Annotated in this window: 49 protein-coding genes and 1 pseudogene (1 of these 50 cut by a window edge); 22 read left to right on the forward strand and 28 right to left on the reverse strand. The window is 63.0% G+C overall.

Annotated features, from left to right (window positions below):
* The 3 genes and pseudogenes from IEY62_RS20165 to IEY62_RS20175 form a co-directional block, all read right to left on the reverse strand.
* Window positions 1-407 (reverse strand): annotated as a pseudogene (locus IEY62_RS20165) (VOC family protein); it reaches 11 nt to the left of the window's first position.
* A gap of 9 nt (window positions 408-416) precedes the next feature.
* Window positions 417-1,040 carry an FMN-binding negative transcriptional regulator gene (locus IEY62_RS20170; protein ID WP_189021188.1) on the reverse strand — a complete coding sequence of 208 codons (624 nt, stop codon included), beginning with the start codon at window positions 1,038-1,040 and terminating at the stop codon, window positions 417-419.
* A gap of 41 nt (window positions 1,041-1,081) precedes the next feature.
* Complete coding sequence (locus tag IEY62_RS20175) at window positions 1,082-2,014, reverse strand: DMT family transporter (RefSeq protein WP_189021189.1); 933 nt, start codon at window positions 2,012-2,014, stop codon at window positions 1,082-1,084.
* Between IEY62_RS20175 and IEY62_RS20180 the strand changes: the two genes are divergently transcribed.
* Window positions 2,013-3,428: an aminotransferase-like domain-containing protein gene (locus IEY62_RS20180; RefSeq protein WP_189021190.1), complete on the forward strand. Its 1,416-nt coding sequence runs from the start codon at window positions 2,013-2,015 to the stop codon at window positions 3,426-3,428. The genes IEY62_RS20175 and IEY62_RS20180 overlap by 2 nt on opposite strands.
* Before the next feature lie 111 nt (window positions 3,429-3,539).
* On the opposite strand, the gene IEY62_RS20185 is transcribed toward IEY62_RS20180, so the two are convergent.
* The 3 genes from IEY62_RS20185 to IEY62_RS20195 all read right to left on the reverse strand — a co-directional run bounded on the left by IEY62_RS20185 (window position 3,540) and on the right by IEY62_RS20195 (window position 8,929).
* On the reverse strand, window positions 3,540-5,165 hold the full coding sequence (locus IEY62_RS20185) for an MFS transporter (protein WP_189021191.1): 1,626 nt from the start codon (window positions 5,163-5,165) through the stop codon (window positions 3,540-3,542).
* 1,000 nt (window positions 5,166-6,165) lie between these two features.
* Window positions 6,166-7,155, reverse strand: a complete 990-nt coding sequence (locus IEY62_RS20190) for a M48 family metalloprotease (protein WP_189021192.1) — start codon at window positions 7,153-7,155, stop codon at window positions 6,166-6,168.
* A 961-nt stretch (window positions 7,156-8,116) separates the two neighbouring features.
* The gene (locus tag IEY62_RS20195) at window positions 8,117-8,929 is read right to left on the reverse strand and encodes a putative protein N(5)-glutamine methyltransferase (protein ID WP_189021193.1); all 813 of its coding nucleotides are present in this window, start codon (window positions 8,927-8,929) and stop codon (window positions 8,117-8,119) included.
* Between the two features lie 236 nt (window positions 8,930-9,165).
* Here IEY62_RS20195 and IEY62_RS20200 point away from each other — a divergent pair, with 236 nt between their 5' ends.
* The gene (locus IEY62_RS20200; RefSeq protein ID WP_189021194.1) at window positions 9,166-9,366 is read left to right on the forward strand and encodes a hypothetical protein; all 201 of its coding nucleotides are present in this window, start codon (window positions 9,166-9,168) and stop codon (window positions 9,364-9,366) included.
* Window positions 9,367-9,417: 51 nt separating this feature from the next.
* Entirely contained in the window at window positions 9,418-9,678 is a 261-nt protein-coding gene (locus IEY62_RS20205; RefSeq protein ID WP_189021195.1) for a hypothetical protein, read from the forward strand.
* A gap of 93 nt (window positions 9,679-9,771) precedes the next feature.
* Here IEY62_RS20205 and IEY62_RS20210 read toward each other — a convergent pair whose 3' ends face one another.
* Window positions 9,772-12,324, reverse strand: coding sequence for an ATP-dependent DNA ligase (locus tag IEY62_RS20210; RefSeq protein WP_189021196.1), 2,553 nt, complete (start codon window positions 12,322-12,324; stop codon window positions 9,772-9,774).
* Window positions 12,325-12,362: 38 nt separating this feature from the next.
* Here IEY62_RS20210 and ku point away from each other — a divergent pair, with 38 nt between their 5' ends.
* Window positions 12,363-13,229, forward strand: a complete 867-nt coding sequence (gene ku / locus IEY62_RS20215) for a non-homologous end joining protein Ku (protein ID WP_189021197.1) — start codon at window positions 12,363-12,365, stop codon at window positions 13,227-13,229.
* 89 nt (window positions 13,230-13,318) lie between these two features.
* On the opposite strand, the gene IEY62_RS20220 is transcribed toward ku, so the two are convergent.
* The 4 genes from IEY62_RS20220 to IEY62_RS20235 are packed head-to-tail and all read right to left on the reverse strand — an operon-like array spanning window position 13,319 to window position 17,665.
* Window positions 13,319-14,155, reverse strand: coding sequence for a carbohydrate ABC transporter permease (locus tag IEY62_RS20220; RefSeq protein WP_189021198.1), 837 nt, complete (start codon window positions 14,153-14,155; stop codon window positions 13,319-13,321).
* Entirely contained in the window at window positions 14,152-15,123 is a 972-nt protein-coding gene (locus tag IEY62_RS20225; protein ID WP_189021199.1) for a carbohydrate ABC transporter permease, read from the reverse strand. Before IEY62_RS20225 ends, IEY62_RS20220 begins: the two co-directional genes overlap by 4 nt.
* A gap of 6 nt (window positions 15,124-15,129) precedes the next feature.
* On the reverse strand, window positions 15,130-16,425 hold the full coding sequence (locus IEY62_RS20230; protein WP_229785478.1) for an ABC transporter substrate-binding protein: 1,296 nt from the start codon (window positions 16,423-16,425) through the stop codon (window positions 15,130-15,132).
* Window positions 16,426-16,483: 58 nt separating this feature from the next.
* Window positions 16,484-17,665 carry an aminotransferase class V-fold PLP-dependent enzyme gene (locus tag IEY62_RS20235; protein ID WP_229785479.1) on the reverse strand — a complete coding sequence of 394 codons (1,182 nt, stop codon included), beginning with the start codon at window positions 17,663-17,665 and terminating at the stop codon, window positions 16,484-16,486.
* Between the two features lie 279 nt (window positions 17,666-17,944).
* Here IEY62_RS20235 and IEY62_RS20240 point away from each other — a divergent pair, with 279 nt between their 5' ends.
* Window positions 17,945-18,631, forward strand: coding sequence for a FadR/GntR family transcriptional regulator (locus IEY62_RS20240; protein ID WP_189021200.1), 687 nt, complete (start codon window positions 17,945-17,947; stop codon window positions 18,629-18,631).
* A gap of 105 nt (window positions 18,632-18,736) precedes the next feature.
* Here the strand turns inward: IEY62_RS20240 and IEY62_RS20245 are convergent, their stop codons facing one another.
* Window positions 18,737-19,249 carry a DUF6328 family protein gene (locus tag IEY62_RS20245; protein WP_189021201.1) on the reverse strand — a complete coding sequence of 171 codons (513 nt, stop codon included), beginning with the start codon at window positions 19,247-19,249 and terminating at the stop codon, window positions 18,737-18,739.
* 116 nt (window positions 19,250-19,365) lie between these two features.
* On the opposite strand from IEY62_RS20245, the gene IEY62_RS20250 reads away from it, so the two are divergent.
* Complete coding sequence (locus IEY62_RS20250; RefSeq protein WP_189021202.1) at window positions 19,366-19,587, forward strand: hypothetical protein; 222 nt, start codon at window positions 19,366-19,368, stop codon at window positions 19,585-19,587.
* Window positions 19,588-19,671: 84 nt separating this feature from the next.
* On the opposite strand, the gene IEY62_RS20255 is transcribed toward IEY62_RS20250, so the two are convergent.
* Window positions 19,672-19,842, reverse strand: coding sequence for a hypothetical protein (locus IEY62_RS20255; RefSeq protein ID WP_018778938.1), 171 nt, complete (start codon window positions 19,840-19,842; stop codon window positions 19,672-19,674).
* A gap of 308 nt (window positions 19,843-20,150) precedes the next feature.
* Between IEY62_RS20255 and IEY62_RS20260 the strand changes: the two genes are divergently transcribed.
* The 4 genes from IEY62_RS20260 (at window position 20,151) to IEY62_RS20275 (ending at window position 22,888) form a co-directional block, all read left to right on the forward strand.
* Entirely contained in the window at window positions 20,151-20,630 is a 480-nt protein-coding gene (locus IEY62_RS20260; RefSeq protein WP_189021203.1) for a Dps family protein, read from the forward strand.
* A 42-nt stretch (window positions 20,631-20,672) separates the two neighbouring features.
* A complete protein-coding gene (locus tag IEY62_RS20265) occupies window positions 20,673-21,632 on the forward strand; it encodes a DNA topoisomerase IB (RefSeq protein WP_189021204.1) in 960 nt (319 codons plus the stop codon).
* Between the two features lie 106 nt (window positions 21,633-21,738).
* The gene (locus IEY62_RS20270) at window positions 21,739-22,296 is read left to right on the forward strand and encodes a hypothetical protein (protein WP_189021205.1); all 558 of its coding nucleotides are present in this window, start codon (window positions 21,739-21,741) and stop codon (window positions 22,294-22,296) included.
* Between the two features lie 4 nt (window positions 22,297-22,300).
* On the forward strand, window positions 22,301-22,888 hold the full coding sequence (locus IEY62_RS20275) for a TetR/AcrR family transcriptional regulator (protein ID WP_189021206.1): 588 nt from the start codon (window positions 22,301-22,303) through the stop codon (window positions 22,886-22,888).
* 101 nt (window positions 22,889-22,989) lie between these two features.
* On the opposite strand, the gene IEY62_RS20280 is transcribed toward IEY62_RS20275, so the two are convergent.
* The 5 genes from IEY62_RS20280 to IEY62_RS20300 all read right to left on the reverse strand — a co-directional run bounded on the left by IEY62_RS20280 (window position 22,990) and on the right by IEY62_RS20300 (window position 27,831).
* Window positions 22,990-23,268: an HPr family phosphocarrier protein gene (locus IEY62_RS20280; protein WP_189021207.1), complete on the reverse strand. Its 279-nt coding sequence runs from the start codon at window positions 23,266-23,268 to the stop codon at window positions 22,990-22,992.
* A 39-nt stretch (window positions 23,269-23,307) separates the two neighbouring features.
* Window positions 23,308-25,374 carry a PTS fructose transporter subunit IIABC gene (locus IEY62_RS20285; RefSeq protein WP_189021208.1) on the reverse strand — a complete coding sequence of 689 codons (2,067 nt, stop codon included), beginning with the start codon at window positions 25,372-25,374 and terminating at the stop codon, window positions 23,308-23,310.
* Entirely contained in the window at window positions 25,371-26,363 is a 993-nt protein-coding gene (locus IEY62_RS20290) for a 1-phosphofructokinase family hexose kinase (protein WP_189021209.1), read from the reverse strand. The genes IEY62_RS20285 and IEY62_RS20290 overlap by 4 nt, the downstream gene beginning before the upstream one ends.
* Window positions 26,360-27,151 (reverse strand): DeoR/GlpR family DNA-binding transcription regulator, encoded by a 792-nt coding sequence (locus tag IEY62_RS20295; RefSeq protein ID WP_189021210.1) that lies wholly within the window; start codon window positions 27,149-27,151, stop codon window positions 26,360-26,362. Before IEY62_RS20295 ends, IEY62_RS20290 begins: the two co-directional genes overlap by 4 nt.
* A gap of 458 nt (window positions 27,152-27,609) precedes the next feature.
* Window positions 27,610-27,831, reverse strand: a complete 222-nt coding sequence (locus IEY62_RS20300) for a hypothetical protein (protein WP_189021211.1) — start codon at window positions 27,829-27,831, stop codon at window positions 27,610-27,612.
* Between the two features lie 668 nt (window positions 27,832-28,499).
* On the opposite strand from IEY62_RS20300, the gene IEY62_RS20305 reads away from it, so the two are divergent.
* From IEY62_RS20305 to IEY62_RS20315, 3 genes are all read left to right on the forward strand, one after another.
* Window positions 28,500-29,273, forward strand: a complete 774-nt coding sequence (locus IEY62_RS20305; RefSeq protein WP_189021212.1) for a GAF and ANTAR domain-containing protein — start codon at window positions 28,500-28,502, stop codon at window positions 29,271-29,273.
* Window positions 29,274-29,489: 216 nt separating this feature from the next.
* Window positions 29,490-29,939, forward strand: a complete 450-nt coding sequence (locus tag IEY62_RS20310; protein WP_189021213.1) for a hypothetical protein — start codon at window positions 29,490-29,492, stop codon at window positions 29,937-29,939.
* 40 nt (window positions 29,940-29,979) lie between these two features.
* The gene (locus IEY62_RS20315) at window positions 29,980-31,113 is read left to right on the forward strand and encodes a glutamate--cysteine ligase 2 (protein ID WP_189021214.1); all 1,134 of its coding nucleotides are present in this window, start codon (window positions 29,980-29,982) and stop codon (window positions 31,111-31,113) included.
* Window positions 31,114-31,200: 87 nt separating this feature from the next.
* Here the strand turns inward: IEY62_RS20315 and IEY62_RS20320 are convergent, their stop codons facing one another.
* Together IEY62_RS20320 and IEY62_RS20325 are read right to left on the reverse strand one after the other, a co-directional pair.
* Window positions 31,201-31,602, reverse strand: a complete 402-nt coding sequence (locus IEY62_RS20320; RefSeq protein WP_189021215.1) for a VOC family protein — start codon at window positions 31,600-31,602, stop codon at window positions 31,201-31,203.
* A gap of 48 nt (window positions 31,603-31,650) precedes the next feature.
* Window positions 31,651-32,073: a helix-turn-helix transcriptional regulator gene (locus IEY62_RS20325; RefSeq protein WP_189021216.1), complete on the reverse strand. Its 423-nt coding sequence runs from the start codon at window positions 32,071-32,073 to the stop codon at window positions 31,651-31,653.
* Window positions 32,074-32,099: 26 nt separating this feature from the next.
* Here IEY62_RS20325 and IEY62_RS20330 point away from each other — a divergent pair, with 26 nt between their 5' ends.
* From IEY62_RS20330 to IEY62_RS20345, 4 genes are all read left to right on the forward strand, one after another.
* Complete coding sequence (locus tag IEY62_RS20330) at window positions 32,100-32,717, forward strand: alpha/beta hydrolase (RefSeq protein ID WP_189021217.1); 618 nt, start codon at window positions 32,100-32,102, stop codon at window positions 32,715-32,717.
* Window positions 32,718-32,921: 204 nt separating this feature from the next.
* Window positions 32,922-33,923, forward strand: coding sequence for a LacI family DNA-binding transcriptional regulator (locus IEY62_RS20335; protein ID WP_229785481.1), 1,002 nt, complete (start codon window positions 32,922-32,924; stop codon window positions 33,921-33,923).
* A gap of 8 nt (window positions 33,924-33,931) precedes the next feature.
* Entirely contained in the window at window positions 33,932-34,663 is a 732-nt protein-coding gene (locus IEY62_RS20340) for an HAD family hydrolase (protein ID WP_189021219.1), read from the forward strand.
* Between the two features lie 30 nt (window positions 34,664-34,693).
* A complete protein-coding gene (locus tag IEY62_RS20345; protein ID WP_189021220.1) occupies window positions 34,694-37,051 on the forward strand; it encodes a glycoside hydrolase family 65 protein in 2,358 nt (785 codons plus the stop codon).
* Between the two features lie 5 nt (window positions 37,052-37,056).
* Here IEY62_RS20345 and IEY62_RS20350 read toward each other — a convergent pair whose 3' ends face one another.
* Entirely contained in the window at window positions 37,057-37,434 is a 378-nt protein-coding gene (locus IEY62_RS20350) for a hypothetical protein (RefSeq protein ID WP_189021221.1), read from the reverse strand.
* Window positions 37,435-37,555: 121 nt separating this feature from the next.
* On the opposite strand from IEY62_RS20350, the gene IEY62_RS20355 reads away from it, so the two are divergent.
* Window positions 37,556-38,311 (forward strand): class I SAM-dependent DNA methyltransferase, encoded by a 756-nt coding sequence (locus IEY62_RS20355; RefSeq protein WP_189021222.1) that lies wholly within the window; start codon window positions 37,556-37,558, stop codon window positions 38,309-38,311.
* Window positions 38,312-38,321: 10 nt separating this feature from the next.
* Here IEY62_RS20355 and IEY62_RS20360 read toward each other — a convergent pair whose 3' ends face one another.
* Entirely contained in the window at window positions 38,322-39,143 is an 822-nt protein-coding gene (locus IEY62_RS20360) for a TspO/MBR family protein (protein ID WP_189021223.1), read from the reverse strand.
* A gap of 111 nt (window positions 39,144-39,254) precedes the next feature.
* Here IEY62_RS20360 and IEY62_RS20365 point away from each other — a divergent pair, with 111 nt between their 5' ends.
* Window positions 39,255-39,776 (forward strand): MarR family winged helix-turn-helix transcriptional regulator, encoded by a 522-nt coding sequence (locus IEY62_RS20365; RefSeq protein ID WP_189021224.1) that lies wholly within the window; start codon window positions 39,255-39,257, stop codon window positions 39,774-39,776.
* Here IEY62_RS20365 and IEY62_RS20370 read toward each other — a convergent pair.
* Genes IEY62_RS20370 through idi form a run of 6 tightly spaced genes read right to left on the reverse strand, consistent with a single transcriptional unit; the run spans window position 39,771 to window position 45,570 of the window.
* On the reverse strand, window positions 39,771-40,970 hold the full coding sequence (locus IEY62_RS20370) for a prenyltransferase (RefSeq protein ID WP_189021225.1): 1,200 nt from the start codon (window positions 40,968-40,970) through the stop codon (window positions 39,771-39,773). The two genes, IEY62_RS20365 and IEY62_RS20370, sit on opposite strands and share 6 nt — an antisense overlap.
* The gene (locus tag IEY62_RS20375; RefSeq protein WP_189021226.1) at window positions 40,967-41,317 is read right to left on the reverse strand and encodes a lycopene cyclase domain-containing protein; all 351 of its coding nucleotides are present in this window, start codon (window positions 41,315-41,317) and stop codon (window positions 40,967-40,969) included. Before IEY62_RS20375 ends, IEY62_RS20370 begins: the two co-directional genes overlap by 4 nt.
* Window positions 41,317-42,969, reverse strand: coding sequence for a phytoene desaturase family protein (crtI, locus tag IEY62_RS20380; RefSeq protein ID WP_189021227.1), 1,653 nt, complete (start codon window positions 42,967-42,969; stop codon window positions 41,317-41,319). The genes IEY62_RS20375 and crtI overlap by 1 nt, the downstream gene beginning before the upstream one ends.
* Window positions 42,966-43,871: a phytoene/squalene synthase family protein gene (locus IEY62_RS20385; protein WP_189021228.1), complete on the reverse strand. Its 906-nt coding sequence runs from the start codon at window positions 43,869-43,871 to the stop codon at window positions 42,966-42,968. Before IEY62_RS20385 ends, crtI begins: the two co-directional genes overlap by 4 nt.
* Window positions 43,868-45,019: a polyprenyl synthetase family protein gene (locus IEY62_RS20390; RefSeq protein ID WP_189021229.1), complete on the reverse strand. Its 1,152-nt coding sequence runs from the start codon at window positions 45,017-45,019 to the stop codon at window positions 43,868-43,870. The genes IEY62_RS20385 and IEY62_RS20390 overlap by 4 nt, the downstream gene beginning before the upstream one ends.
* A complete protein-coding gene (gene idi, locus IEY62_RS20395; RefSeq protein WP_189021230.1) occupies window positions 45,016-45,570 on the reverse strand; it encodes an isopentenyl-diphosphate Delta-isomerase in 555 nt (184 codons plus the stop codon). Before idi ends, IEY62_RS20390 begins: the two co-directional genes overlap by 4 nt.
* A 120-nt stretch (window positions 45,571-45,690) precedes the next feature.
* Between idi and IEY62_RS20400 the strand changes: the two genes are divergently transcribed.
* The 3 genes from IEY62_RS20400 to IEY62_RS20410 form a co-directional block, all read left to right on the forward strand.
* Complete coding sequence (locus IEY62_RS20400) at window positions 45,691-46,278, forward strand: MarR family winged helix-turn-helix transcriptional regulator (RefSeq protein ID WP_189021231.1); 588 nt, start codon at window positions 45,691-45,693, stop codon at window positions 46,276-46,278.
* 132 nt (window positions 46,279-46,410) lie between these two features.
* Window positions 46,411-47,517, forward strand: coding sequence for an EAL domain-containing protein (locus IEY62_RS20405; RefSeq protein ID WP_189021232.1), 1,107 nt, complete (start codon window positions 46,411-46,413; stop codon window positions 47,515-47,517).
* A 710-nt stretch (window positions 47,518-48,227) separates the two neighbouring features.
* Window positions 48,228-49,572, forward strand: a 1,345-nt coding sequence (locus IEY62_RS20410) for a hypothetical protein (protein WP_189021233.1), incomplete at its 3' end; no start/stop codon positions are given.

The raw sequence follows: 49,572 nt of genomic DNA on the forward strand, positions 1-49,572 counted from the left end.
CCAGTTCAACCTCGTAGCTGTCGGTGTTGAGCAGGTACGCGGCGTAGTGGTCCGGCCCGCCGGCATGCGGGTACTTGGACTCAAACATCTCGTACCACCCAGCGTCCGCGCCGAGTGACCGGATCCTGTCCACGTTCTCCCGCGTGCCTGCATGAAATGCCATGGTTGACCCCGGGATCAGTCCGGCGGTGGGCCGTGCCGGTGATGGCGTCGGTTTGCTCCACCACAACGTACGTCCCACCGAGCTTCCAACTGCAGCCCGTGGGCCATTCCTGGAATGGCTCGTAGCCGAGCTGGCCCAGGAGCCAACCCCATTCTTCCCGGGCGCGCTCGAGGAACGGCACCCAAATCTCAAGATGGTGGATCGCGCCCACTGGCCCGGGTGATGGTGCAGTTTCCTCACGCATTTGCCGAGTCTACGAGGTCCGCGCCCGTTCCACATCCGCTGCGCTCGCCGGGTCGCCGGAGGCACGGAGCCCGGCAATCACGCCGTCAACATCCGCTGGAGCACGGTTTTGGCTGAGTTTCGTCTTCGCCTCCACCCGGGTGATCACAAGTTCGACGCCGACAATCGCCCTCAGTTGTCCGGCGATGAAGCGCTCGGGTGCTTCGTCCACCGACCACGGGCGGGGCCTGCCGGCCTCGTGGTGGTCGGAGAGGCGGCGGACGTGCCGGCCCAGCCATTCGGCGTCGTCATGAACAACAAGCTGACCGTAGACGTGTGCGGTGGAGTAGTTCCAGGTGGGCACCACACGGCCGTGTTCGGCTTTCGATGCGTACCACGAGGGCGAAATGTAGGCGTCGGCGCCCTGGACGATCATCAGGGCTTCACCGGTGACGGGGGAGGACCACTGGGTGTTGTTCCGGGCCATATGTGCGTGCAGGGCTCCGTGTTCACCGACGTCCGGCTCGTAAACGAAGGGCAGGAGCGTGGCGAGCAGCCCGTCGGGAGTCATGGTGACAAGGTTGGCCGCCCCGCCGTTGTTGAGCAGGTTGCTCAGGGCCTGGTCGGAGGCCGCGAAATGCGCTGGGGTGTACATGTCAGCTTTCCTTTTTCAGTGTGTTCGTAGGAGCAGTGCTGTCATGAGTCCGACGGCGGGTTGAGCCTTACGCGGACAGCGGCACCTGCGCAGAGGATCACCGCCAGCCCGCCCACAACAGTGGTCCACGTCATCGACTCGCCCAGCATCAGCCCGGCCCACGCGATGCTCATGACGGGCTGGACCAGTTGGATTTGGCTGACCTGGGCCATGGGTCCGATCGCAAGGCCGTGGTACCAGGCGAAGAATCCCAGGAACATGCTCACGACCCCCAGATAGGCGAAGGACAACCATTGGACCGGTGACGCTGCGGGCAGTCCGGAGCCCAGCGAGACCAGTGTCAGCACGATCATCACGGGTGAGGCCACCACCAATGCCCAGGAGATGGTCTGCCAGGCGCCCAGTTCGCGGGCCAGCAGTCCGCCCTCCGCGTAGCCGATGGCGGCGGCCAGGACAGCGCCAAGCAGCAGGAGGTCAGCCCAGTGCAGGGAACCGAAACCGCCGGATTGGACCAGGGCGAAAACCAGGGCGGCCACCACACCTACTGCCGTCAGGATCCAGAACAACGGACGGGGGCGTTCCCGGCCGCGGATCACCGCTACCGTGGCGGTGGCTGCGGGCAGTAGCGCAATGACCACGGCTCCGTGGCTTGCCGAGGTGCTGGTGAGGGCGAAGGTCGTCAGCAAGGGGAAACCGGCAACGATTCCTCCGGCCACCACGGCCAGTCGGAGCCACTGAACCCCGCGCGGGAATCGTTGCCGAGTCAGGCCCAAGGCGAGTGCTGCGAGGGTTGCCGCCACCACGGCGCGACCTGCTCCGATAAAGAGGGGAGACATGCCCTCTACGGCCACCCGGGTCAGCGGCACTGTGAAGGAGAATGTTAGGACGCCCAGGAGCCCCCACCAGATGCCCGTAGAAGTCTTGGTGGATATCACTGGCCGCGAAAGCGTAGTAGCGCTACTATTGTGACTCATGAATAACGATAGCAGTTCCCGGATCGTCTCGCGAGTAAAAGACTGGATCGCCGGAGCTGCTCCCGGAGCAAAACTGCCATCCACCAGGCAACTCGTGGCCGAATACCAGGCGAGTCCCGTGACCGTGCAAAAGGCGCTGCGGACCCTCACCGCCCAAGGCTTGATCGAGAGCCGGCCGGGGGTGGGCACCTTCGTTCGCGCCTACCGCACGGCAAGGCCCTCCGACTACGGCTGGCAGACGGCTGCCCTGCGATCGGCCCAAACCGCCAGGCCACTGAACTCCGCTGCCATGCGCAGCGCCTCCAACGACGTCATAGCGTTCCACTCCGGATATCCCGATCGCGAACTCCTGCCGGAAAGGCTGGTCCGTGCCGCTCTGACACGCGCAGCCCGCGGCGATGCCGCGTTGTCGCGGCCCCCGGCGCAGGGCCTTCCGGAACTCCAATCCTGGTTCGCGCACGAGCTCAGCACCTCCACGCCGGTGGGTGTCGCGCCGCCCCAGCCGAGCGACGTCGTCGTTCTGCCCGGCAGCCAGAGCGGACTCAGCTCGATTTTCCGAGGCTTGGTGGGGCACGGCCAGCCGCTGCTGGTGGAGTCGCCAAGCTACTGGGGTGCGCTGCTCGCTGCGGGGCAGGCCGGCGTGAACGTCATCCCCGTTCCCAGCGGCCCGGAGGGGCCGGACCCGGACGAGCTGGACCGCGCCTTTGAGGAATCCGGCGCACGGCTGTTCTACGCCCAGCCCAATTTCGCGAATCCTACGGGTGCCCAGTGGTCCGCGGAGCGCGGCGAGGAAGTGCTGCGGATTGTGCAGCGCCACGGGGCTTTCCTTGTGGAGGACGACTGGGCCCACGATTTTGGCATCACAGCGCCGTCGGTGCCGATCGCCGCTAAGGACGATTCCGGCCACATCGTCTACATCCGTTCCCTGACCAAAAGCGTCTCTCCATCCGTCCGGGTGGCGGCGATCATCGCCCGCGGCCCGGCCCGTGAACGGATCATGGGCGCCCAGGCAGCCGAGTCGATGTACGTCAGCGGGCTGCTGCAGGCGGCAGCGCTCGACGTCGTCACGCAGCCCGGGTGGCAAACGCACCTTCGCGGCCTCAGCCATCAACTGCAATCGCGGCGCGACCTTTTGGTCACCAGCCTCCGCGAGCACGTTCCGCAGGCGCACCTCAGCCACCTGCCCAAAGGCGGCTTGAACCTGTGGTTGCGGATGCCTGACGGGTTCGACGTCGAACGGCTCACCAAGGATTGCGAAGCGGCCGGGGTGCTCATTGCTGCCGGAACGGAATGGTTCCCCGCTGAACCCGAAGGCCCCTACGTCCGGCTTAACTACGCCGGCCCCAACCCCGGTCGCTTCCCCGAGGGCGCGAGGGTCATTGGCGGGGCCGTGGCCGCACAATTGGGGCTTTAACAGCCGCAGCCACCAACCTCAAGGAGAGCGCCTTGGGGCTGGTGGCTGCGGTGGGCGGCACGATGCCGCGAACTATCGGAATCGCTGTGCAGAAGTTGCAGGCAAAGGGTCCTATGCGGAAGTCAGGTCCTTGTTGCCTTTACCGAACACTGCGTCATCAATGGGCTGGCCGTCGAACGGCATCTCGTCCAGATTGATGAGCGGGTTGGTGTCCTGCGTTGCCACGAGCTCGCGGGCTTCAGCCTGCGTGTCCACGCTGGGCATGGAGCCCGGCAGCGGACGCTGGGCGGATTCACGCAGGAAGTAGATGGCGATCGCACCAACAATGGAGGTGGCCATCAGGTAGTACGCCGGCATCATGTCATCGCCGGTGCCCTCGATCAGACCCTGCACGATGAACGGCGTGGTTCCGCCGAAGATCGCAACCGAGAAGTTGTAAGCGATGCCCATTCCGCCGTAACGGCTGGACGTCGGGAACAAGGCCGGAAGGGCCGAAGCCAGGTTGGCGATGTAGAACGTCACCGGGAAAGCGATCAGCGCCAGGCCGGCCAGCGTGGACCAGATTTCGCCGATGCCAATCAGCAGGAACGCCGGGATGGCGAAGACAATGGTGCTGCCTGCGCCAACCCACAGCACGGGGCGGCGGCCGATGCGGTCCGAGAGCTTACCGGTCAGCGGGATGCACACCGCCATGATCACCAGGACCGGGATGGTCAGCAGGGTGCCGTGGACGGGGTCGTAACCCTTGGAGTCCGTGAGGTACGTGGGCATGTAAGAGGTCAGTGCGTAGCCAACGGTGTTGGCTGCGGCCGCGAGGATCATGGCCAGCACAATCTGGCGCCAGTAGGCCTTGATGATGCCAATGGGACCCTTGGCGACGGCGGCATCCTGCGAGGCCGCGTCCTTGGCGGAAGCCTCCTGCGCATCCAGGGTTGCCTGGAACTGGGGGGATTCCTCGATCTTGCTACGGAAGTAAACAGCAATGAGCCCCAGCGGACCGGCGATCAGGAACGGGATCCTCCAACCCCATTCCTCCATGGCTGCCTGTCCCAGCGTGAGCTGGAGGACGGACACCAGGGCGGCACCGAGGGCGAAGCCGATGTAGCTGCCCATATCAAGGAAGCTGGCGAAGTATCCGCGGCGCTTGTCCGGGGCGTACTCGCTGACAAACGTGGTGGCACCGGCGTACTCGCCACCGGTGGAGAAGCCCTGGATGAGCTTCAGGATCACCAGCAGCGCGGCGGCCCAGATGCCGATCTGCGCGTAGCCGGGCAGGAGGCCGACGGCGAACGTACTTGCCGCCATCAGCATCAGTGTTGCTGCGAGTACCTTCTGGCGGCCAACCTTGTCGCCGAGCCAACCGAACACGACGCCACCAAGGGGGCGGGCGATGAAGGTTGCGGCGAAGGTGCCCAGAAGGAAGAGTGTCTGGACGGACTTGTCTGCTTCCGGAAGGAAGACAGGGCCCATGGTGGTGATGAGGTAGCCGAAGACACCGACGTCGTACCATTCCATGGTGTTGCCGACGATCGTGCCGCCGAGTGCTTTGCGCAGCATCGGCTTATCCACCACGTTAACGTCGGACTCTTTGAGCCGGCGCTTCGGGCGAAGCTTGGGTTTCTTCGTTGCGTTCTTTACTGCGTTTGTGGCGGCCGGGGTGTGGCCTGCCAATACCTGGTTCCCGGTGGCGTTCCTTGCGCCATCCGGAGAGACGGTGTTGCTTTGGTCTGTGGGCATTTGGGCTTCTCCTAGGGAGGTCATTTGCTTGCGACTTCTGCTGCCCCGCTCTGGGCAGGGTTTCAATTTTACGCGGTTCAGCCCCAAAACCCGAGTTGAGATCCGATTTTTGGCACCTGAGAGGGTGCAAATTGCCTAGGTGTGTTGCATCTCATTACCGGCTTTTGCCCTGTAAGGACGCGGAAGTCGGGTGGTTTTTGCCCCGCGAGGCTCGTTGTTACCAAATTGTTTAGCTATGCCCACTTAACACGGCCGAATCGGGCCTAAAAGCTGACTGTTTGGGAGTCTCGCTCCGATCATCGTGCCCAAATACGGGCCGGGCAGTCGCCCGAGTAGAACCAGCCGATGTCACATTGACGGTGGCCACCAGCATTGCGCCGATGGCCACCGCTCCCGGTTAGGGGATGTTGTGCCAGAACAAGCGGACGACATCAACGACTAGTCGGATGATGTTGACCTCCAGGTTCCAGGCGCCCCATGGTTCTTCACGTTTCCGTTTGGATTCCATGCCGGCACCTCCTCCCGGAGGAACAGGGCACGGCCTGCACGTGTCTGTGGGCACAACAACGTTGCGCCCTCCGTGCGTAGGGCCATAGACTCAAAGTGTTCGGATTTGAGGATATGACCCTCTGACCGCACCAATGAGCGCACCGCGCTGAACAAAGACCCGATTGCACTCGGGTCTTTTGTTCGTTAACGGCACAGCAGGCTCTTGCCTGATGATTCCAGCGTATCGGCCAGAAGGCGGCTCAACGGACACGAGAAGCTCTCCCGCGAGCAGCGGTATGAGTACCTGCGGAAATTCGGCACTGGCGAGAGACGGGCATACCGTTGCCTGGCTACCGCGTCGGAGGCAAGACAGGAACGGCCGAAGCGGTTGCCGAAAACGGGCCGGCTTTCACGGCATCATTTCCAACGAGCACGCCTGCCGTGAGCCTGGCGCAGAAATACTGGACCAGGCCTTCAGAACCAACCGGGAATGGTGTGGCGGCGCCAAAGGTCAGGCCCGCAGAGGAAGCTGCTTTTCGATTCGGCGGATCCGGGCGTGCAACGGAGGATGCGATGCCAGGTACAAGGCGCGGAGCCCCCGGCGGCCGCCCTGGTCGTCGAACCCGAAAGATTGCCACTCCCGGAAAACCTCTACCAGGGCTGGTCCATAGCCGAGAGAGACTGCCATTCTGTCGGCCCGGAACTCAGCCTGCCTGTTCATCACCGGACCCAGAATGACGGCCAGGGCGAGGACCACCATGGCGACCCAGGACTGTTCCCATGCCCAGAGGATCAACCGGATGACTCCGAATGCGACCATCAAGTAGGTTCCCCCGATGAAGATATAGGCGAACAAGGCCACCAAAACGTTGAGGTAGGAGATGAACCGCACGATACCCAACCCGACACGCAGCACGACCCGGACCGCGTAACGCACGACCGCCAGAGGCCGGCTGTACCACCAGGCCAAAAGACCCGGATAAGTGTGCCCGTTAAGGTGATGGCCTAACTCGTGGGCAAGCACCGCGCCCAGATGATCACCGTGATACCGCAAAGCACCGCGGGTAACAGCGACAATGTTTCCCCCGGCAGCGCTGGCATTCAGCGCATCCGTATCCTCAACCCATAGCCGATACCTGCCCCGGCCGCTCAAGCCGGCCCGCCGCAGAACCTCATGCCATGACCGATCCAAGTGCAACTGTTCGGCATTCACCGGCTCGCGGAACTGAAAGAACCACCTGGCCAGAAACCCCTGAACGAACGGTGCGAACCAGAGGAAACCGAGCAGAAACCACACCGTGGCCAACCCAAACGGCACCCAGCCGGCCCACGCGGGCACCTGCGGTATAGCCCCCACAATCATGGAACCCGCAAGGATGAGGATCATCAGGCCGACCAACAGTGACGGGACCAGACCGACAAGCTTCACCAGCACTGTCCAGTCCACGCCGCGCCGTCTGCGCGACACCGCCGTAGTGGATGCGTAGCCATTCAAATTCACTGCTGCCCCCAAATCTCGAATCAACAAAGACGCCCCAAACCTCCGACCGCGGGCGAATGTCCGATGCGCCCTACCTATATGTGTGGCGTGGCGGATATTCCTGACGAGCTGGGCAGGGCCGACACGCCAACCACGCAACAGCGGGAGCATGCAATACGCTATGCGGCCATTTCGCGCCAGATCTCCACAACGTTTGGCCTAGTACGCGACACGACTCTATTGTGTTGCCCGCGGTAACGGTCGAGCGATCACTGCTGTGAGACAACCCGGTCGAAGAATTGATGGGGTTCGCAAAAGTATCGTTCGCCGCAGCGACGACCGGGTCCGGGATCGTAGGTACTTTGGGCTCAATCACGAGGCCACTGAGGTGTTCTGGTTTGAATGCCGTGATCCATGGCTGGGCGCCAACCATCCCTTCCGAAGCGCCGTGCATGATGCTCAGGCCCGACCCCCGTTCGTCTCCGGCAGCCCGTTTCAGGCACCACGCGATGGCTGCAGCAAGATCCAGCTCGTGGTCCTCGTAGAGGTGGTCGTGAGGACGCGCCACGACAACCCTGGGGACGGCCCTCCGGTCATCTTCAAACATCATGAGCGAAACGCTCTCACGGGGCACAGACACTTTCACGCCAACCATTGCCTGCCCGACCGGGCCGCTTTTGCAAGAGACCGGCCGCAATGATCACCGCACTCACCACTACCGAAGGCGAACGCCTCAGTGATGCCGACGCGGTCTACATCGACGTCGGCTACGGCGGTTTAGTGAAGAGGTTCGCCGTTTCAGGCTGGAAGGCCCGTGGTCTGCGGAAGGACGGCTCCCTCCAAAGAACGACCAGAAGTACAGTGGCCACACCGCCGACACCCGCTACTACCTCAACCAGCTCACCGCATGGTCCTCCGGGAAGCCATGACCATGGATCTGGCCGACGAGATCTCCGCTGCCCGGGCCTTGGGGATTCGGGTCCTAAGAGTGATGAATTGTCCCTCGCTGCGATCCGATCACCAGAGTGGCTTCGAGATCCTCATCCGTCACGACGTCGGCCATCAACCCCGAGGCCCTCAGGAGTGCGGCCGTTTCACCCGTTTGCTGCCGCGACGTCTCGATCAGGATCCGCCCACCCGGCGCCAACCACCCAGGCGCCCCAAGCGCAACCCGACGCTGCACGTCCAAACCGTCAGCGCCGCCGTCGAGCGCCACAGCGGGCTCGTGCAGCCGCGCTTCCGGAGGCATCAGACTGATCGATTCCGAGGGGACATAGGGAGCGTTGACCAGGAGCACATCAACGCGGCCCAGCAGCCGGCGGGGGAGCGGATCGAAGAGATCGCCCAGGTAAGCAGTGCCTCCCCGGGGCTCGACGTTGCGCCGGGCGCAGGCCACCGCGGCAGGATCAATATCGGCTGCGTGCAGTTCGCAACCGCCCAGGACGTCGTTGAGTGCCGCACCTATCGCTCCGGAGCCGCAGCACAGATCCACGACGACGGGGCGGCGTCCATCGGCTGGCCGCCGGGCTGCCGGCACCGCCTGCCGTACCAGGAATTCCGTGCGCCTCCGCGGCACGAAAACCCCACGATCAACGGCCATCCGGGTCCCGCAGAAATCCACCCATCCCAGGATGTGCTCCAGCGGCAGCCCGGCAACGCGCAGGTCCACCATCCGGTCGAGCTCGTCCGGATGTTGGGCAGCATCCATGAGGAGCCGCGCTTCGTCCTCGGCAAAAACGCAACCGGCATCGCGGAGGGCGGTGACGATCGTCGTACTCCGGATCACGAGAGTCATGCTAGTCCAGGGGTTCACAAATATGGAGGATCGCGGTTAGGGTATGACGCATGGGAACACTGATTTTTGAGTAGACCGGCCCGTGCTCTGCATGAGCCCGCCGCTGCGCAACAGAAGACAAAAATCCGCGCCTGTTGAGGCTTGCCTCCAAGCCGTTCCCGTTGTCGACGCCTTTTCTCGAACCGAACGCCACGGGACACGTGTCTCTTCAGGACTCACACACTTTAGGAGTCCTTATGACTGCCAACCCTTCCGACAACAACAAGACCCCGGCCAACGGCGGCATCAAGTCCAAACTCACCGAAGCCCAACGGGCCATGCTCGCCAGCAAGTCCGGCGGTGGTGCCCCGGCCGGCTGGCAAAGCACAGGCAAGGGGCACAAGCCCACGGCCGCCAGCGGCAAGCAAGCCAAGACCGAGAAGAAGGTCCGCTGGTAATTCCGGCGGACAGGCACACCGGAAATAAAGGCGCACTGGAAAGGAAGAACCATGACTGCGAATCACAACGCTGAGAGCATCGATCCTGAGGTGGCAAGCCACTTGGTGGAGTCCATGGACATGGCCCCCATGCCTGAGCCAACAACCGTTGCGGTTGCTTTGGGTGCGGACTCAAGCAAGCAGTGGCCCGACGGAAACGGCAAACGCCGCCACCCGAAGGAACGCGACCAGGCCCACGGCCGCATGGGCCAGGCCGCTGCTGTGACTGCGATCCACCGGACCAGCCGTCCGCAGATGCCACACTCCTCCTAGCCGCAGCAACTAACGCAGCCAGCCCAACTGAGTAGCAGCACACGTCGTTCTGAGCGCTCAAAACGACGTCATCTGCGACCTAGTTGGGCTGGCTCACGTCTGAGGGGATTTGTCCGGACGCCACCCCCGCCACACCGGATGACGAAGCCTGCCAGGACCTGTCCAGTTGCCGAAAGTCACCTCTGCCACCAGCACAGGCTTAACCCAGCGGGCCCCGGCGGCGTCCTCCCTGGGAATGTCCTTGAACGGGGAATCGTCCACCACCAGGGGCTCCAGCTGCTCCATGATGTCCCGCAGCTGCCAGTCCTTGAATCCCGTCCCCACCCTTCCCACATAGTGCAAGGTGTCGCCGTCGGGAATGCCCAGCAGCAACGCCCCGAAAGTGCCACTCCGGGCTCCGGCGCCGGGCCGCCAACCACCGACCACCACTTCCTGGCTCTGCTCCAGCTTGAGTTTGATCCACGACGCACTGCGGCGGCCCACCACATAACGGCTGTCGGCCTTCTTGGCCATGACACCTTCCAGGCCCAGATCCGCGGCGCTGGTCATGAGGTCGTCAACGTCGTGGTCCAGCACGGCGGAAACATGGACCGGGCAGCCTCCGGGCATGCGTTCGGCGAACGCGTCCAGCCTTTCGCGACGCTCGACGAAAGGCAGGCCGCTCACGTCCGTGCCGGCGTCGTACAACAAATCAAAAAGCATGAGCTGCACAGGGACCGAGACGCGCGCCCGCTCGATGTCGGCCGTCTTCACCAGGTTCATCCGAAGCTGCAGCCTGCCAAAATCCGGCCTGGACCCCTTGCCAAGGGCCACGATTTCGCCGTCCGCCACAAAATCCCCGTCCGGCCAGCAAGCGCGGTCCGTCAGTTCAGGATAGGCGGCCGTGAGGTCGTTCCCGTTGCGGCTCATGAGGCGGATCCGGCCCTCGGTGCCGGTGATAATGGCCCGGATGCCGTCCCATTTGAGTTCGTAAAGCCAGTTGTCGCCGTGAAGATCAGCTGTGGTCCCGGGCGTGGCCAGCATCGGCGCGTAGTCGCGCAGCGGCCGCGGCTCAACCTCCTGCTTGGACCCGGGATCCTGCTCCGGTTCCGGTGTGGCCTGGCGCGGTGCTGCGGCCGCAGTTTTGGTGGTCCGCTTGGCGCCCGGCTGCTCCTTCATCAGGTGGATCAGCCAGCGGTCGCCCGTATTGATCAGGGCCAGACGCTTGGTGCCGCCAAGGCCACCACCCGGCTCGCCCGTGAGCGTCGCGATGACTTCCTTGCCGTCGCGCCACTTCTCGCACGTGAACTCGCCGCGGTCCCAAATGGTCATGGTTCCCGCCCCGTACTCGCCCTTCGGAATGACCCCGGCGAACGTTGCGTACTCCATGGGGTGGTCCTCGGTGTGGACGGCCAGGTTGTTCCGCTCGGATGTTTCCGGGACGCCGCGGGGCAACGCCCACGAAGCCAGGACGCCGTTGTGCTCCAACCGCAGGTCCAGATGGTAGCGGCGTGCGTGGTGTTCCTGGATCACGAAGATGCCGCCGGGCGGCGCAGGATCACCCGGCTTGGGCTGCGCGGAGGTGGGAGCGGGGACCTGCGGCACCGCAGAAACAGCCGACGACGACGGAAACGGCTCCGGGGTTTTGCCGGGATCGCGCATCCCGACATATTTGGCGAGACGGTTCTCCACCGTCACCACACGCTCCCGGCCACCGGACGACGTACCGGAAGTGCCGCCGTCGTCATTCTCGTCCTCGCCGTGGGGCGGCAGGTGCCGGTCGGAAATAGGCGCGAAGTGGTCCGTGCCCGAGCTGACCCGTTCCATCACTTCCGCATAGTCCAAATGGTCAAGGGAAGGAGAATCCAGCTCCTGCCACGTCCGGGGAGCCGCAACCGTGGGGTGGGCTTTGCCGCGCAGGGAGTACGGAACGATGGTTGTCTTGTTCCCGCTGTTCTGGCTCCAATCCACAAGGACCTTGCCCCGGCGCAGGGATTTCTTCATGTCGCTGACCACAAGGCTGGGGTGGTCGGCTTCCAGGGCGCGCGCGAGCTCGTGGGCGAACGCGGATACTTGCTCGGATTTCAGTGTGCCGTCGAGCCCTGTATAGAGGTGGATGCCTTTGCTTCCGCTGGTGACAGGGACGGGTTCCATGCCCATGTCCTGCAGGATGGAGCGGGCCAGCATGGCCACTTCAACGCACTCCGGCAGCCCGGCGCCGGGCCCCGGGTCCAGGTCCAGAACGAACCGGTCCGGCCGGAGGGGCTTCCCGGAAGCATTCACCTGCCATTGCGGAACGTGGATTTCCAGGGAGGCGATCTGGGCCATCCAGGTGAGCGTGGCCAGGTTGTTCACCATGGGGTACACGTTGCTGTGGTCCGAATGCTGGATGGCGGCCCGCGGGATCCATCGTGGTGCGGAGTCTTCCAGATTCTTCTGGAAGAACACTTCTCCCGGATGTTCGGCCGTGCCCACGCCGTTCACCCAGCGTTTGCGCGTGACGGGGCGGTTGGCCGCGGCGGGGATGAGGAAGGGAGCCACGGTGGCGTAGTACTCAAGGACCTCAGCCTTGGTGGTCCCGGTTTCCGGGTAGATGATTTTGCCCAGGTTGGTGAGGGTGAGTTCGTGGCCTTCCACGTTCACCCGCTCCTGCTGCTTGCCTGCCACCTCTTCTCCTCCGCTGTGTTGTGCTGTTGACTGGGTGCATGAGGGCTATATGGAAGGGATCTATCGCGTTCGGTCTGGTCAACGTACCAGTGAAGCTCTACAGTGCCACGGAGGATCACGACATTGGCCTGCACCAAGTCCACAATAAGGACGGCGGGCGCATTCGATACCAGCGGAAATGCGAAATTTGCAGCGAAGTCGTAGCTTACGAGGATATTGACAAGGCCTACGAGGAAGAAGGCCGCACCGTGGTCCTCACGGCAGCCGAGTTGAAGTCCTTGCCGGAGGAGAACAGCCGCGAAATAGAGGTGGTGGAGTTCATTCCTGCCGAGCAGCTGGACCCGATCATGTACGAGCGCAGCTATTTCCTGGAGCCCGATTCCAAGTCGCCCAAGGCCTACATGCTGCTGCGGCAAACGCTGGAAGACACGGACAGGATCGCGATTGTCCAGTATGCGCTGCGGCAGAAGACCCGGCTGGGTGCCCTGCGGGTGCGCGGCGACGTGCTGCTGCTGCAGGCTCTCCTCTGGGGCGACGAGGTCCGCGAGGCCAAGTTCCCGTCCCTGGAGACGGACATCAAAATCTCGGACAAGGAATTGGAAATGTCCTCCGCCCTGGTGGAATCCATGGCCCATGACTTCGACCCGGATGAATACACCGACGACTACCAGGCCCAGTTGAAGACACTCATCGAAGCGAAGCTCGAAAAGGGCGAGGCTCTGGACACGGAAGCCACCTTCGGCAACGCTGAAGGCGAAGGAGAGGGCGGCGACGTCATCGACCTCATGGAGGCCCTGAAACGCAGCCTGGACAAGAAGCGCGGCAAGGAAAAAGCGTCCGACGACGACGCTGCCGCCAGCAAGACTGCCAGTAAGCCCAAGGCGCGGGCGAAGAAAAAGGCGTGAGTCCGGCGTCGGGCATTTTGAGCGCTTGATACGCAAGAGGAAAGCAGCGCCGGAAGGTACCGGCGCTGCTTTTCTGTTGAGTGCCTCGCTCAGCCTTTGACTGAGCCCGCGGTAAGTCCCTGGACAATGAACTTGCTGGCGAAAGCGAAAATCACCAACGTGGGTACCACCGTCAAAACCGCGGCAGCGGACATGGAACCCCAGTCAATGTTGAAGCTGGAGATAAAGCCGGCCAACGCCGTCGGGATGGTCTTGTTGCTGTCGCTGTTCATGAGAGTCACGGACAGGAACAACTCGTTCCAGCAATTGACGAAGTTGAACACGAAACTCGCCGCAATTCCCGGCAGCATCACCGGAACGATCACCCTGAAAAGCGCACTCAGCCTTGAACAGCCATCAATCATGGCCGCCTCTTCCAACGCGTCGGGAACGTTCTCGAAGAAACCACGGAGCATGATGGTGCAGAACGGAATGCAGATGGCGATGTAGATGAGGATCAGGCCGGTCTTGGAATCAACCAAGCCGAAATCGGTCATCATCAGGTACAACGGGCCCAAGGCAATGAACCCGGGAATCATCTGCGTGATGAGGAACGCACCAAGAACAGCCCCGCGTCCGGAGAACTGGAACCTCGCCAGGACATACGCGGAGAGCAGCGAGATGAGGGTGGCCACCGAGGACGCCACCAGCGCCACCACCAGGCTGTTGAGCATGTACTGGCCGAAATCCGACTTGGTGAACAGCCCGATGTAATTGTCCAAGGACAACTGCTTTGGCCAGTAATCCAAGGGCAGCGAATAGATGGCCCCCGGTTCCTTCAGGGAAGTCACCACGATCCAGTACAGCGGAAAAACGGTGACGATCAGGCAGAGGCCCAAAAAGACGACCTTGGAAACCCGGCCAATAAGGGTGGGACTGTTGATCATCGGTCCGCCTTTCGAAAGCGCACAGCCATGAGGTAGAAGGCTGCGAAGAGCATGAGGGTGACCATCACGATCAACCCCAGTGCGGACGCCTTGCCGTAGTCGCCTTCCTGGGTAATTTTGATCATGTACGTGGTGATGATGTGGGTCTGGTCCGCCGGTCCGCCGCCGGTCATGGCGAAGATGATGTCCGGGAAATTGAAGATCCAGATCACCCGCAACAGGATAGTCAGCGCCAGCGTCGTGGAGATGCTCGGGAGCGTGATGCTGAAGAACGTCCGTACCTTGCCCGCACCATCCAAGGCGGCGGCCTCATACATTTCATCGGACACCGATTGCAGCGCAGCGAGGATCATGATGGCGAAGAAGGTCACGCCGTACCAGATATTGGCAATGATGATCGCTGTCATCGCGAAGCCGGGATCGGACAGCCACGGAATAGGTGAGCCGATGAGCCCCGCCTTCATCAGGAGGTCATTGACCACCCCGAATTCGGCATTGAACATCCACCGGAAGAGCATGCCGATGAGGAACCCGGACACAGCCCACGGGAAGAAGATCATGGCTTGGTACGCTCCACGCATCCGGAACCGGCGCTTCAGGAACAGTGCCACCGCGAAGCCGATGACAACCTGCGGGACCAGCGAGCCAACGACCCACACCACCGTATTGCGGACGATCGTGCCGAATTCGGGAGCATCGAACAGGCTCTGGAAGTTCCCAAAGCCAACCCAGGAAGTATCGGAAAGGTCGTTCAGGTTCCAGTTCCGGAACGCCATTTGGCTGCCGGCAATCATGGGGTAGTACGTGAAGATCCCCACGAAAACCGCAGCCGGCGCCAGGAAAGCCAGCAAGGTCAACGCGGTCCGGCCGCTGAACCGCCGCTTGGACGAGCTGCCCCTGCCGGGTTCCGACAGCGCGGCTTTCCGCCCCGAAGGGGGCGGTGCGGCCTGCTTGACGTCGAGAGTCACCGGAAGCTATCCCTTCATCTTTTCGGTCCAGTAGCTGTCCCAACTGGACAACAGGTCAGCCGTGGACATCTGCCCGGTGAGGACGCGCTGAAGTTCGCCGTCGGCCTTCTTGATCCACTCCGTCCACCAGGAGACACTGCGCGGCTGGATCGCCGAAACGTACGTGTCAGGGTTCTCCGTCATCTTCACGTAGGCAGCCCAAGGTCCGGTGCTGTAGAAGGTGTCTTGGGCGGCGGACTTCAGCGTGGGAACCAGACTGTTGTCCTTGCTGAACGTGGTGGCAGCATCTCCCTGTGCCAGGTACTTGATGAGCTTGACTGCTTCGGGCTTGGACTTGGATGACTCCGCGATGCCCCAACCGGCCGAAGCCACAGGCTGGATTGCCTTGCCGCCCGGTCCCACCAGCAGTGGTGCGACGTTCCATTGGTCCTGCTTGATGGCCTGCGATTCCTTGACCGTGGCAATGACCTCTGGGTCCTGGAGCAGGAAAGCGGTGGAGCCATTGCTGAAGCCCTGCACCATCTCGGGGTAGCCCCAAGCTACTGACGACGGCGGGGAACCCTTCTTGAAGAGGTCAATGTACAGATCCATGGCTTGCTGGGCCTTGGGAGAGGAGAAGATTGTCTTGCCGTTCGTCAGCTTGAACGCGTTCTCCCGATCGATCTCGTCCGCCACATATGCCTCGATGATGGCAACGGCGTTGGAGTTGGCGTTGCTGCCGCCACGGAAGGCGTAACCGAACTTATTCTCAGAGGGTTTGTTGAGTGCCTCGGCCTGTTTCGCCATCTCCTCCCAGCTGCCCGGAGGGCCGTCAAACCCGGCATACTTGACCAGGTCCGAACGGTAGAAGAGGGAAAGGCCGTAGAAACCGTACGGGATGTAGTAGGTCTTGCCGTTCTGCTTCGAGTACGTCACCGCGTTGTCTGTCAGGTTGCTCCAGCCGTCCCAACCATCGAGGTCCTTGGTCATGTCGTAGAGCCAGTTGTTGGCACCGAAGGACCCCACTGTGATGTCGCGGGCCTCCACCACATCGATGCCCTTGCCGGACTGGAGCATCTGCTGGATCTTCTGGTCCGCCTGATCGGTGGGAGGCGAAATAAGTTCCACCTTGATGTCGGGGTTTGCCTGCTCGAAGCCGGAAATGAGCTTCTTCAGGGTTTCCGTCCGGGTGGGGTTCGTGAGGCTTTCCACCATCTTCAGGGTGACTTTGCCATCGGCCGCCGTCTGGCCGCCTCCACACCCGGCAAGTGCAAGAACAGCCGCCAGGCCTGCAGCCGCAGACGCCATAATTCTGGATTTCACGTGGGTCCTCCGTTGATTGGTTAAGTGATTGCACCGGCTTAGCGGGTGCGGGTGGGGTCTACAGAGAATGGGCGAGCCGGACCAGTTCCGGAACCGCCCTTTCCGCGAATATCTCGTAATCCTTGGGGGAGTTGTACAGATGGGCCGAAAGCCGCAGATAGCCCTGTCCGTTGAAGGTTGTGATGGCAGTTTCAATATCCAGTTGGTCCGAGATATAGCCGCGGACAGCGTGGGAATCCTCGTGGGTAGTGGCGAGGCCCTCGGGGAGGCGGATCAGGCGCAGCGGCCCTATCGGCATGCCGACGTCGACCGCCGGGTTCTGGCCCGTGGCATTGGCAAATGCCTCGCCGATCAGTGCTTGTCCGTAGTCACAAAGCTCTCTGGCGTAGTTGCGGAACGTCGCCCAGCCGTATCGCTCTTCTATGGTGTCGAAGGCGGTTCGGGCTGCCATCCATGAGGTCACGTCCTGGGTTCCCACGTGATCGAAGTTCTCCGGGAAGCTGTACGGGAAGCCCCATGAATCGATCAAGGGTTCCAGTGCCTGTGCTTGGGGTCCGCGCGCCACCAGCGCTGCTGTACCTCGGGGCGCGCAGGCAAATTTGTGCAGATTGCCTACCCAAAAGCCCTCAAAATCGGGAACCGGGGACTCCAGCACTCCCGGAGCGTGGGCCGCGTCCACCAGCACGGGTACACCCAGAAGGGAAGCCGCCCTGGCAATCTCCTCAACAGGGAAGGCCCGGGCAGTTGCGGAGGTGATCTGGTCAACCACAATGAGGGCCGTTCTGGGATTCACTTCGGCCATGACCAGCGCACAAACCTCCTCCGCACCCGCCGCCAGCGGGATCTCTGCGATCCGGACCTTGCCGCCGGCCTTACGGGCCACCCGCTCTGCGCCCTGCAAAACGGCGCCGTACGCGTGGTTGGTGGTCACGATCTCGGCACCGGGTGCGAAGACCAGCGAGTTGTACACGGCGCTGACACCCGCGCTGGCGTTGGGGACCAGAGCGAGGTGTCGCGGGTCGACAATGAGGAACTCCGCGATCTCTGTTCTCGCCGTGGCCACGAGCTCGAATTGGCCCATGAACCAAGGACAGGGGTTCTGGTCCATGAGCTCTTTGAGTTTCAGCTGATGTGCCTGGGCCGCGCGGGGAACGGACCCATATGAACCGTGGTTGAGGTGGACCTTGGACGGGGTAAGGCTCCAGTCGGCCATTGCGGGCTGGCCCTCGGGGGTCAACATCGGGCGGGGGACTGTGAGGGGTGCTGGGAACACGGCGTCCTTTGTCGGTGGAGTGGGTCAACGTTCTGTAAGTTACATCACAGCTTCGGCCAAGACAACGGACAATCTCAAATAGTCATAAGATGACTTTTGCCCTATATGGCAGTTTTGTGGTCATCGAGAGCGATGGAAGCTCAAGAGGTACGATGTCTTTATCAGGAGGCATGACAATACCTTCACTTAGCTGTCCGGGCGGTCCAGTGCGGTAGCGTGATACCGGAATCTGGAGGAGGCGACGTATTGGGTGCTGTCGAAACGGCTATGCAGGGCCTGAGGAACAAGATTGCCTCAGGTGAACTCGCCGCTGGCCAGAAGTGTCCTCCCGAAGCGGAGTTGGCCGCGCAGCTGGGTGTGTCGCGGAGTTCCCTCAGGGAGGCAGTAAGGGCCATGTCGGCATTGGGCGTCATGGAGTCCAGGCATGGCTCGGGAACGTACGTCTCGTCCCTGGAGCCGACGGTGATCCTGCAGAATTTCGCCCTGCTGGTGGACCTGTTGCCGTTGGATGGTTTGTTGGAACTCTTCGAGATCCGCCGGCTCATGGAATCCCACGCCGCTGCGGCGGCGGCCGCCAACACCAGCCCCGAAGTACTGGCGAAATTGACCACGCTCGTCGAAAGCATGGAGGCCACAGTCGACCCGGGCGAGTACTCCGAGCTTGATTCACAGTTCCACGAGGAAATCTGCCGCGCCGGCGGCAACTCGACGCTGAACGCGCTGGTGAGGCTTTTCCGCTCCCGAGGCGGCCATTTCCACATTTTCGACGGCGAGGACGGCGCGGCGGTGCGCAGGGACAGTACCGCCGGTCACAGCGCGATCGTGGCTGCGATCGCCCGGCGTGATCCCACCATGGCGGCGACGGCGACGGCCGCGCATATCGCCCAGACGGAAACCTGGCTCAGGAAGCTCAGGCCGGAGCCCCGGCTTTGACGTTGCCGGGGTCGGTGCGGCTTGACGCTGTCAGTCGTTCCGGGGTCAGTGGTTCCGCAGCATCGAAATAGGTTCGGACTTCGTTGCGACAGGTCCCGGGATCGATCACTCCTCCTTGGTATGTCCGTTGCTGCTCATTCCCTGGCGGTAGAGCCGCAATGGCATCCCGACCACCAGCAACAGCAACGTCAGGACGATGAAGCCACCGGCCACAATGCCGGCGGTCCTCCCGGCGGTGAAATCGAAGACCAGCGTGGCTGAGCCTACGATCAGCAGGGCGACCCCTCCCAGTGCCCATTTGGTGACGGCGTCGGCGCTGGAGACCAGGGTGGCCTTGAGCCCGCGGCGGAAGAGTCGCCTGTGCACGCTGACGGGAATGACGATGAGCACGGTAGTAAGGGCAGCCACCATCACATTGAACAGGTAGAGGCCGCGCTGCCAGTCGTCCAGTTCCCCAAAGCGTGATTGGAACGGCAACGTCAACAGGAAGCCGCCCAGGATCTGGACTCCCGTCTGGAGCACGCGCAGTTCCTGGATGAGTTCCATCCAGTTGCGGTCCATGCGTTCTTCCGTGGACTCGTTCCTGCCGATTCTGGGAACCTGTTCCTGCTCTGCCATTCGCGTGCCTCCGCAGCTGTGTGGTGGACGCCGGGGATGTGCCGGACTACGGTCGGACTTGTCAGCATTCCTCGAACTCTTGTCGGGGCCTCAACGGATTTCCAAGGAGGAAGTAAATGAGCCAGGACGAGCACCGCGTGGACCCGGACAGCGAGCCCGGCGGCTACGGTACGCCCACTCCCGAACAGGAAATGCCCGGCAGTGGCGACGGGCGCGAAACGCCGGAGCGGCCGGCTGAAGGAGCTCCTGAAATGCCGGGTGACGAGTTCCCCACGCCCAAGGATCCCGATGCCGCGCCGCCGCCAACGGCAACTGGGCAGGAGCCCGGGGAAGAGTAAGAGCGCCGGAGGGCCGCCCCCGCGTGCAGATGATGGCGCGGGGTACAGCCCTCGTTGACCTGTCGGAAGTCGTCAGTGGCGTTTTTATACCGTATGGCCCCGGCGTCCCGACATGAAGCTCAGCAGCCACCCGATGGCCGCGATGACCAGAAGGACAACGCCTACCCACAGCAGCCAGTTCAGGGCCTGCGAGAAGCCGCCCACGAGAAGGAGAACAATTGCCACTACACCAGCAATGATCAGAAGCGTATTCATGGTCAGCACATTCCTTTCAGGGGAATCGTTGATGAATCGCCGATTCCCAACTATGCATTCCGGTTTTACTTCGATTCAGTTATGGCGGTACTTGGAGGCGTTCCGCCACCTCGAAGTGCCTTTACCCCTGTCAGCCGGCGTCCAATCGGGGCATGAAGTTCGCCAGCTGTGAACAGTAACACTCCTCATTGTACTACTAAGCACCCTTATGAAAGGCTTATTGCAGTCGTCACCTGATGATTGGGCAGTCGCCGTGGAAATCTTGCGGCGGCGTTTTTGGCTCACATGAAAGTCCATGAGAGGAACACATGAAAGCGTCACAGCAGCTTGCAGACAACCTTCAAATCGTCCTGACAGACCTCATCGAGCTGCAGCTCCAGGGAAAGCAGGCACACTGGAACATCGTGGGACCGAACTTCCGCGATCTTCACCTCCAGTTGGACGAACTCGTCCTGGCCACCCGCCAATTCGCTGATGACACCGCCGAGCGCATGAGGGCCCTCCACGCCCTGCCGGACGGCCGGAGTTCGACCATCGCCAAGGGCACCCGACTTGAGGAATTCCCTGCGGGCCTGGTCAACACCAAGAACGCCGTCAAGCTTGTCACCGACCGCGTGGAACGCGCTGTCCAGACCATGCGCGACGTCCACGACGAGGTGGACGAGGAAGATCCCACGACGGCGGACCTGCTGCACGCGTTTATCGCCCGCCTTGAGCAGCTGGTCTGGATGATCAATGCAGAAATCATGAACGCCGGCGCTGCCGTCACCGATCCGGACGAGGCCTGAGCATCCACCGGACCGGCTGAAGACAGAGAAGGCCCGCCGATCATGCCGCGGCTGAAGAGAAGTGACCTTTCCAAGCCCGGCATCGTCCGCCGGAAGGTCGGGACGGGTTTCAGCTACCGCCACCCTGACGGGAGCCTGGTCAGCAAGGAGGATCGCCAGCGCATCAATGCGCTGGCGATCCCGCCTGCATGGACCGATGTGTGGATCAGCCCATACGAGCATGGCCACATCCTGGCCACCGGGGTGGATGCCGCTGGGCGGAGCCAGTACATCTATCACCCTGGTTGGCGGGAGCGTAAGGACACCGAGAAGTTCATCCGTGCGGCGAAGCTTGGCATGGTGTTGCCTACGGTCCGACGCAACGTGACGGTCCACCTCCAGGACGCCACCGACCCCCGGCAGCAGACGCTCGCAGCGGCAGTGCGGTTCATGGACCTTGGCGCGCTGCGCGTGGGTTCCGAGGTCTACATGAAGCAGAACGGCTCCTACGGACTCACCACCCTGCGTTGTCGCCACGCGCGGGTGGAGGGGCCCGACGTCTTCCTGAAGTTTCCCGGCAAGAGCGGCCAGCTCTGGGATACCTCCATCCACGACCCCGCTTTGGCAGCCTTTCTGGAACCGCTCGCGGATCGTCCCGGCAAGGAGCGGCTCCTGGCCTACCAGGCGAACGGGGCCTGGGTATCGGTGGACGCGGCCATGATCAATGAATATCTCCGGGGTATCTCGGGGGAGGCCTACACCTCCAAGGATTTCCGTACCTGGAAAGGCACTGCGGCCGCCGCCCTCTGCCTCATCAAGTCCGGGCACAAGGGAACTCCCAGGCAAGCCATTGTGCGGGCCATCAAAGAGGCCTCGGAACTCTTGGGCAACACGCCCTCCGTTGCGCGCTCATCCTACGTGGATCCACGGATTATCGAGGGCTATCTCTCGGAGGAGCTTAAGGACGTCAAGCCAACGGAAGCATCGGTTGCCGCCTACTTGAACGGCGAAACGTCGAATTAGGCAAGGTATCCCGAGTCAGGCCCATCCGGTCAGAGCGGTCCCCAAAGTTTTATGAGTACACTCGTACTAATAAAGAGTGTTGGGGCATGGCATTTGGGGGCCGTAAATGATTCTGTTGGCAATCGTGGTGTGTGAGGTTGCGTTCTGGGTGGCGATCCTTGCCGGGCTCGCAGCACGGTATCTGCTGCGCCGTCCCCGCCTGGGCGGAGCCCTCCTGATCCTTGCTCCGGTTATCGATGCCATCCTGCTTGCCTTGGTCGCCGTCGATTTGCTGGGCGGTGGTACAGCCTCCTGGCACCACGGACTCGCTGCGATCTACATCGGTGTCTCCGTCGCCTACGGCAAGCGCATGGTGGCTTGGGCCGACGCGCACTTCCAGCACCGGTTCGCGGGCGGACCTGCGCCGGAACGACTCGCTGGAACCCGCTACACCATCAAATGCTGGCGGGATGTGCTCCTTACCGGGGCGGCGGTTGCCATCGCAGCGGCGACACTTGGAGCAATTATCTTCCTCGTCAACGACGCCGAAAGAACCGCAGCGCTCTCGGACTTCTTCCGCATCCTGGGCATCATCTTCGCCATCGACTTCCTCTGGGCTTTGAGCTACACGATCTGGCCGAAGAAGGCTGCCCGTGCCTTGCCCGCTGCTACGCCGTCCCGCTGAATCCATGCCCCGGAGAATCGATGCAGAGGCACGCAGTGCTGCAATTGCGGAAGCTTCCTTGCGTGTACTCGAACGTGATGGTTTGGCGGGCCTTTCCGTGCGCGGGGTGGCAGCGGAAGCGGGCATCGCCGCTGCTTCACTGAGGCGCGCTTTTGCCACGCAACATGCCCTGCGGGAGTTCTGCCTGCAACTCATTGAGGACCGGGTTACCGCCCGGATCGCTGCCCTTGAGCTCACTGGCAGGCCCCTTGTTGATGGGTTGCTCCTGCAGTTGCTTCCTCTCGACAAGGAACGGCGCCTGGAACTCGTTGCGCAGGTCCAGCTGGGCGTCCTTTCGCTGACCGACAGTGCGCTTCGTCCTGCCGCGATCAGGCTCAGCGAGGGAGTAGGCCGCGTATGTCACGTTGCCCTCCGGATCCTGGCCGAAGCGGGTCAGTTCAACCAGGGGCGTGACCCCGATTATGAAGGCCAGCGCTTGCGTGCGCTCCTTGATGGAATCGCGATGCACGGATTGTGGAGCGGCGAACTGCCGGAGGCGGGTCCGATGCTCCAGGTGCTCTCGCGCCACCTGGACGAGCTCGCGGGTCCCTAGCACCTCAGGCAAGCAGAGTACCTCAGACATGCAAAGAGCCTGGTGACACCCATATCCGGGTGTCACCAGGCTCTTTGCGTGTCTGAGGGGTTTGTGTTGCCCTACTCGGCGTCGTGGTCCGTTTCGAGGATCTTCACCAGGGTGTCCAGTGCTTCGTCCGCACCTGCACCTTCAGCCCGCAGCACCACCACGTCGCCGTGGGCAGCACCCAGGCTCATGAGGGAAAGGATGCTGGCGGCGTCCATGGCGTCGTCGGCGGGCTCTCCCGGGCGGGCGATGGTGACATCGATGTCCAGGTCTCCTGCGGCCTCGGCGAAGATGGCTGCCGGACGGGCGTGGAGGCCGACGCGGCTTGCGATGGTGGCTGTACGTTCAGGCATTGGTGCTCCTTTGTGGTGGTGGGTGGCTTTGTGGGAAGTCTAAACGCTGACGGTTGCGGGCGTGGCTTCTGCTTCGACCGGCTTCTTGACAGCCCAACGCTTGAGGGCGATGACCAGCAGTGCGGTGATGACCACGCCGACAGCGATCGATAGGAGGAACAGCCAGAAGTTGTCGATTGCGAAGAACACAAACGCTCCACCATGCGGTGCCTTGGAGGTGACAGCGAAGGCCATGGATAGTGCGCCGGTTACGGCGCCACCCACCATGCTGGCCGGGATCACACGGAGTGGATCAGCAGCTGCGAACGGAATGGCGCCTTCGGAGATGAAGGATGCCCCGAGGAGCCAGGCTGCCTTGCCGTTTTCACGCTCTGCCAGGGAGAACAGCTTCTTGTCGAGCACGGTTGCCAGGGCCATGGCGAGCGGCGGAACCATGCCCGCTGCCATGACGGCGGCCATGATCTGCCACGGTGCCTGGTTTGCCACAGTTGCGGCGCCGAGGCCGGCGACGGCGAAGGAGTAAGCAACCTTGTTGACGGGACCACCGAGGTCGAAGCACATCATGAGGCCCAGGATGATGCCGAGGACGATTGCGCCAGCACCGGTCAGGCCCGAAAGGCCGGTGTTGAGGGCCTTGGTAAGCGCCACGATGGGAGCGCCGAGGATCAAGAACATGAGGCCAGAGGCTATAAGCGAGGCGAGCAGCGGAATGATGACCACGGGCATCAGGCCGCGGAGCCAGCGGGCAACGTTGAGCTTGCCGATCTGATACGCGATGTAGCCGGCCAACAAACCACCCACGATTGCTCCGAGGAAGCCCGCGCCCATGAACCCGGATACTGCACCGGCCACGAACCCGGGAGCAATGCCCGGACGGTCGGCGATGGCGTAGGCAATGTAACCGGCCAGCGCGGGAACAAGGAACCCGAGGGACAGGGCCCCGATCTTGAACAGGACCGCGCCGAGGTAGGCGCCGAGAGGACCCCACGCTCGATCCGGGAACTCGGTCGGCAGGTTGAAGATGCTGTTGTCCACGAGAATCTTGTCGGCGAAGGCCGTGATGTCGTAGCCGCCCAAGAGGAAGCCGAGGGCGATCAGCAGGCCGCCACCTGCAACGAACGGAATCATGTAGCTGACACCGGTGAGGAGTGCGCGCTTCAGCTTCTGGCCGATGTGCTCGCCCTTTTCCTCCTCGGCGCGCTCAGCCTGCTCTTCGGCACCGAAATGCGGAACACGGCGTGCGTGCGGGTCCGTGGCGGCTGCCAGGGCCTCCTCCACCATCTTGGTAGGCTCGTCGATGCCACGCTTGACCGGCGCGTTGATGACCGGCTTGCCGGCGAAGCGCTCCTTGCCGCGTACGTCGACGTCGACGGCGAAGATCACCGCGTCAGCCGCGGCAATCACTGCCGGGTCCAGCGGCTTGGCGCCTGAGGATCCCTGGGTTTCGACCTGAAGGTCGACGCCCATTTCCTTGGCGGCGGCCACCAGCGAATCAGCTGCCATGTACGTGTGTGCGATGCCGGTTGGGCATGCGGTGACGGCCACGATGCGCTTGGGGGCGGCGGGGGCGTTGCCGCCAATGGGGGCAGGTGCCTGTCCGGGCGCTGCGAAGCCAGTGGCCGCAGCGTCGGCGGCCGGAGCAGCTGCAGCCGGCTTGTCCGCCAGGGCGCCATCGACGAGGTCCACGATGTCCTGCTCGGTGGCTGCCGCACGCAGTGCTGCCGTGAAGTCCTTTTTGATGAGCGAGCGGGCCAGCTTGGAGAGCAGCTTCAGGTGTTCCTGGTCTGCGCCGTCCGGGGCTGCGATGAAGAAGATGAGGTCAGCCGGGCCGTCCTTGGCGCCGAAATCCACCTTGTGGGACAGTCGGGCCATGGCAAGGGCAGGCTCCGTGACTGCGGTCGAGCGGCAGTGCGGGATGGCGATGCCGCCGGGGACGCCGGTGGCGGTCTTCTGCTCGCGGGCGAAGGCGTCGGCGAAGAGCCCTTCAACCTCGGAAGCACGGCCGGAGGCGGCTACTTTGCCGGCCAGGACGCGGATGACGTCGGCGGGGGAGTCGCCCAGGTTTTGGTCGAGGGTGACCAATTGGGGGGTGATCAGCTGGGTCACTGTGAATCCTTCTGGAGGGCCGTGATGGTTACGGCGTCGGGGGTTGTCTGGTGGACTGCCGGGACAGTGGAGCCCGGCAGCGAAGCAGCTGCGGCACCATGTGCCACGGCTTGACGGAGGCAGTCCTGTGCGGAACCGCCCTGGGTTGCGGCCAGTAAGTAGCCGGCAAGGGAGGAATCCCCTGCGCCCACTGTGCTGACTGCCTTGATCGGCGGATGCGTGGCGAACCACGCTCCGTCCACGGTCACCAGGACTGCGCCCTTGGACCCGAGTGTTGCGAGAACGGCGCCTACACCGCTGTGGACGACGGCGGCAGCGGCTTGGGCGGCTTTGGCCGGATCCGCTTCCAGTTGGTCAGCTGTGTAGACGTTGGCGAAACCGGCGGCGGCGGCGAGCTCTGCAAGCTCTTCCGCGTTCGGCTTGAGGAGGTCGGGCTTTCCTGCGGCATCGCCTGCCAGGGCTGCCGCAAGCGGAGCCCCGGAAGAGTCGATGGCGATGCCGGGGGCGGCCGTTCCATCAGCGTTCGACCGGAGCCGACGCGCGATTGTGGCGTAGAAATCCGCGGGCACTCCGGGTGGGAGGGAACCTGCGAGAACCACCCAGCTGGCGCCACGGGAGCGCTCAAGCAGCAGCCCGATCAGGGCTTCCTGCTGTTCACCGCTCAGCTCCGGGCCGGGTTCGTTGATCTTGGTGGTGACCCCATCCGGTTCGGTGAGCGTGACGTTGCTGCGCAGCGCCTGACCGATGGGCAGCGCGGCAAAGGGCACGCCGCCGTCGTGCAGTCCGGAAAGAACGGGATCTGAATCCGCGCCGGGAAGGACCGCCAACGTTTCGAGGCCGGAGGCCACGAGTGCGCGCGAAACGTTGACACCCTTTCCGCCGGATTCCTGGTGGACGGCGACGGCCCGCTGAACTTCGCCGCGAGCCAGGGCTCCCGGGAGCTCAACCGTGCGGTCCAGGCTGGGGTTGGCGGTGAGCGTGACGATCATGCGATCACCACGTCGACGCCCGCGTCGGCCAAAGCCGCCGCAAGTTCAGCCGAGGGCTGCTGGTCAGTAATCAAGGTGTCAACATCCTTTAAGGTGGCGAACTGGACCAGGGTTTCGGCATCCAGCTTGGACGAGTCGGCCAGGGCTACAACGCGGCGGGCGGACTTGACGAAAGCGGCTTTCACCGCGGCTTCCTCGGGATCCGGCGTGCTGAGCCCGAAGACGGCGTGGATCCCGTTGGCGCCCACAAAGGCGATGTCCGGCCGAAGCCTGTAGGCGGCCTCCACAGTGGACTGTCCGACGGCGGCCTGGGTGAGTCCGCGGACACGGCCACCGAGGATCTGGAGAGCGACACCCTGTGTGGAGGAGAGCTTTCCGGCGATGGGAATGGCGTGGGTGATGACCACCAGTTCGTCGTTTCCGTTGGCCGAAGGAGTCCGCTGGGCCAGCAGGTCAGCCAGGGTCTCGGTAGTGGAACCGGCGTCCAGCAGGATGCTGCCGGTGGTGAGTTCCGGGATCAGGGCAAGCGCGGCGTTTGCTATGCGGAGTTTTTCGGCCTGGCGCTGCACTGCTCGCTCCAGGATGCTTTCCTCGCGGGTGCTCAGGCGGTCAGAGGGGACCGCGCCGCCGTGTACCCGGCGGAGATTTCCGGAAACTTCGAGGGCCGCGAGGTCGCGGCGGATTGTTTCAGTGGTGATGCTGAAACGGTCTGCGAGGTCCGTGACGCTCACCCGTCCGCGCTCTGCGACGAGTGCGGAGATCAGTTGCTGGCGTTCTTCTGCGAACACTTACCCTCCATTGCGGTAAAGCCAAGTTCGATGCGGCCACGTCCGTGACTGCTGTCACAACGATGTGGAATTGCTTGACTCTATCTTTGTTTATGTTGGTAAGTCAATAGAAACCAACATAAACAAAGATCAGCGCTCTGGCCGGGTGTGGTTCGGACGCGCGGGTTCCGGGAAATGCCCGGAAACGGCGAAAGGGCATGTCGCGCTCCCTGTAGCGCGACATGCCCTTCTATCGGATCCTGACTGGGGGATCTGCCGGGATCCGGTCCTGTAGGTAAGGAACAGCCCCTAAAGTGGTGGCGGGTTCCCTGGGCCCGGAGGCGGTGGGACCGCTGGGCCGGGAGTGGGTTCCGGGACTGGCGGCGGGCCAGGTTCCGGCAATGGTACGGGTTCAGGCGTAGGTCCTGGCTCCCTGGTTGGATCGGGGTGCGACGGATCCGAGGGAAAACCGCTCATCGTCAAGCGCTCTTTTCCCGGGACGATTGCGTCGGGCGGAGACTTTGTGGCGTGCTGGAAGGGTATCGGCTGGAGTCCCACCCGGTTCGCATGTAGTCGATGGGCAGGTTGTCCGGGTCCGGCGGATCCGGCAGCTTGTGCTTGCCGGGCTGGCCAAGCTGGCCACGTTGGCCAAGGCCCCGGGCTGTGGTGGAGGACTCCCTTTTTTGTGATTCTGCGTGCATGCTATCCCTTCCGGTAGCTTCAGATTCAGTGCCGCTCCTCATGGCTGCGCTGCCAGGTTCAGTCCGGTATTTCCATCCGGAAGCCGCAGTGGCAGCCAAGAATCCGCGTGTTGATCAGAACTTCGTACATCCGCAGCTGGGCTCCGGGTTTCAGGACCAGGGGAGTCTGAATCCTCCGGAGCTCGCAGCTGCTGGTCTTCATTGGTTCGCCGCAGTGAAGATACTGACCGCCGAACTGAAGTACCCCTTGCGAAATGCCGGGCCGGTTGAGTACCGCGGCAACCTTTTGGACAGATGCGATCTGTTGGTAGGAATACCTGCAGACGTGGCACTCGTACGCCACGTCCACCAGATTGGGCACGGGGGGATAGCGGGACTGGATCGAATTCACCACGAGGTGCTTGTCCGTGTTGCACCGGGTACACCAAAGACGCTCGTCGGGCGGTTGGTGGGCTTCGTCCGGGACTCTGGACGCTGGCTGGGCCGGCATGGGTCTGTACCTCGGCATCAAAAATGCGGGTCGCCCGTCTGCATGAGCTGTAAAGCCTGGTCCTGTAAATGCGGGACTGTAGCTAGATTGTGCACATAGGTGCACGGCATATGCAAGGATTCTGTTGTCATTCCTTAAAGGGGTGACAGGGACAGACCCGGCGATCGTAAACTAAGGCATGGACGAAATGAACGTTGAATTGGCGCTGCCTGATGCCGCCTCGGCGCCCGACGAAGTTTCGGTGCCTGAGCAGCTTCAGGACCTCGTTATCGACAGCGAAGACGTCGGTGGATTCCTCGGAGAACTGGCTGTTTTTTCGGCTGCGGCGGTGTCCAACGCGGTCGGTGTGAACGTGCATTGCGGTATCACACTGAGCCGGCGGAGGCGGACGGCCACGGTCGCCGGAAGCACCCCTGAAGCCAGGTTGATCGACGAAGTCCAGCAGGCGTACGGAGATGGTCCCTGCCTGGAAGCAATGCGCAGCCATGCCACCGTGCACGTGCCCGACACTTCCACGGAAGGGCGCTGGCCCGACTACTGCAAGGTCATCGCGGATCGCGGCCATCTCTCGGCGCTTTGCGTCCCCTTGGAGCTGGATGAAGGTGCTACCGCGGCCCTCAACTTCTTCGCTCCCCGGATCGACGCTTTTGACCCGGCCACCATCCGGGACTGTGAGCTCTACGCCAGCCAGGCTGAACGCTCACTGCGCCTGGCAGTCCGGATCGGCGTCAAGCAGCAGCACGCCGACGACCTCCAGGATGCCATGCAGTCCCGGACCGTGATCGACCTCGCCTGCGGAATCATCATGGGGCAGAACCGGTGCAGCCAGGACGACGCCTTCCAAATCCTCAAGAAGGCATCAAGCGCCCGGAACCAGAAGCTGCGCGACGTCGCCGAGACCTTGGTCAAGAGCGTGGCGAAGGAGTCTCCCGTGGCCCATTTCGAAGCCTGAGGCAAAGAGCCCCGGGGAGCCGCGGCAAGCCGATGACTTGTGACGCAAGCCACTGGTGAACTACATTTTAGGTGGGTTAAGCAGATAGCCCTTGGAGTCTCATGACGTGGAGCCATCCCGGATGGTCCAAGAACTGCACTTTCAGCCGTGGCCATTATCGGCCGGCTCGCAGCGTCTATGCATGCGGCTCCTTGGAGTTGTAAAAGGAGAATGGCAATGACGCTTGGTTCCCTTCCTGTCCCGAAACCCTCGCAGGGGTCCGAACCTGCCAAGGCCGAAGTACGGCCATGGTGCACGGTCTGCGGCACTGATTCCTACATTTTTGTTGAGACCGTGGTGGAAGCCGAACCACACCAGACGGAAGTTGTCGACGTCAGCTACACCTGCAGCGAATGCGATACCTTCTACGCCCACCCCGTCCGCCTGGCCACGCTGGTGCCGGAGATCCAACAGGAATTTCTTTCCACTGCCGCAGCAGGACTCTGGTTCAGTTGCACCCATTGCGGCGATCCCATGACGTTGGGACGTCCTGCCGAACACGTGATTGAGGCCCCCCGGAGCACTGAAGATCCTGAAAGCCCCAATCTCCTTGAGGTCTACTTGCAGACCCAGGTGCTGCATTGCCGTTGTGGTTTCCAAATGGAGGTTCCGCGCCACGTTGGGTAACCGCCGACTCTGAATAATCCATAGAGGGAGGGGTGGGTCTGTGCGAACGTTTGGTGTGGAGGAGGAACTTCTGATTGCCGATCCTTCGGACGGCATGCCATTGGCCCTCGCCGCGGACATTCTTGACGTGGCGATCCACGGCGGGGATGCTGACGGCGATGCCGCTTCCCTGAAATCGGAATTCAAGCAGGAGCAGATCGAAGTCAACTCCCGCCCCTGCCGGACGGCTGCTGAGCTCAGGGCTGAAATCCGTACGGGCCGGGCCCTATCGGACAAGGCGGCCAGGACCTTGGGTGCGCGGGTGGCGGCTTTGGCTACCCCGCCGGTTTTTCACGCGACGCCCACCTTGGGGAATCAGCGATACGCCGCCATGGGCACGGAATTCGGCCTGATTTCGCGTGAGCAACTCACGTGTGGCTTTCACGTCCACGTGTCCATCGAGTCGCCCGATGAGGGCGTCGGAGTCCTGGACCGTATGCGCCACTGGCTTCCCGTACTCCTCGCTCTCAGCGCCAACTCTCCCTTCTGGATGGGGGCCGACACTGGCTTTGCGAGCTATCGGACGCAGATCTGGAACCGCTGGCCCACGGCCGGCCCCATGGACATTTTCGGTTCGGCCGATGGGTACCGTGCAGTCCTGGGGACGCTGCTGGGTACCGGAGTTCCGATGGACGAGGGCATGATCTACTTCGATGCCCGCCTCTCGAGGGGCCATCCAACCGTTGAGCTCCGGATCGCGGATGTTTGCCTCTACGCTGAAGACGCGCTCACCCTGGCAGTGATCGCACGAGCCCTGGTGGAAACTTCGGCGGCCGAATGGCGGCGGGGCGATCCGCCGTCGAGTGCCTTGACGCATGTCATCCGCATGGCCAACTGGAAGGCGAGCCGTTTCGGCATCAACAGCGAACTGCTGCACCCGCAGGACCAGAGCCCTGTTGCTGCCCCGGAAGTTGCCGGCGCCCTGCTGCGCCACATCAAGCCTGCCCTGGCCAAGGCCGGAGACCTGTCGCTGGCGCGGACCGGGGTGGCCAACATCCTCCGCCGCGGCTCAGGCGAGCGGCTGCAGCGCCAGGCCTATGCGCGCCGGCGCCGGCTGTCCGACGTCGTGACCGCAGCCATCGCCTCCACGCACGAGTACGGGGAACTTTCAGACGCCGGCCTGCTAAGCCACTAGCAGCCAAAGGCGCGACGACGGCGGGCCGGTGACCCGCCGTCGTCGCGCCTTGCGATAGCTGTGCCTTGTGGTGGAATGCCGGGACGGTCAGCCTTGGTTGATGCGGATCATGTTGCCGGAGGGGTCGCGGAAGGCGCAGTCGCGCGGACCCCACGGCTGGTCGATCGGTTCCTGGAGGACCTCTGCGCCGGAGGCCCGGAGTTTCTCAAAGGTGGCATCGAGATCGTCCGTGGCGAAGACGAGCATTGGCATGACGCCCTTGGTGAGGAGCTCCTGGATGGCGTCGCCGTCAGCTTGGGAGCGGCCGGCGTGCGGCGGGGAGAGGACCAGTTCGAGATCGGGCTGGGCATCGCTGCCCAAAGTCACCCAGCGCTGGCCATCGGATCCGACGTCGTTGCGGACCTGGAAGCCGAGGGCGTCGCGATAGAAGGCGAGCGACTCATCGACGTCGTTGACAGTGACGTGTGCGTACTTCAAGGAAATGTTCATGAACCACACGCTATTGCAGCCCGGGAGCCCGCGCTTCTTCAATCCTGCTCAAGTTGCTGTTGCCCGTGCGGCGGGGTTCCTGTCCGGCCGCGTTTGCTGTTTTGCAATGCAGTTCGGCATCGCTTTCACCGCGTGGTGCTCCCGGGAACGGTACTCGCTGGGCGTGATCCCAACGATTTCAGTGAAGCGGCTGCTGAAGGAGCCAAGGGATGTACAGCCGACCTCCATGCAGGCATCCGTCACGCTGGATCCAGCGCGCAGGAGCGCCATGGCCCGTTCTATCCGCCGGGTCATCAGGTAGTTGTACGGCGATTCTCCGTAGGCGGCCTTGAACTGGCGGGAAAAGTGGGCCGGCGACATGAGCGCTCCGGCGGCCATGGTGGGCACGTCCAGGGGACGCGCGTACTCGCGGTCTATGAAGTCACGGGCACGCCGCAGATGGGCCAGGTTGGCCAATTCCTGCGGAGTCATGGCGTCAGTCTACTAGGCTCATGCCCATGGAATCAGTGGTCTGGTCAAAGCCCGAAAACCAGCGCAAGGACACCCCTTTGCTGGTGATGCTCCATGGTTACGGCACCAGCGAGCAGCGCATGGTCAATCTTTTTGACCAGCTGCCCACAGAGTTCACCTGTGCTGCATTGCGGGGGCCCAAAGTCATTGGCGACGACTACGGTTGGTTCCTGCTGGATTACTTCCTGACGAACGACTTCGCGGATGTGATCGCATCCACGAATGCGGTGTTCAACTGGATCAACTCCGTAAAGGACAACCACAGCAGCGTCAGTTTGCTTGGCTATTCGCAGGGCATGGCCATGGCCAGCACGCTCCTGCGGTTGCGGCCCACATCGTTCAAAGCCACCGTCGGGTTGTCCGGGTTTGTCCTGGACAATGACCTGCTTGCCCTGAGCGAATCGTTCGACACCCCACCGCCGTTCTTCTGGGGGAGGGACAAAGCGGACCCCGTGATCAACGAGGACGCGATCGCCCATACGGAGGAGTGGCTGAACGCCAACACGGCACTGACGGCGCGGACCTACCCGGGCATGGGCCACAGGATCGAGCCCGCCGAGCTGGTGGATGTCAGTGCTTTCCTGAAGTACTACGTGTTGGGTTAGCGCTGGATTAGAAGGCATCCGCACCCTCGAATCAAAACCGATGGTGAGATTCGCGTCACAATTTCGCATTCGACTGCACTCTATTGAATGACAAAATTGTAAGCGCTTACACTTTTGGCTGATGACCCGGTTCGGGACACACGCCAAGGCGTCAGTCGAGCATGGAAAGGGTTGAGGCCGTGTTGCATGGTTAGGACTCACAGGGTGACAATCCAGGACGTAGCCGTTCTTTCCGGATTGTCGATTTGCACGGTATCGCGGGCACTCAGGAAGCTCCCCAACGTTTCCGACAAAGCCCAGGCGCGGGTGGCCGAGGCCGCCAGCAAACTCGGCTACAAAGCCTCGGCCGCCGCATCCCGGCTGGCTGGCGGAAGTACAGGGTCGGTGGCCATTGTTGCCCCCACCGCCACCTCGTGGTTCTTCTCCCAGGCTGTGGAAGCCGCCGAGGAAGTTCTGGGGGACAGTGGCTACGACACGGTCCTGATCAGCCTCCGCAACAAGGCCAGTGTCCGGAAGCAGTTCTTCGCGGACCTGGAAAACCTCGCACAGCGGGTGGACGGGCTGTTGTTGCTCAATGTTGACCTCGACCCCGGAGAGATGGAAGCGTTGGAAGCCTGCGGACTGGCAACGGCCAGCGTGGGCATGGGAAATGTTCCGTGGGACAATGTAGGTATCGATGACGAACACGCTGCCTGGCAGGCAACCCAACACCTGCTGGGGCTGGGCCATTGGGACTTGGCCGTTCTCTCGAGCAATGAACACTCCGTTGTGACTGAGACTCCTCGGTTCCGTGGCTTCCGGCGCGCCCTGGATGAACACCACCTCACCGTCCACCCGGACCTTGTGGTGGCGGCAGGTCCGGGGATCGACGACGGGCGGCGGGCCATGATTGAGCTCATCACCCGTGGCGTGAAGCCCACGGCAGTGTTCGCCCATTGCGACGAGGCCGCCTTTGGTGCGTTGACAGCGCTCCGGGAATACGGCTTGTCCGTGCCGAAAAACGTGTCCGTGATCGGTATAGACGACCACCCTATGAGCTGGTTCCTGGGCCTCAGCACCGTGGCGCAGCCGGTAGCTGACCAAGGTGCCTTCGCCGCGAACCTCCTGTGCGAACGACTCCTGAATAACGAATCCCCCCATCAACCCTCCAACCACCTGCTCGATACCAAGCTCATCGAACGCAAAACCACGCGCCACAAGCGCTGAACGGAACTATGCACATGACTGATCTTCGTAATGCCTGGACAGGCGCTTCGGCGCTGTTGTTCGATCTCGACGGCGTGCTGACGCCCACTGCCGTGGTGCACGAGCAGGCGTGGCAGGAACTGTTTGACGGTTACCTTGCCGGGATCGGGCACCAGCAGGGTTACCAGGAGAGCGACTACTTCGACCACATCGATGGCAAGCCGCGCTTTGACGGCGTCCGGGACTTCCTGACCTCCCGGGGCATTACCCTCCCTGAAGGCCCAACGGACGATTCACCCACGAACCAGACTGTGCAGGGGCTGGGCAACCGCAAGAACGCCATCTTCAACGAGATCGTGGACACCCGCGGTGTGGAGCCCTATGAAGGTTCCGTCAAATTCATCAATGCGGCCCTGGAACGGGGACTCAAGGTCGCGGTCGTCTCCTCCTCAAGGAACGCCCCAGCCGTGCTGAAGGCAGCGGGAATCGACCACCACTTCGAGGTAGTAGTCGACGGCCAGGTGGCCGCCGGCGTCGGCCTTCCCGGTAAACCTGACCCGGCCACTTATGTCTACGGTGCAAGCCTGTTGGGCGTGCCGGTGGAGGAATGCATCGTGGTGGAAGATGCCGTGTCCGGTGTGCAGGCCGGTGCAGGTGCTCCCTTCTACGCCGTGATCGGCGTGGACCGCGGAGCGGGCCGGCAAACCCTGCTCGACGCAGGCGCCACACTTGTGGTCGACGACCTCAACGAACTTCTCTGACCCTACTTTTTCGAAGGACTTCATCAGCCCATGGCACTCATCAGCTCCGATCGGCTGCGTTTCCCCTGCGAGCCCTGGAAGCTTGTGGAAAACATTCACGTGCCCGGTGACGAGGGAACGTTGGAAACGCTGTTCGCGCTTGGCAACGGCCACCTTGGCATCCGCGGATCCCATTCCACTGCGGGAGACAGCGAGCTTCCCGGCACGTTCATCAACGGTTTCCATGAGATCTGGGACATCAAGCATGCCGAAAATGCCTACGGTTTTGCGCGGACAGGCCAGCGGATTGTGTACGTCCCGGATGCCAACAACTTCACGGTCTCCATTGATGGCGAAGCCCTGAGCCTTGCCGAGTCCACCGTGCTGGACTATCACCGCAGCGTGGACTTCTCCACAGGCGTTTACGAGGAACGCATCGTGTGGTCCTGCCGGTCGGGGGCCACCGTAACCACGGTGGAGCGCCGGGCGGTCGGGTTCGATTCCCGCGGATGTCTTGGCCTTGAACTGTCGTTGTCCGCGGACCGTGACGTGTCCGCGGACATCACGTCCGGCGTCGTGAACCGCCAGGACCAGCCCGTGGAGGACCATTCGGTCCATGACCCGCGGCGTTCAGGCCGCCACGCAGGGCGGGTACTGCTGCCACTTCACCTCCAGGGCGCCGATGGTTCGCTCCGCCTCGCATGGGAAACCTCGGAGTCGCGCCAGCGCGTGGCGATGGCTGTGGACCATTGGATTTCGGCCGAAGGCCAGCCGTTCGAAACGCTGGTGGCAGAGGACGAGTCCTCCGTCCGCTACGTCCTGGCAATCCACGACGGCGACACTTTCCGTTTGGAGAAAACGGTCAGTTACGTCGTGGCCGGATCTGCCGGGGACGCCGAAGACCGTGGCGAAAGCCTCGCTGTGGAAGCGGAAGCGAACCTGGTTTCCTTTGCCGACATCCTGGCGCAGAGCAAGGCGCACTACGACGAGTACTGGACCACGGCCGATGTCTCCATCGGCGGCCAGGCAGAGATGCAGCAAGCCGTGCGCTGGGGCCTGTTCCAGCTCGCGCAAGCCACTGCGCGCGCCGGAGTGGCCGGGATCCCCGCCAAGGGTGTCAGCGGCTCCGGCTACGAAGGCCACTACTTCTGGGACCAGGAGATCTACCTCCTGCCCTACCTCACCTACACCAATCCCGCCGGCGCCAGGAAAGTGCTCGAATCACGCCACGCCATGCTGCCGGATGCGAGGGTGCGCGCCAAGGAACTCAGTGTGGACGGGGCGCTGTTCCCGTGGCGAACCATCAACGGCCTCGAGGCCAGCGCCTACTACGCGGCAGGAACAGCCCAGTTCCATATCGCCGCCGCTATAGCCTTCGCTGCCAACCGCTATCAGTGGGCCAGCGGCGATGACACGTTCAGCGCAGAGCTGGGCGCCGATCTGCTGCTTGAGACCGCGCGCATGTGGGCCTCGCTGGGCTTCTTCGGCAAGGATGGAATGTTCCACATTCACGGTGTCACCGGCCCGGACGAGTACACGGCCGTGGTCAACGACAACCTGTACACCAACGTCATGGCGCGCTTCAACCTCCGTGCAGCGGCCGCGCTGGAACACGAGGGCATCGCCGAAACCGAGCGCATGGTGTGGAGGCAGGCTGCTGAGCGCATGTCGCTTCCCTACGATCCACACCTGCAGGTCTTCAGCCAGGACAACGACTTCATGACCCTGGAACCCTGGGACTGGAACACGCCCAAATCCAAGTACCCGCTGCTGCTGAACTTCCACCCGCTGGTGATCTACCGGCACCAGGTGCTCAAGCAGGCAGACACGGTACTGGCCATGTTCCTTCAGTGGCAGGACTTCACCGCTGAAGAAAAGCAGCGCGCCTTCGACTTCTACGACCCCATCACTACCGGCGATTCCACCCTGTCCGCGTGCGTGCAGGGCATCATGGCGGCCGAAGTGGGGTACGGCGACGTCGCGCTGCAGCACTTCACCGAGGCCTTGTTCATCGACCTCGACAACTCGCACGGCAACACCATCGACGGTGTCCATATTGCCTCCACCGGTGGCATCTGGAGCTCCCTGGTCTGCGGCTTCGCGGGCATGAGGGACCAGGGCGACGTTCTGCGCTTCGATCCCCGGCTGCCCGTCGAATGGGAGGGCTTGTCCTTCCGGCTCAAGGTGCAGGGGCGCCTGCTGGCAGTGGAGCTGGAACAGGGGTCCATCGCGCTGACCCTCGTGTCCGGCCCCGGCTACAGCGCGGAGCCGTTGCAGGTGAAGGTGCGGGACTACGACGTCACCGTCGGCGCCGACACCGTAACGGTGCCGCTGGACACCGTACCCGTACCGCCGCCGTCGATCTTCCCCAGCGTCTTCCCGACGGCGGGACTTCCGATCATCCGGTAGGCCGTTCACGAAGCCTGCGACGTGTGGTCTTCAATCACGCCACCGCCGCGATTTTCCGCAGCGTTTCGACGCCGGTCCAACTCGCTGTTGATAAGTTCCAGCAGCGCTTGGGCCGGCTCGGACAGGTGGTGGGTGTCCGGGGAGCCCAGTTGATCGCAATGGATGAGGACGTGGCGGATCCGTTCCAGTTCCCGGGAGGGCACCAGCGGCCAGCGGTGAAACAGTTGCCTGACAGCTATGGCACCCAGCAGGGCATCGGGTTTGTCGGTTGGTGCGCGGTGCGTTCCTTGGGTAACTGCTGCTCTTCGTCGAGCAACGGAGGCCGCGGAAGCTGCGACGCCATGGGTAAGAAGAATGTTGGCTTTGAAGGAATTGGGGGCCATGAGGACCTCCCTGATGAGAGCGAAGGAAGCCGACTGCGTGACTTAGAATCCAGCTTACAGAATGTGAGTTATGTCATGTCAATCGTTACGCGAGGTTGCCGGCACCTGCAATAGTGGCAGGATGACCGACCAGCAGGAACTGTGGGACGAGGAAACCGCAAGCCGGTACGACACCCCCGGCGAGGGCATGTTCTCCCCGGAAGTACTCGGCCCCACCGTGGAGACCCTGTCCGAACTCGCGGGCAAAGGTCCGGCCCTTGAGTTCGCCATTGGTACAGGCCGGGTGGCAGTGCCCCTCTCCGAAGCCGGCGTGCCCGTGAGCGGCATCGAACTTTCCCACGCGATGATCCGGCGGCTGCGGTCGAAGGCAGACGCGGCCACCATCCCTGTGGTGCAGGGAGACATGTCCGAGGTCCGGGTGGGCGGGGACTTCACACTGGTATTCCTGGTGTTCAACACCATCGCCAACCTCTTGACCCAAGACGAGCAGGTCCGGTGTTTCCAGAACGCTGCACGACACCTTGCCCCAGGCGGCCGCTTCGTCATTGAGCTGTGGGTACCGCAACTGCGTTCCCTCCCGCCGGGCCATGGCGGAACGGTGGAAGTGAGCCAACCCGGATACCTGCTGGTGGACACGTACGACGTGCTGCGCCAGCACGTCATCTCCCACCACGTCCGATTCGGACCGGACTTGTCCGATGGCCGGGAGGCACGGATCGGCAGGACCCCACACCGATACATCTGGCCCAGCGAACTGGACCTCATGGCGCGGATAGCCGGGTTCGAGCTGGAATCCAGGTGGGCGGACTGGGACCGCAGCGACTTCACCGCAGAGTCCCGGAGCCACGTGTCGGTGTACCGGCTCAGCGAACGCTAGGGCCACCCGGTCACTGCAGCGGGGAGGATGCACTCCGGGCGCCCGGCCCAAGCAACGCCACCCGTGTCCGCACCGCGATCGCAGCACCCAGGACGAGCGCGGCCGCGACGGCGGCCGCGACCGCCGTCGGGAATGACTCAGGTGCGTCCGAGCTGCGGCCAACCGTGATCCACACCAGGCCCCACGCGATGGCCGCAGCAAGGGCGAGACGGCCATGGCCCTTGATGGCCAACGCGACGCCAATGATCGCCACCACCACCAGCACGGCAACGGACCACACCTCGGGCTGCAGGCCGAACCCCGAGAACCCGGCAGCTTTCAAAGCGGCGGCGATATTGGCGCACACGGCAACGCTGGTCCACCCCAAGTAGAGGCCCAAGGTTCCGTCCACCACGACGGCCTCAACCCACGAGGAAGCGCGGGTCCGGCTGTAGCGAAGGAACGCCATCACAAGGGTCACCAGCAGCGCCAGGATCACCAGGACACTGACCAAAAGCCATCCCGCCTGCACGGACAGGATCCAAGCCGCGTTGAGGATCATGGACACGGCAACCACCCAACCCAAGGCCCGCTGCCGTGCACTGGAACGCTGGGACGGCAGCCACTGCCACACGGTGTAGGCAACAAGACCGGCGTACACCACGGACCAGATGGAGAAGGCGGGCGTGGCCGGCGCCAGGAGGGTGGAATCCGCGGCCAAGGCACCGCCCGCAGCCTGCGCGATGGGCGTGCCGCCAAAGACTCCGACGCCGATCATCGAGCCAACAATGCAGACGAGCAGACTGGCCGTTACAGCGATCTGCCGCTTGAGATCCTGGCTTCCGGTTGCCATAAACTTCGCCTCTTTCCTGATGGGATGTGCGGTTTCATGCATTCACGGGGTCCGTGACTTAGTATCAAATTGCTAGTGAAGCGAGCTTTACGCTTATCGAAGGAACATCGGATGGATTCGGAAGGCCACGCAAAGGGCTATTGGTACGGGAAAGACCCGGGGCAGAAGGCCATCGCCATCGATGTCCTGAACGCGTTGCGGGACTATCGGGCCTCCGAACAAGCGATGCGCCGCAGGACCCGCTCGTCCATGGGGATGGGCGAGAAGGACCTGCTGGCACTGCGGTATCTGTTCGAAGCGGAAGCGGCCGGCAAGGTGATGAAGCCGAAGGACCTGGGGGACAAGCTCGGGATAACGTCGGCGTCAATGACCACCTTGATTGACCGTCTGGTGGAGTCCGGCCATATTCGCCGCGAACCCCATCCGAGCGATCGTCGCGCGTTGATCCTGAAGGCGACCCCGGGATCGGACCAGGAAGTCCGGCACACCTTGGGCGGAATGCACCGACGGATGTTGGACGCAGCTTCTGCCCTGAGCCCGGACGAGTCGAGGATCGTGGTGGATTTCCTGCAGCACATGCGCGAAGCGTTGGACACAATCGACGAAGAGCCCGGGGAACCGTCCGCGTCATGACGTCAGGCCCCACTGCAGGATGAAGATCAGGGTCACCAGGAATCCTGAACCGTAGTTGAGCCAGATAAACCGCCGCCATGCCACATTGGTGCGTGCCGCCGTCGTATCCGTGACGGTCCAGTACGGGGCGCAATTGACGATGTACGGTACCGCGATGATCGCCGCCAGCGGCCCGGGCCACGGCGTGGCCAGCATCGCCAGGCCCGCTACCAGCCAGAGAACGACGGCGAGCCGCACCGTCCGCCGGGCGCCAATCACTGTAGCGATGGAGCCGATGCCGGCCTGCCGGTCGGGTTCGATGTCCTGGACGGCGCCGAAGGCATGGGCCGCCATGCCCCAGAGGAAGAACGCGGCCAACAGGATAAGGAGACCGGGCGTTACGTCGGCGCCCGCCAACGCCAAACCGACGACGGCGGGACTTACGAAGTGCGTACTGGACGTCAACGAGTCCAAGACCGGGCGTTCCTTGAAGCGGAGTCCCGCCACGGAGTAGGCAGCCACGGCGAAGGCACTCACGGTCAGGCTGATCCATGCCGCAGGCCCGCCCGCCAAAGCCAGCACCAGGAGGAACGGCACGTTGGTGATCGCCGCGAGCCACAGCATGGGACGGTGCAGGTGCGGCTTGAGGAGCGCCCCTTCGATGCCGCCCTTGCGCGGATTCTTGAGGTCCGATTCGTAATCGAAGACGTCGTTGATGCCGTACATGGCCAGGTTGTAGGGGATCAGGAAGTAGAACGTTCCCACGATCAGCACCCAGTCGATTTCGCGGGTGGTGAGGAGCATGGCCGCGGCGAACGGGTACGCGGTGTTGATCCAACTGACCGGACGGGACGCGAGTATTGCCTGCGGAACCAGGCCCTTAAGGTTGGATTGCGCCCCGGCATTCCGGCGCCGGGTCAGCCACATCCACAGTCCGGGCAGCGCCACGACACCCGCCAACGGGTAGGCGAAATCTTCGATGGGGGCGAGCCCTGCCTTCAGCCCAAGGATGTGCGAGGAATCGTAGTGGAAAAGCTCCATGCCGATCATCACGGAGTCGAACACCGCTGTCAGCACAGCCAACGCAGCGAAGGCCAGCCCCACGGCTTTCCAATGCTTGGAGGCCTCGCCCTGCCGGGCACCCCGACCGGCGAAGACCACCCCCGCGACGGCGGCCGCGGCGATGAAGGCAAGCGCGAGCCATAGGTACGTCATGCGTTCTCCCGCTCCCGCTCCGCTTGCCTCGCCGGCAGCCGTTCGAGCAGCCGCCGTGCGCCCGTGTACAGGACCATGGTGCACAGGGTCAGGAAGAGCAGGAACACGGGCTCCTCAATGGGCAGCTCCGGAGCGATCAACAGGCCCGTGGCGATGGTTCCTTCGCCGCGGAGGAAAATCCCCAGCCCGATGCCGGCCGCGTCCCAGCCGAGGAAGAACAACACCCCGACGGCGGTCACCATCGCCGCTGCCTTCGCGTCATGCCAGAAAAACAAACGGAATCTGTGATCAAGCAGCAGCATGCAGCTGATGCCGAACAGCAATGAGGCCAAGTAGAGAACTCCCATCAGCCAATCCTGCTGGCTACGGGCCTCACACTGACAGGGCCGGTGCTGTGATCGCCGCGGATCCTTTTCAGGACAAGCTCCGCGCTGATCAGACACATGGGCACACCCACGCCAGGGGCGGTGGTGGCGCCGGCGTAGTAGAGGCCCTGCACGCGCTTGGAGGCATTCTGTGGCCGGAACATGGCGCTTTGTCCCAGTGTGTGGGCCGGTCCCAGCATGCCGCCGCGCCAGGAGTTGTAGTCACGGGCGAAGTCCGCAGGTCCTATGGTCTGCCGGACAACGATCCGATCGCGAAGGTCCGGAATGTCGGCCCATCGGGCGATCTGGTCGATTGCGGCGTCGGCAGTTCGCTCTATGAGTCCGTCGCCCGTTCCGTCCGGGCCGCCGGCTCCCAACGAGGGATCGGCAGGGATGGGGACCAGGACGAAGAGATTCTCATGGTCTTTGGGGGCTACAGCGGGATCGGTCGCGCTGGGTTTGCAGACATAGATTGACGCGGGATCAGGAATCGCCGGCTTCTCACCGAAGATCGAGGCGAAGTTTGCCTCCCAATCGCGGGTGAAGAACAAAGAATGGTGCGGCAGCTCAGGAAGCTTGCCCTTGACTCCCAGCATCACCAAAACTGCTCCGGGGCCGCTGGTGCGCCGCTGCCACCAGGAACCGGGGTAGCTGCGGTCCCGCACGCCCAGCAGTTGGGTTTCGGTGTGGTGGAGATCGGCACCGGAGACCACGAGGTCGGCCACGCTGTAGTGCTCGTTCCCGGAGGTGTCACGCCAGGTCACCCCGGTGACTTCACGGCTGTCCTTGCCGGTCAGTGCGGCCGGAAGCTTCACGCCGTCGAAACGGCCCACCTTCCTGGTCCTGGTGGTTGCGCGGGTAGTGATCTTGAGGGCTTCGGCACCGGTGTGTATCCGGACCCCTGCCTGGACGGCCAAGTCTTCAAGGCGGCCCACAAGCTCCCAGAAACCTCCCATCGGGTACTGCACCCCGTCACCGAGATCCAGAGCACTCATCAAGTGGTACATGGCGGGAGCATCGGAAGGACTGGTGCCCAGGAAGACGGCCGGATAACCCAGGACCTGCCGCAGTACCGGATGCTGGAATCGCCGGGCCACGTACTTGTCCAGGGGAGTCAGCAGAAGCTGCGCAAGCTTGGGCAGGCTGCGCAGCACCTCGGGCTGAAGCAGTCCCTGCAGTTTGGTGAAGGGGTTGTAGAGGAAAAAGCGCTCCGCCATATCCGTTGTGTGCCGTGCCGATGCCAGGTAGGCTGCCAGCTCCTTGGCGCTGCCGGGTTCCACGTCCTCGAACGTCTCCAGGACCTGCTCGCTGCCCAAGGGGACGGTCAGCGGGTCCGGCCGGACGCCGTCGAGGTTTGGTTCGCTGAACACGCGGTACGCAGGACTGAGCGTGCGGAGGTCCAACTGCTCCGCGGTGCTGGTGCCCAGAAGCTCGAAGAAGTGGTCGAAAACGCCGGGCATGAGGTACCAGGACGGGCCCGTATCGAAGCGGAAGCCATCGCGCGCCAAGCTCCCGGCCCTGCCGCCGACCTGGCTGCGCTGCTCCAGGAGCTGCACCTCGTGTCCTTCGTGGGCGAGGAGCGCAGCGGTGGCAAGCCCAGCGATGCCACCGCCGATCACTACTGTCCGGGTCATCGGTGCAACTCCATCCAGGTTGAGGCGACTGCCCGGGCGGCAAGGCCGGCTTTCACGGCGTCCGGGACGCGAACCCGTGAACGGTAGAGCTCATCCACGGTAGTCTGCTCGATCCTGTCCGTCAGGGCCGCGAAGAGCGAAAGGGCGCTGCGGACAGCGGCCCGGGCATCGCGCGGCAGCAGGGGGATAACAGCATTGGCATCGGCCAACTGGGCCCGGATGGTGCCCACCCAGGCCATGCGGTCACCGTCCGCCAGATGCTCGGACGTGCCCAGGTAATTGCGTCCCAGGCGGGTGGTGTCGTCGGCCAGGTCGCGCAGGAAATTGATGTTCTGGAAAGCAGCCCCCAGCCGGCCGGCGCCATGCTGCAGAGCCGCGGCGTCGCCGTCGTCGATGTTTTCATCCCGCATGAAAACGCGCAGGCACATCAGCCCCACCACCTCGGCAGAGCCGTGGACGTAACCTTGGTGGGCGTCGGCGTCGAAGCGAAGGGGAGTGCCCGGGGCATTCGTGCGCTCGCCGAGGTCCGTGCGCATGGAATCGAAGAACGGATCAATGAGGGAGTGGTCAATCCGGGCTGCCCGGGCAGTCTGGGCGAAGGCGTGGATGATGAGGTCGCTGCTGTAGCCAAGCTTGACGGCCCGATGGGTTTCCTCAATGAAATGGGCCAGGGCGTCGCACTGTTCCTGGTAGCTGAGTCCGGCCTCCGCGGTGACGCCATCCACGAGTTCGTCCGCGACGCGTACCAGGGCATAGATGTTCCGTACATGCTGGCGGTGCCGCCGCCCGAGCAGCTTGCACGCCAGGCCGAACGATGTGGAATATGCGGCGATCACCTGGTTGGCAGCCCGCTCGGCCGTCCGGGTGAAATGGGTGAAAGAGGTATCCGCGGCGAGGCTCATGACTGCCGCCCTTCCAGCTGCCCGGCGAGGTCCAGCAACACACTGCAGACGCCGTCCGGGATGGTGCTTGTCAGCAGGTCGTTGAAGGCCTGCATCTGTTCCTCGATGAGTCCGTTGACAAAATCTTCCGCACCGCAGTCTGCCAGGTGCCGGCGGACGTACTCGCATTCAGCGCCGTTCAGCTCCGGCCTGCCGAAGAAGGGCTCCATGTCCGGCCACGCCGCCGTGGTCCGGGCGTGGGCGATGATGGCCGTTTCCTTGCCCTCCCGCAGGTCCGAAAATGGGTCCTTGCCGTGCCGGCGGGGATCCCCGAAGGTGGACAGGAGATCGTCCTGGAGTTGGAAGGCGAGCCCCAGATGCCGGCCGGCGCTGGCCAGCGCATTTTCGACGGCGAAGTCGGCACCTGCCAGCGCTGCTGCGGCCCGAAGGGGAAGTTCGAAGGTGTAAGTGGCGGTTTTATAGCCGCACATCATCAGGATGGTCTCGAGGTGGGGGTCGATGATGCCGTCCCCGAGGCCCACGTCCAGCTGCTCGCCGGCCACTGTTTCGTTGATGGTGTGTTCCAGGAGATCCAGCAGCCGCAGCCGCAGTGCGTGGGGGAGGTCTGCCCTGGCGAAGGCCTGGTGGGTTGCCGCGAGGAGCATGTCCCCCATGAGGATTCCGCCGGTTTGGGCCCAGTGGAGGTCGCTGCCTTCACGGGCTCCTTCGGCGTTGGTGGTCCGGGGAAGGGACTGGGCTTCCGCAAGGAGTGAGCCGATCAGGTTGGGGTGCCCTCGCCGGACGAGGTCGCCGTCGATCACGTCGTCGTGGAGCAGGAAAGAGTAGTGGAGGAGTTCGATCGCGGCAGCAATGCTGATGGCGGTTTCGCGGTTGTCGGTGTTGGGCGGGCTGGTTCGGGGCTGGTCCGTCGCGGCTGGATTCTTTTGCTGCGGACGGGTCCTGAGGGCATCGTAGGTCTCCATCAGCAGGAGGGGGCGCACGAACTTTCCGCCCAGGACGTTGTGGCCGGCCAGTTCCCAGAGCCTGGTGAAATGGGCCCCGTACGCTGTTGCGGAGGCTGCCCGCTTGCCGATGAGCCCGCTCAGCTCGTTCTCGATCGCCGCGCAAAGGTCGGTGCGGCTGCGCAAAGAGCCGGAGGTGACGGTCATGCTTTCGCTCCGGTCCCGGGCTGGAGTACCCGGGCCTCAAGCAGCTGGGGGAACTGGAGCCCCAACCATGGGCTGAACGCGGTTGGGGTGCGCTCCAGGGAGTCGGCCAGAAGCGCCGGGGACATCCACGCCCAGTCTGCTACCTCGGAAGGGTTGGGTTTCAACTCGCCGGCGATCCTGGCGATGTAGACGGGGCAGATCTCGTTTTCCACAATGCCCGTGGGATCAACGGCCCTGTACCGGAAGTGGGGGAGTGCCAGTCCAACCTGGTTGGCATCCACTCCCAGTTCGAATTGCGCCCGCCGGGCTACTGCGTCCAGGTGATCCTCGCCCGGGGCCGGATGCCCGCAGAAGCTGTTGGTCCACACCCCTGGCCAGGTCTTCTTCTCCGGCGAGCGGCGGGTCAGGAGGATCTCGCCGTCATCGTTGAGGAGGTAGCACGAGAACGCGAGGTGGAGGGGTGTTTCCCGCGTATGCACCCCCGCTTTCGGGGCTTCCCCTATGGGTGTGCCGGCGTCGTCAAGGAGGACAACCATCTCTGTAGCGTTCATTTTGCGCCTTCCTCCTGCACCCTGAGTCTTTAAACAGCCGAGTCTTACAACCGCCCTAATATTGCTAGACAAGCTAGAAGAAAGGCTACCATGTAGGAAGTTAGGTGTAACATACTCAGCATGTCCAGTCTTGAAGAAATGCCTGAAGAAGCCGGCTTCCCGGCCTCAGCCGGCATTTATCATCTGGATGCCAATGATCCGCATCAGCAGTTGATTGACCGCTCACGGTTCTCCGACGCCGACATCCAACAGATCAACGAACTCATGGCAGCGTTCGGGAGACTCCGCGACGCCGAACAGCGCCTCGCCGACGCCTCGCTCCGGTACATGAAACTCAACCAATCGGACATGCGGGCACTGCATTACCTGATTGTCTGCGCGAACCATGGCGTCATCGCCACGCCCGGAGCGATAGCCTCCCACCTGAACATCTCGACGGCGTCAACCACCAAGCTGCTGGACCGGCTGGAACGTGCCGGCCACGTAACCCGGCAGGCGCACCCCTCAGACCGTCGGGCCCTCGCCATCGCCATTACGCCCGAAACGCACGAAGCTGCGATGCGCACTGTGGGCAAGCAGCAGGCCAAACGGTTCCTGGCTGCCGCCCGCCTTACTCCCGGGGAACGCGGGACTGTGATGCGCTTCCTCGACGACATGGCACGTGAGATCGAAGTGTCAGACGAGGCGTGGGCTGCGGTTCCCCACTGAAAGCTTCCTGTGATTCGAGTGATAAGTGTGAGCCAAGTGACACTTTTCTCTGTAAGATGCGAGGCAAGGCCCTCATGCGGGGGGCGGCAGTTGTCTGGCCTGGCCAGCGGGGGATACACAAAGGAATAATTGATGGCTCAAGAAGCGGGCTCTCTATCACCGGGTAACGACGCGGACAGCAGCAACCAGGAAGGCGCAGGGGGCACGCCGTTTACGGACGAAGTGACCATGCGGGCCCAGGTCCTGGACATCATCGAGTCCATTCTTGAGGACTCTGAACCGCGCAGCCAAGGAGCCAGGAACAAGCTCCGTGAGCTCCTTGACGAGCACCCTGACGACCCCGAGGGCGCACTGCTGAAGCATTTGCTCCTCACCCGCAAAACATCCCAGACGGCGTACAACGTGCCAGTTCACCTGGAACACGCCAGCCTGCATCTGGAGTCATCCGACGCCTCACGAACCGTACTGGTCCCCGTCAGCCACGACGTCCGTGCCGGCATCCAGTCGGTCCTGGCCGACAAACTCCTCCTCACTGCGTTCCAACCAATCCATTCCCTTCCCAACGGCGACCCTATCGGCGTCGAAGCCCTGACAAGGTTCATCGGTGAGGACGGCGCGGGCGCCGATGTGTGGTTCAGCGAAGCAGCTGCTGCCGGTCTGGGCACTGAGCTGGAGATAGCAGCGCTGCATTGCGCACTGATGGCCGCGCACGACGTCCCGGAAAACATGTTCGTCACACTGAACCTCACCCCGGCGACCTCGCACGACCCCCGGGTGCGGAACCTTCTGGCCGCTGCTGCCTTGGCCCCGGAGAGGATCATCATCGAGCTGACAGGGAGCCTGGAATCCATGACGGCCCAGCCGGGCGGCGAAGGCCTCGAACAGCTGCGGGCTTTGGGATTGCGAGTGGCGGTCAGTGCCTCGGGAGCCGCGCTGGTCTCCCTGGACAGCATCGAGCAATTGCACCCGGACATCATCAAACTGGATCGCCACCTGATTGAAGGAATCGCCGGAAACGACGGCCAGAAGCTCCGTGCCAAGGCCATCGTCGAACTGGCCCGCGAGATCGGGGCGGATGTCCACGCGCAGGGCATCGAAACAGCCGAAGAACTGCAGGAAGTCACAGCCCTGAAAGTCACCGCGGCGCAGGGATACCTCCTGGGTCGTCCCTCGGTGCACCCGCTCGATTGGTCGGCCTGGAGCGTCCGGGCGCAAACGGAACCGCAGCCTGCCGGCTGACTGTCGCTGCATCGACGACGGCGGTTCCCACCTCAGGTTCGTGCCGCCGTCGAACGTTTTAGCTTGCCGTGAGCCCCAAGGATCGTAGACGACGTACGTCCCTGGGAGCATCGAGGCACCAAAGCAGTGGCCGCTTGTGGCCGTTTCGCGTTCCGGCCGTTGCCGACGTTCCCGGGGAGAGGCGCCGCCCACCGGGACAGGGGGCCTTCGAGTCGGTCGACGTCCCGTAACATCCTCGCGCGCAACTGCACTGGGCCCACTACCGGCGATCCAGAAGGCATCGCAGGCATTCATCTCCACGTTGCTGGTGGCAGTCAGGCTGAGGTCGACCGCTGCCGTGTCCGCGGAAGACTTTTTTCAGATCTGCGTCACGAATCTCACAAACGCGCCTCTTGTATACGGGGCCATGTTAGGTGGCTCCTTGGCCTTTGCAATTTGAGGTGCCCCCGAGGACGCGAGAGAAACGGAAAATTACTGTGAAATTAGTTAGAAAACACGGCCCGCGAAGGTTGGTGGGAAGGCGGGCCAGCACTGCGCTGGCCTTGGGGACGCTCGCGCTGTCCTTTGTAGCGATAGCCGCCCCCGCCCAGGCAGCGGGGCCTTCGACGCCTGCGACGACATTTAGCGTTGCATGTCCCGGCTCGACCCACAGCAACCCACGTCAGGCCGTTGGTGAAGTTCGTGACCTCACACAGGTCTTTGGCCAGCGCTTGACCGATTACAACAACGGTGCGGTAGTGCCGCTCTATGACATGTGGGGCGAGAACGACCCCGATACTTTTGTAACCCCGCCCCTCTGCGGCGTGAGGTACGACGAAATCACGGGGACAGCAGTTGCCGAATGGCTCTTCTGCACCGACATTGAATCAAAGTCCTGTGGCGAAACGAACAAGAACGGCGTGCTCGGGCAGGACGGCACCCCCGTCGGTACGCTTGAGCCCCAATCCGGAAATGCCAGGCTCAACGCTTCGCAGGAAAAGGTCATTGCATACCTCATCCAGAACGGGTACAGGCTCAATCCCACCAACTACAGTGACCTGGGTGGTGTAACGAAGGCCAAGGCGGACGGCACAAGCGATCAGCGCTGGGCGCTCCAGAATCTCATTTGGTGTGTCAGTGACCCCGCCGGTGCGGATTCAGCCCTGCGGCAGTCATTCTGTGCGGGCAATATGACTGATAAGGATCAGGCAAAGATCCTTGCCTCGATCCCCACAGCACCATCTATCAAGTTGGCGTTCTCGAACCCGGCGACTCCGGTTTCGGTGGGTACCGCCCAGGAAATTACCCTGACGACGAACATCCACGATCAGGAAATTCCGATCTCGGCAGACGGCGGCGTGCTGGAGCTGTGCGGCTCCAACCCTGGCGTCACTTTCGAAGACGGAAAACTTCGAATTGCAGGGGATGACCCTAACGTTTCAACGACGGTCACACTTTGCCTCACTGCCGCATCTGCAGGTGTAGTCAACGTCTCTGCGTCTGGGACGAACGCTTCCACGGAGCATATCCAGTGGAACCAGAGCCCTGGCACCGACAAGATTCACTGCCAGACTTACGCATCGTTTTACTCCACCAAGGGTTCTGTGGTCGATGACTCCGTAAGCGTCTCCTTCGAGGAATCTGCCTCGGCTGCTGATTCCGCGACCGCTGCTGATGCTGCTTCGGCGACGGCTGCTGATGCTGCTTCGGCGACGGCTGCTGATGCTGCTTCGGCGGCTGATTCCGCTTCGGCGACGGGTGCTGATGCTGCTACGGCGGCTGATTCCGCTTCGGCGACGGCTGCTGATGCTGCTTCGGCGACGGCTGCTGACTCCGCGACTGCTGCTGATTCGGCTTCGGCGACGGCTGCTGACTCCGCGACTGCTGCTGATTCGGCTTCGGCGACGGCTGCTGACTCCGCGACTGCGGCTGATTCGGCTTCGGCGACGGCTGCTGACTCCGCGACTGCGGCTGATTCGGCTTCGGCGACTGCTGCTGACTCCGCGACTGCGGCTGATTCGGCTTCGGCGACTGCTGCTGACTCCGCGACTGCGGCTGATTCGGCTTCGGCGACTG

It is taken from the genome of Paenarthrobacter histidinolovorans (assembly GCF_014647595.1).
In the GTDB taxonomy this organism is placed as follows: domain Bacteria; phylum Actinomycetota; class Actinomycetes; order Actinomycetales; family Micrococcaceae; genus Arthrobacter; species Arthrobacter histidinolovorans.

Bases quoted from the DNA above. Each gene is read 5' to 3' on its own strand.
- IEY62_RS20220 (WP_189021198.1), bottom strand. From the start codon at position 14,155: ATGATCAACAGTCCCACCCTTATTGGCCGGGTTTCCAAGGTCGTCTTT.
- IEY62_RS20200 (WP_189021194.1), top strand. From the start codon at position 9,166: ATGACTGCCAACCCTTCCGACAACAACAAGACCCCGGCCAACGGCGGC.
- IEY62_RS20345 (WP_189021220.1), top strand. From the start codon at position 34,694: ATGGCACTCATCAGCTCCGATCGGCTGCGTTTCCCCTGCGAGCCCTGG.
- IEY62_RS20365 (WP_189021224.1), top strand. From the start codon at position 39,255: ATGGATTCGGAAGGCCACGCAAAGGGCTATTGGTACGGGAAAGACCCG.
- IEY62_RS20290 (WP_189021209.1), bottom strand. From the start codon at position 26,363: ATGATCGTCACGCTCACCGCCAACCCCAGCCTGGACCGCACGGTTGAG.
- IEY62_RS20405 (WP_189021232.1), top strand. From the start codon at position 46,411: ATGGCTCAAGAAGCGGGCTCTCTATCACCGGGTAACGACGCGGACAGC.
- IEY62_RS20385 (WP_189021228.1), bottom strand. From the start codon at position 43,871: ATGAGCCTCGCCGCGGATACCTCTTTCACCCATTTCACCCGGACGGCC.
- IEY62_RS20195 (WP_189021193.1), bottom strand. From the start codon at position 8,929: ATGACTCTCGTGATCCGGAGTACGACGATCGTCACCGCCCTCCGCGAT.
- IEY62_RS20375 (WP_189021226.1), bottom strand. From the start codon at position 41,317: ATGGGAGTTCTCTACTTGGCCTCATTGCTGTTCGGCATCAGCTGCATG.
- IEY62_RS20340 (WP_189021219.1), top strand. From the start codon at position 33,932: ATGCACATGACTGATCTTCGTAATGCCTGGACAGGCGCTTCGGCGCTG.
- IEY62_RS20350 (WP_189021221.1), bottom strand. From the start codon at position 37,434: ATGGCCCCCAATTCCTTCAAAGCCAACATTCTTCTTACCCATGGCGTC.
- IEY62_RS20265 (WP_189021204.1), top strand. From the start codon at position 20,673: ATGCCGCGGCTGAAGAGAAGTGACCTTTCCAAGCCCGGCATCGTCCGC.
- IEY62_RS20325 (WP_189021216.1), bottom strand. From the start codon at position 32,073: ATGACTCCGCAGGAATTGGCCAACCTGGCCCATCTGCGGCGTGCCCGT.
- idi (WP_189021230.1), bottom strand. From the start codon at position 45,570: ATGAACGCTACAGAGATGGTTGTCCTCCTTGACGACGCCGGCACACCC.
- IEY62_RS20300 (WP_189021211.1), bottom strand. From the start codon at position 27,831: ATGCACGCAGAATCACAAAAAAGGGAGTCCTCCACCACAGCCCGGGGC.
- IEY62_RS20330 (WP_189021217.1), top strand. From the start codon at position 32,100: ATGGAATCAGTGGTCTGGTCAAAGCCCGAAAACCAGCGCAAGGACACC.
- IEY62_RS20400 (WP_189021231.1), top strand. From the start codon at position 45,691: ATGTCCAGTCTTGAAGAAATGCCTGAAGAAGCCGGCTTCCCGGCCTCA.
- IEY62_RS20250 (WP_189021202.1), top strand. From the start codon at position 19,366: ATGAGCCAGGACGAGCACCGCGTGGACCCGGACAGCGAGCCCGGCGGC.
- IEY62_RS20205 (WP_189021195.1), top strand. From the start codon at position 9,418: ATGACTGCGAATCACAACGCTGAGAGCATCGATCCTGAGGTGGCAAGC.
- IEY62_RS20185 (WP_189021191.1), bottom strand. From the start codon at position 5,165: ATGCCCACAGACCAAAGCAACACCGTCTCTCCGGATGGCGCAAGGAAC.
- crtI (WP_189021227.1), bottom strand. From the start codon at position 42,969: ATGACCCGGACAGTAGTGATCGGCGGTGGCATCGCTGGGCTTGCCACC.
- ku (WP_189021197.1), top strand. From the start codon at position 12,363: ATGAGGGCTATATGGAAGGGATCTATCGCGTTCGGTCTGGTCAACGTA.
- IEY62_RS20270 (WP_189021205.1), top strand. From the start codon at position 21,739: ATGATTCTGTTGGCAATCGTGGTGTGTGAGGTTGCGTTCTGGGTGGCG.
- IEY62_RS20175 (WP_189021189.1), bottom strand. From the start codon at position 2,014: ATGAGTCACAATAGTAGCGCTACTACGCTTTCGCGGCCAGTGATATCC.
- IEY62_RS20355 (WP_189021222.1), top strand. From the start codon at position 37,556: ATGACCGACCAGCAGGAACTGTGGGACGAGGAAACCGCAAGCCGGTAC.
- IEY62_RS20390 (WP_189021229.1), bottom strand. From the start codon at position 45,019: ATGACCGTCACCTCCGGCTCTTTGCGCAGCCGCACCGACCTTTGCGCG.
- IEY62_RS20305 (WP_189021212.1), top strand. From the start codon at position 28,500: ATGGACGAAATGAACGTTGAATTGGCGCTGCCTGATGCCGCCTCGGCG.
- IEY62_RS20370 (WP_189021225.1), bottom strand. From the start codon at position 40,970: ATGACGTACCTATGGCTCGCGCTTGCCTTCATCGCCGCGGCCGCCGTC.
- IEY62_RS20180 (WP_189021190.1), top strand. From the start codon at position 2,013: ATGAATAACGATAGCAGTTCCCGGATCGTCTCGCGAGTAAAAGACTGG.
- IEY62_RS20245 (WP_189021201.1), bottom strand. From the start codon at position 19,249: ATGGCAGAGCAGGAACAGGTTCCCAGAATCGGCAGGAACGAGTCCACG.
- IEY62_RS20280 (WP_189021207.1), bottom strand. From the start codon at position 23,268: ATGCCTGAACGTACAGCCACCATCGCAAGCCGCGTCGGCCTCCACGCC.
- IEY62_RS20235 (WP_229785479.1), bottom strand. From the start codon at position 17,665: ATGTTGACCCCCGAGGGCCAGCCCGCAATGGCCGACTGGAGCCTTACC.
- IEY62_RS20310 (WP_189021213.1), top strand. From the start codon at position 29,490: ATGACGCTTGGTTCCCTTCCTGTCCCGAAACCCTCGCAGGGGTCCGAA.
- IEY62_RS20260 (WP_189021203.1), top strand. From the start codon at position 20,151: ATGAAAGCGTCACAGCAGCTTGCAGACAACCTTCAAATCGTCCTGACA.
- IEY62_RS20360 (WP_189021223.1), bottom strand. From the start codon at position 39,143: ATGGCAACCGGAAGCCAGGATCTCAAGCGGCAGATCGCTGTAACGGCC.
- IEY62_RS20255 (WP_018778938.1), bottom strand. From the start codon at position 19,842: ATGAATACGCTTCTGATCATTGCTGGTGTAGTGGCAATTGTTCTCCTT.
- IEY62_RS20320 (WP_189021215.1), bottom strand. From the start codon at position 31,602: ATGAACATTTCCTTGAAGTACGCACACGTCACTGTCAACGACGTCGAT.
- IEY62_RS20275 (WP_189021206.1), top strand. From the start codon at position 22,301: ATGCCCCGGAGAATCGATGCAGAGGCACGCAGTGCTGCAATTGCGGAA.
- IEY62_RS20170 (WP_189021188.1), bottom strand. From the start codon at position 1,040: ATGTACACCCCAGCGCATTTCGCGGCCTCCGACCAGGCCCTGAGCAAC.